This is a genomic window from Sphingomonas sp. Leaf62 (genome assembly GCF_001421915.1).
GTDB lineage: Bacteria > Pseudomonadota > Alphaproteobacteria > Sphingomonadales > Sphingomonadaceae > Sphingomonas.
Genome location: NZ_LMLN01000030.1, coordinates 1 through 55,491, shown reverse-complemented (window position 1 = coordinate 55,491; position 55,491 = coordinate 1). Strand labels below are relative to the sequence as shown.

The window sequence follows — 55,491 nt, the reverse complement described above, 5'->3', positions numbered from 1 at the left end:
GTCGGCGAGTTCCTGAGCCTTGCCGGTACCTATCGGGTTTCGACATGGGCGGCGTTGATCTGCACGACCGGTATCATCCTTGGTGCTGCCTATTCGCTTTATCTCTACCGCCGTATCGTCCTTGGTGATCTGGTGCATGACGATGTGAAGGCGATGCGCGACGTGTCGATGCGCGAACTGGCGATGCTGGCACCGATCGCAGCGGTTGTGTTGTGGATGGGCGTCTACCCCGAGAGCTTCCTTGCGCCGATGCGCAAGGATGTCGGTGTCCTGCTCGCTCGCATCGAACGGGCAGCGCCAGCTTCGGACTCACAGCCGACTGCCGGCAGTCCGGCGGCGGCGGCGGCGAAAGCCGCGGAACATGGAACGGGCGGCGGTGAAGCGGCGCACGGGGAATCGCACTGATGAGCTACGCCGAACAACTTTCGATGACTCTGCCCGAGTTGGTTCTCGCAGTCGGGGCGATCGTCCTGATGCTGGTATCGGCATGGGGCAAGCAGGCGGCAACACGCAGCGTCAGCATCGCGGCGGTCTTCGTACTGGCGGGGGCCGGCGTCGCGCTGATCGGTAATGGATCGTCGGGTGGTACTGCCTTTGGTGGCATGTATCGCGCGGATGCCTTTGCGGCGTTTGCCAAGGTGCTGATCTATTTCGCATCGGCCGTCGCGATCATCATCGCCCCCCGTTTCTTCGAACGGACCAGCGGCGACGATCTGAAGCCCGAATATCCGGTGCTGATCCTGTTGTCGGCCTGCGGCATGGGCATGATGGTCTCGGCGTCGGACCTGCTGCTGCTGTATGTCGGGCTCGAGCTGCAAAGCCTTGCGGCCTATGTGCTGGCGAGCTTCATGCGCCGTGATACGCGTTCGGCCGAGGCGGGCCTGAAGTATTTCGTGCTCGGTGCGCTGGCGTCGGGCATCCTACTCTATGGCATCAGCCTGGTATATGGCTTTTCCGGCACGACGCTGTTCACCGATATCGCGACGGCCTATGCCGGGCCGCGCAACATGGGCTTGTTGTTTGGGCTGGTGTTCGTGTTCGCGGGCATCGCGTTCAAGCTGGCGGCGGTGCCGTTCCACATGTGGACGCCGGACGTGTATGAGGGCGCACCGACCCCGGTGACCGCGTTTTTCGCGTCCGCACCCAAGGTCGCGGCGATGGCGATGGCGTTGCGCGTCGCTGTCGAGGCGATGGGTCCGGCGGTGGACCAGTGGCGGCAGATCGTGGTCTTTGCTGCACTCGCCTCGATCCTGCTCGGCGCGGTGGGCGCGATCGGTCAGACGAACGTCAAGCGGCTGCTGGCCTATTCGTCGATCAACAATGTCGGCTTCGCGCTGATCGGACTGGCCGCCGGTTCGTCGCAGGGCGTGGCGGGCGTGTTGTTCTATCTCGCCGTCTATGTCGTGATGACGCTGGGTTCGTTCCTCGTTGTCCTGCAGATGCGGGGCAGCGACGGGCAGCCGCTGGAAACGCTGGCGAGCCTTTCGGGCCTGTCGCGGACGCGCCCGGCCCTCGCGCTGGCGCTGGCGATCTTCATGTTTTCGCTCGCCGGTATCCCGCCGTTGTTCGGCTTCTGGGCCAAATACGCGGTGTTCGATGCGGCGGTGCAGGCTGGCCTGTTCCCGCTGGCGGTCATCGGAATCGCGGCCTCGACGATCGGTGCCTATTATTATCTGCGCGTCGTCAAGACGATGTACTTCGACGAACCGGCACCGGAGTTCCTGCGCGAACCGGCGTTGGTTGAGGGCGGTTTGACGCTTGCTGCGGCGGTGGTGATCTCGCCGGTCAGCCTGTTCCTGATCCCGGCGCTGTCGGCGTGGTCGCTGACGGCGGCTCGGGCACTGTTCTGACGATTCGGGTTGTCGGCGAGACCGGGTCGACCAATGCCGACCTGATCGCCGCTGCCGCGACCGGAGCCGAGGAAGGCCTCTGGTTGCGGGCCGAACGTCAATCGGCGGGGCGAGGTCGGTTAGGGCGGAACTGGGCGGACGGTGCGGGCAATTTATTTGCCAGCACGATCGTTCGGTTGCGTCCTCATGATCCGCCGGCGCATACCCTGACGCTGGTCGCCGCAGTCGCCTTGGCCGAAGCGGTTGCGGCGTTTGCGCCGGGGATCGCGACGATCAAATGGCCGAACGATCTGATGGTCGGCGATGCGAAGCTGTCCGGTATTCTGCTCGAACGATCCGGCAATGCGGTGGTCATCGGCTTCGGCGTCAATCTTTCCTCGCATCCAATGCTTCCCGACCGATCGACCACCTCCCTCGCAGCGGAAGGTGTCAGCGTCGGGCCAGACGCGTTGCTCGTGAAGCTTTGCGACCGTTTTGCGGTTTGGGTCGCGCGGTGGCGGATGGGCGATCTGTCGATCGTCCGCAGTACTTGGGAAAAGATGGCGCATCCTGTCGGCACATCGCTTCGCGTGCGGTTGCCCGACGGTCGTGAGCAATCGGGACGGTTCGCCGGCCTTGAAGTCGATGGAGCGTTGCGGTTGATCGATCAGGGCGGCAAGCCGGTAATCGTCCACGCTGGCGATGTTTCGGCGTGAAGCGGTCGTTACAATGCGTGTGCGGCATGGCGGAGCGCTTGTCGTGGCCCGCTGCACCCTCTAGCGGGAAGGGGAACCACGCCGGTCGGGCGTGACGGGGAAGTTCGATGCTGCTTGCGATCGATGCCGGCAATACCAACATCGTCTTCGCGCTGGTCGACGACGAAACGATCGTCGCGCGCTGGCGCATCGCGACCGATCCCCGTCGGACCGCGGACGAATATGCGGTATGGCTCAGCCAGTTGCTGGCACTGGGCGGACGTGACCGGGCGGTGGTAGAGGCGGTCATTATTGGCACGGTCGTTCCGCGTGCGCTGCATAACCTCGAAGTGCTCGCCAGCAAATATTTCGGGGTCGAAGCACTCGTTGCCGGGCGCGGCGCGGCGACATTCGGCATCGCGCTCGATGTCGAGGAGCCGCATACGGTCGGTGCCGATCGCGCATTGAATGCGATCGCGGCGCATGCGGCTCATCACGGCGACCTGATCGTCGTCGATTTCGGCACGGCCGCGACGTTCGACGTGGTGGACTATACGGGGGCGTATAAGGGCGGGATCATCGCGCCGGGCATCAACCTGTCGCTTGATGCGCTGGTGACGGCGGCAGCCAAGCTGCCGCGTATCGCGATCGAGGCGCCGGCGTCTAAGACGGTGATCGGCCGTAATACCGCCGATCAGATGCACATCGGCATCTATTGGGGCTATATTGCGATGATCGAGGGGCTGGTCGCGCGGATGAAGGCGGAAATCGGCCGCCCCGTCCGCGTGATCGCCACCGGCGGTCTGGCGATCCTGTTCGAGAAACACACGCAGGTCTTCGATTCGATCGAACAAGACCTGACGATCACGGGACTGGCGATGCTGTGGCGCCGCACCCATATTTCTGCAGCAACGTACTGAACGAAACCCAACCCGCGAATGGGCGCGGGCATTGAAAGAGATTGAGTGACACCAAAGAAAGAATTGTTGTTCGTCGCGCTTGGCGGGTCGGGCGAAATCGGCATGAACGTCAACCTGTACGGGACCGCCGGTAAATGGCTCATGGTCGATTGCGGCGTGACATTCGCCGATCCGGGCTATCCCGGGATCGACGTGATGCTACCCGACCTGCAATTCATTGAGGAACGCGGCGACCAGCTGCTCGGCATCGTCATCACCCATGGGCATGAGGACCATATCGGCGCGCTGCCATATCTGGCTGCCGATCTGGGCGTGCCGATTTATGCAACGCCGTTCACTGCCGGGCTGATCCGCGGCAAGCTCGATGAAGAAGGCATTGCCGATCGGGTGAAGCTGAAGATCGTACAGCTGGGTGGCGACGTGAATGTCGGTCCGTTCGGCGTCCGCTTCGTGCCGATGGCGCATTCGATTCCCGAATCAACGTCGCTGGTCATTTCCACGCCGCATGGAAAGGTATTCCATTCGGGCGACTGGAAGCTCGACGATCAACCAATGGTCGCGACGCCGGCCAGCCCGGCCGAACTCACCGCGATCGGCGACGAGGGCATTCTCGCGTTGGTGTGCGATTCGACGAACGTCTTCAACACCGAGGCATCGGGATCGGAAGCCGATGTTCGCAAGGGGCTGTTCGAACAGATTGCCTCTGCCGAGGGGCGGCGGGTGATGGTCACCAGCTTCGCGTCTAACGCCGCGCGACTGCATACGCTGGGCGAGGTCGCACGCGACACCAACCGCAAGGTTTGCGTGGCGGGTCGTTCGCTCGACCGCATTCTGAAGGTCGCGAAGGCCACGGGCTATCTGAAGAGTTTCCCGCAGACCGTCGATTTCGACACCGCGATGCGCCTGCCCCGCGATCAGGTTCTGATCATCGCGACCGGCGGGCAGGGAGAACAGCGCGCAGCGTTGGCCCGCATCGCCAATCGGGAGCATCAGCTCAGCCTCCAGTCCGGCGACCGGGTCATCTTCTCGTCGAAGCAGATCCCCGGTAACGAAGTCGCGATCGGTCGCATCCAGAACCAGCTTGCCGCGGCCGGGATCGAAATGGTTACCGACCGGCAGGCGCATGTCCATGTCTCGGGCCATCCCGGTCGGCCGGAGTTGGCCAAGCTCTATGGCTGGCTGCGTCCAAAGGTCCTGGTGCCGGTCCATGGCGAGATGCGCCATCTGATGGAACATGCCCGGTTCGCCCTGTCGCAGGGCATCGGTCAGACGCTGGTCCAGACCAACGGCGATATCGTGCGTCTGGCACCGGGCAATCCGACCAAGGTCGGGCAGGCGGCCGTTGGGCGACTTGCGCTGGACGGCGACGTCATTCTGCCGGCGGATGGAACAACGATCAACGAACGGCGCAAGCTGGCGGCGTTTGGCCATATGTCGGTAGCGGTCGCGATCGACCGGCGCGGGCAGTTGATCGGTCAGCCGCAGATCCGGGTGCAGGGCGTGCCGGTCGAGGAAGACCGCGAACCCTTTCTTGAGGAAGCGGTCGATGCGGCGGCCGAGACGGTCGCGGCCAAGGGGCGTGAGCGGTCCAAGCTGCCCGAGGCGATCCGCCTTGCGGTCCGCCGCGTCGCGACGCGCTGGACCGGCAAGAAGCCGGTCGTCGACGTGCTGATCATTCCGGCCTGACGAGCGGCGCATGACCTGGCAATCGGCGCTCGCCATCTACCTGCTGTTCTGGGTGCTGGCGATGTTTCTGGTGTTGCCGTTCGGGGTTCGCACGACGCATGAAGCGGGCGAACCCCCGGTGCCGGGACAGGCCGACAGCGCACCATCTGGGTTCCGCTTCGGGCAGATGGCGTGGCGGACGACGTTGGTATCCGGGGTCTTGTTCGGCGGGTTCTACCTCAACTACGTTTATGGTTGGGTGACCGCCGACATGCTGAATTTCTATAATTAAGGCGTTTTCCGATCAGGCCGGATCATCAGTGCGGCGAGAATTTCGGCGCGTGGCAAGGTGTCAGGACTGCGCTACCGAGCATCGTAAGCCACGAAGAACGCTGCCACGGACATGAAATCGGCCCGCCGCGGCAGCCATGCCGCGCGCGGCAGATCGCCCAGCCGGCCGGCGTCCTTGCCTGCCGCGCGCGACGGTCCCACCACTGTCATTCCCTGCGCACCACCGCCTTCGTCAGAACTCGCCATAGTTACGATCATTTCGAGTAGCGTCGGCTTTCCCGAACCATTCTCCCCGATCAGGATGCAGACCGCCTTTTCGAACTTCAGATCTAAATCACCGCCGAACACGATCGGCAGCGAGACGTAATAGGCAGTCTGGTCACGTGCCGCCAACGTATCGTCGGCAGCCAGAAACACTTCGTAAAAGGGCGGCGGAAGCGAGTTCGTTCGCGTTTGGCGCGCCATGACCTCCCCGGCAAATCCCGCTAGTTGCGCAACCGCTCGATCGCCTGCGCCAGCACCACGTACAGCTTGCCCATATCGGACGACAGCAAGGTCACGCCCATTGGCGATCCGTCCCGCAAGCCAAGGATCTGACGCAGCATCGCCTCGAAATCGTGAATGTAGCGGTTCACCTGATCGCGGAAGCCGGGATCGGCATCGTACAAGGCGGCGATCTCGCGGGCCTGCGTCCCGTCGACCAGCCGCACCGCGCGCCGGGTAAAGACGCCGCGATCACCCTTGAGATAGGCGGCCCATGCCGTATCGGACACATCGGTCGACAGCGAACGGGCGATGTCGATCGCGGCGGAGTTCATCGCCTCGATCAGCAACGACACGCGGCGCGAGAACTGATCGCTGTCGGCTGCTTCGTGTTCGGCGCGGGCCATGGCCATGCGTTCGTCAAGTTGTTTACTGGTGTCGGCGATGTCGAGCATCTGCCGTGACAGCCGCTCCGATGCCTCGATCGCCGAGGCAACGGCGTGATTGGCGATGGCGGACAATTCGGCGACCTTCCCCGTCACCGCGCTGTCGACCGCGTTGGCGAGCGCACGCGCGCCGCGTGCCTCGAGATCGCGGGCGGCATCGGGCAGGACCTTCGCCAGCGTCTCGCGGGTCTGTTCGCTCGCCGCTTCGGCGGTATCGCGGATGCGGAGCATCGCTTCGGTCAGGCGCGGCGCGGAGTCTTCGGCGAAATGGATCGTCGTCGCGATGGTCTCGTCGACGATAGTGCGGACATTCTCGATCCGATCGGCACCACGATCGAGCGTGTCGAGCAGCGATTGCTGCACCGTCGACAACGTGTCGCGCTGCATTGCCACGACCCCCGCAATCGCCTCGATCGCGTCATGCGTGCTCTCGGCAGCGGTGACCAGCGCGAGCAGTTCGGGCTTGGACTGGGCGACGACGGCGCGACTGGCGGCGATGCGGCTGTCGAGCCGGTCGAGCGCGCCCGGCAGCGTTTCGTCCATTTCGCGCGCCGCCGCGTCGAGCGCGGTCAAGACTTCCTCGGCACTGGCGATCACGCGGCGGGCGGTACCGTCGCCATTGGCCAATGCGTGGGCCAAGGCATCGGCCACCTGCGTCAAGGCAGCGACCGATCCGGCCACCGCCTGGGTCCGTTCGACCCCCGTCACCCGCAAGCGTTCGAAGCGATCATCGACCCCGGCCAATCCGTCGTTCAGCAGGGACAACAGCGCCTCACCATCGCGACGGCGATCGTCGAGCCGTCCGGCGAGCATGTGGATCGCGGCATCGATCCTGGCGACCCGATCGGCGAGCTGCTCGGCACCCTCGCGTCCGGCGCGTTCGATTGCCGATCCATTCGCCTCGATCATCGCGATCGTCGCATCGCCCTGCGCGGTGATCGCCTTGCGCGATTCGTCGATCGCGGCGGCAGCGCGTTCGAGCACCGCGTCGATCGCTTCGGACATGGTGGCGATGACCGATTCGAGGCGGACGCCGGCACTCTCGCTGGTTGCTTCCATCCGGTTCATATGCGCCGCCAACCGCTGCGCCGCGCCCGCGGCCAGCTGATCGGCCTCGCGCGAGCGTTGCGCGACGACGACCAGTTGCGCGTCAAGGGCGGCGACCCGTTCGCTGGCCGACAGGCCGGTCGCCTCGACGAGCGCGGCCATTTCCGCTGCTTCGGCACGGGCGCGGGGCAGGGAGGACAGCACGGTCGCCAGCCGTTGTTGCGTGGCATCGGCCACCCGATCGAGCCGGCCGGCAGTCGTGCCGATCGCCTCGACCTGTTCGCCCATCCCGGCGCTGACGCCGCGCAGCCGGTCGGTCGCGCTGTCGCCCAGCGTCAGCAGTGATTGCGTCTGTTCGGCCAGTTCCCTGCGCGATTCCGACAGCGTGTGTCGAACCCTGGCAACGACCGCCTCCAGTGCCTGTGCCTCAGCCCGCATCGCCTGCGCAGTGGCGGCGAACCGCCGTGCCTCCGCCCGGCTGTTCCGACGAAGCAGCAGCCAGCCGACGCCGAGCAGCATCGGCGGCACGCACAGGGCGGCAATGAACGATACCAGCCCGATCGGCCCCAGCGCCGGCAGCGACGGCGCGCTCCATGCCAGCATCCCGCCGGTCCAGCCGAGCACCGCGATGCCGGCAAGCGTCGGTCCGATCCAGTTGCGCCCGATCGGTTCGGGTTCGGGGACCGCCTCCGCCAGCCAGTGTTGCGTCTCGTCCTGCGCAAGCTGTTCGCCGTCGGAATGCTGGTGGTGCTGTTGCAGCTCCGTGATCGAACCCCCATTCATGACGTACCGTCTACCATGGTCGTCATCCGAACGACAGAGCGGTCGAACCGGCGTAGCTGTAACATTTTCTTAACCTTTTGGGGCGTATTCTTCAGCCATGGTCTATGATCCCGGAGCAATCGATGCGGCGCTGGCGGCGGCGTTGGGCGACGAACCCCAACTGATCGCCGAGCTGCGCCGTGCCTTCACCGAAAGCGCGAAAAAGGCGCTCAGCGCACTCGACGCCGCCGATGCCGAAGGGTGGCAACCCGCGGCATTCCGGCTGAAGGGACTGGCGGCGAGCTTCGGCGCGGTCGACCTGATGGGACTATCGACGGCGGCTGCGGCGGCTCCGGCCGGCGACACGGCCGTGCTGGCGAAACTGCACGAGGCGATCGACGACCTTTAGGGCCGATTGGCATTCAGCGAGAACCACGGAATTTCGTCCTTCCCGCGCAGGCGGGAATCCATAGATGCCTACTGTTTGGCTGGATCCGCGACGCTGGCGTCTATGGACTCCCGCCTGCGCGGGAGTGACGAGAGGTAATGGAACGCTATTCCTCCGCCCGGCGAACTGAATGTCGATCCCGCCTATAGGCTGTATGGAAACGCGCTTTGGCGCGTTTTCAAACAGCCTCTAACGCTCATCGCCGGCGCGATAACTCGCGCATGGCGGCGTCCAGCCCGTCGAGGGTCAGCGGGTACATCCGATCGGCGAACAGGTCGCGGATCAACTGCGTCGAGTGCGACCATTGCCAATGATCCAGCGGCGTAGGATTGATCCACGCGGCCGATCGCCAATGGGCGGTCAGGCGTTGCAGCCAGACCGCACCGGCTTCGGCATTGGCGTGTTCGACCGATCCGCCGGGTTGCAGGACCTCGTAGGGGCTCATCGCCGCGTCGCCGACCACCACGAGGCGGTAGTCCGGGCCATAGGTCCGCAGCAGGTCGGCGGTCGCGATCTGTTCAGTCCAGCGACGGCGATTGTCGCGCCAGACGCCTTCGTAAATGCAGTTGTGGAAATAGAAGAAGTCGAGATGCCGGAACTCGGCAGTGGCGGCGGAGAACAGCTCCTCGACCTGTTCGACGAACGGGTCCATCGATCCACCAACATCGAGGAACAGCAACAGCTTGACGGCATTGCGCCGTTCCGGCCGCATCGCAACGTCGAGAAAGCCGCGTCGCGCCGTTCCCGCGATCGTCGCATCGAGATCGAGTTCGTCGGCGGCCCCCTCGCGGGCGAAGCGTCGCAGGCGACGCAGCGCGACCTTCAGGTTGCGGGTGCCGAGTTCGCGCGCGTTGTCGAGGTTGCGAAACTCCCGCTGTTCCCAAACCTTGACCGCGCGGCGATGGCGACTCTCTCCGCCGATCCGGACGCCTTCGGGATTATAGCCGCCATGGCCGAACGGACTGGTGCCGCCGGTACCGATCCATTTCGATCCGCCTTCATGCCGTTCGTGCTGTTCGGCCAGCCGTTGCCGCAACCGATCCATGAGTGCGTTCCAGTCGCCGGTCGCCGCGACCTTCGCCATGTCTTCGGGTGACAGATAGCGTTCGGCGATGCGCCGCAGCCATTCGTCGGGCAGCGGGACCGGACCGACGCCGGCCGTGCCGTCGATACCGGCAAAGGCCTGTCCGAACACCCGGTCGAACCGGTCGATCAGGCTCTCGTCCTTGATGAAGGTCGTGCGGGCAAGGTGATAGAAGCTGTCCAGCGTCCGGTCGATCACGCCGCGCTCGATCGCTTCGAGCAGGACCAGATGCTCGCGGATGCTGACCGCGATGCCGGCAGTGCGCAGCGCATCGACGAACGAATGGAACATGGCCGATGTCTTAGAGCATGACCGGACCATGTTGAACCACCGTCATCGCCCTGCGGGCGACCGCTGCGCGGCGGGCTGCTGTCGACGTGATGCTGCGTTGCTCGTCGGTTACGATGCTTTGGCATCGCTCCCTCCTCGCGCCTTGCCGCACGCCGAAATCACCGCCGTGCCGATGATTCAACATGGTCCGGTCATGCTCTAGCGCGATCGGGCGTAAAGGCGCCAGTGGCTGCCCGACACGCCGTTCGGGTCGCCGCGCGCGATCTCCGCAAATTGCCGGCCGCAATGGACTAGCGGATCAGGGAAGCGATTGCCGCCGTCGCGTTCGATAAAGCGAAACGGGGCGCAGCGGCTGTCGTCGATGGTCAGTCGATAGCCGCGCGACCGTGCGGCGGCGATCAGGATCGCGGTCGAACGCGACAGTGCGACGGAGACCCGTGCCCCGCCCGGTGCCACCTCGATCAGCTTCGAAACCGCCTGACCGGGGTCTCCCCGCAAATCGGCCACGAGCGCGCCGTCCCGTTCTATCGCTGTCCAGACGAAGAGAGCGCCGGCGATCAGCACGGGCAGACGCCATACGCCCCGCCTCGCCCACAGGACGGGCAGGGTGCTGGCTGCCGACAGGAGCAAGGGTGGAACGGCGACGATATAGTAACGCGACGCGCCGCTGTTCGGCAGCGCGAGCAGCGCAACCGTCAACGGCAGTGCGATTGCCGTCAGCAGGACGAGGCCGGTGAACCGGTCGCGGACGAACCAACCGGCGATGGCGACCATCGGGGCGATGACCCACAGCCCGCAACTCCAAGTCCACAGCTGTTCGAGGCCGGTCAGCATCTTCCAGTCGTCATGCGGTTCGCGTGCACCGAACTGGAACCCGGTCCTGCTGGTCGCGGCAGCCGTCCATGCGATGGCGATCAGCAGCATGACCGCGATCGCGGCCGGGATGAACAGGCGGGCGGTGTCGCGTACCGCGCATCGCCACCCCGCCGCGCGCCAACGCCCTATCGCAACCCATGGACCGAGCGCGGCGAGGGCGAAGACCATCGTCGCCTGTGACAGGCACCCGAAGATCGCCGCCAGCGCGATGGCGGTCGTCGGTGGTCGGGCGGCAGGATCGGCTAGCCAGCGGTCGGCGACGCCGATCGCTGCGACCCAGGCAAGCAGCATCGGCGCATAGCCGCGTGCTTCCGATCCGAAGGTCACCAGAAACGGCGAAACGGCAAAGGCAACCGCGGCAAGAATTGCCGACGCTCGGCCCCGACGCAGCGCGATCGCGGCGGCCAGCGGGATGGTCGCGCTGCCGGCGACGATCGAAAGCGCGCGTTGCAGCAGTGGCGGGGCGCCGCTACCCACCCATTGCAGCCACAGGCTGTTGAGATGATGGTTGTTGTCGTGGTTGATCCCGACGAACACCCCGGCGGGGGTCCCCACGTCCTGCGCGGTCACCGCCGACCATGCCTCGTCGAGCCACAAGCCGCCCCGCGCGGCGAGAATGCGCAGGATCAGGCCGGCAATGGTGATGAGCGCGACCGCCGTCCAGACGCCGCGCTGCTCCCCGCTCGTCATCGCGGGCGCGACGTGCTCAACGGCCGTAGGCGTCGATCAGCGACCCGACATAATCGGGTGCGTTGCCGCCCAGTTCGGCAGCGGGGCGGGGGCCGTAGATGAAGCCGTGCGTCGGATATTCCGAACCACCCAGTCCCTGCGTATCCCGATACCAGACCTTCACCCGCGTCCAGTCCCCTTTCGCGGAAACGTCGAACACGGTGACGTCCTGCTCGACCCCGCCGCGCACCCCGTTGATCCGCGACCAGTTCGCATGGGTGACCATGGCGACGCGCGGTTCGACGACGTGGCTGATGACGAGGACATGGCCGAGCGGCAGCCGATCGGTTTTGGCGAAGGCGAGAACGGCACCGACCTTCGGCCGGTGCCCGCGCGGATAGCGGCCGTCCGCCTGATCCCACCACGTCCAGGCGTCGCCATAGATTTCGACGCCCGATGCCGCCCGCGCAAACGGAACGCATTGCCCGACATAGTCGAGCAGCGACCGCGCGCCGACCGGCACGCTGACGATGGCGGCAAAGGCGAGGAGCAGCGTGCCCCGGAGAAGCGAACCGAACATGATGACGATCCTGCCGAACGATGGTCGCCAATTGATGAGCGAACATGGTTACCGGATCGTCAAGGTCACGCAACCCCTCACGCGATCAGCCGCCCTTGCGCCGATGCAGAAACGCCAGCCGTTCGAACAGCATCACATCCTGTTCGTTCTTCAGCAGCGCGCCATGCAGCGGCGGGATAGCCCGGGCCGGATCGTGCGATGCCAGCACCTCCAGCGGCATGTCGTCGTGCAGCAGCAGCTTCAGCCAGTCGAGCAGTTCGCTGGTCGACGGTTTCTTCTTCAATCCCGGCGTCTCGCGCACCGCGAAGAACAGGTCGAGCGCGCGGTTGACCAGCAACGTCTGGATGCCCGGGAAATGCACGTCGATGATCGCCTGCATCGTCACGCGGTCGGGAAAGCGGATATAGTGGAAGAAGCAGCGGCGCAGGAATGCGTCGGGCAGCTCCTTTTCGTTGTTCGACGTGATGACGACGATCGGCCGTTCGCGGGCCGTTACCCGCTCGCCGGTTTCGTACACGTCGAACGCCATCCGATCGAGTTCGTGGAGCAGATCGTTGGGGAATTCGATGTCGGCCTTGTCGACTTCATCGATCAGCAGCACCGGCAGGGTCGGGCTGACGAACGCCTCCCATAATTTCCCGTGGCGGATATAGTTGGCGATGTCGTGGACGCGGGGATCGCCCAATTGTCCGTCGCGCAGCCGCGCCACCGCGTCATATTCGTACAGGCCCTGCTGCGCGCGGGTGGTCGATTTGACGTTCCATTCGATCAGCGGGGCGCCGATCGCGCGGGCGATCTCCTGCGCCAATACCGTCTTGCCGGTGCCCGGTTCGCCCTTCACCAGCAACGGCCGGCGCAGCGTCACCGCGGCATTGACCGCGACCTTCAGGTCGTCGGTCGCGACATAGCCTCTGGTTCCCTCGAACCGCATCGCCTGTTCCTGACTCATGGCAAAGCGATACGGACAGACGCTGCCGAACGCTAGCCGCGGCTTTCCGCGCGCGCGGCGATCAGGTCCCACAGGCCGCGATGCTGTGCCAGCAACTGCTGGATGCCGAAGGTCATCGCGCGTTCGACCGCGGCGTTCATGGCGACCGCTTCGATCAATTGCCGGGTCTGTGCAGGCGAGGGCAGGGTGCAGGGGATGACGTCGATCCCCATCCGGTCGGCGGCGGCGTCGAGCGGGCGGCGGATCACCGGCCAGTCGAGGGTCACTGCGATCGCCGCACCCAGCGCGCAGCCGGGTCGAACCGACCGCGACAGCAGGTCGATAGCGTTGCGCTGCGTCGCCAGCGCCGCCTCCGTCGCGGCCTGACCGGGGGTGCCCGGCGGCGGTCCCGCAGCGGCGGCGACCCGGATCAGATAGGCGCGTTCCTCGACGAATGCAGCGCCGGCATGCGCCAGCCAGTCTTCCGCCGCCGGGTTGTTGGTGGCGCTGCTCGCCAGATCGACCACGCCCGGATGCCGTCCATGCAACGTGCACAGTTGATGCAACGCATCGGCGATGTCGCGCACGGCGACGCCGGCATGCGCCAGCCGTTCCAGTGTGGCGTGTGTGCCGCTTCCATCGGCATGAACGATCTGCGCGAGCCTGTCGGCTACCCCGCTGTCATTCGTGTCGTTCGCAATCGCAACTATCACCGACGGCCCCCATTTTCGTCTGACCGGGTGTTTCCCGTTCGACCTATGGTATGCCCGCAAGAGATAACTCAAGCGCGTAGGAACAGGGTTTCCAGCACTTTAACCGCGCTTAACGCCGCTATGCGGGCTTCGGTCTGCCGCCGAAACGAAACGCCCCGGCGCTGGTGAAGCGTCGGGGCGGAGTAAGCTACTGGTCGAGGAAGGACCGCATTTTCCGGCTGCGGCTCGGATGTTTCAGCTTGCGCAGCGCCTTCGCCTCGATCTGGCGAATACGTTCGCGGGTCACGCTGAACTGCTGTCCGACCTCTTCGAGCGTGTGGTCGGTGTTCATGCCGATCCCGAAACGCATGCGCAGCACGCGTTCTTCGCGCGGGGTCAGGCTGGCTAGGACGCGGGTGACCGTTTCCTTCAGGTTCGCCTGGATCGCGGCATCGACCGGGATGATCGCATTCTTGTCCTCGATGAAGTCGCCGAGATGCGAATCTTCCTCGTCGCCGATCGGCGTTTCGAGGCTGATCGGCTCCTTGGCGATCTTCATCACCTTGCGAACCTTTTCGAGCGGCATCGACAGCCGTTCGGCCATTTCCTCCGGCGTCGGTTCGCGGCCCTGTTCGTGCAGGAACTGGCGGCTGGTGCGCACCAGCTTGTTGATCGTCTCGATCATATGCACCGGAATGCGGATCGTCCGCGCCTGATCGGCGATCGAACGGGTGATCGCCTGCCGGATCCACCACGTCGCATAGGTGCTGAACTTGTAACCGCGACGATATTCGAACTTATCGACCGCCTTCATCAACCCGATATTCCCCTCCTGGATCAGGTCGAGGAATTGCAGGCCGCGATTGGTGTATTTCTTGGCGATTGAGATGACGAGGCGCAGATTGGCCTCGACCATTTCCTTCTTGGCGATCCGCGCCTCGCGCTCGCCCTTCTGGACCATGTTGACGATGCGCCGGAACTCGCCCAGCGCCATGCCGGTCTGCTGCGCGATCTCGGCGATCTCGGTACGGATGCGATCGACCGCAGCGCCCTCGTTGTCGACGAACGCCTTCCACTTCTTGTCGATCGTCGCGACCGACGTCAGCCACTGCTCGTCCAGCTCATGGTCGACATAACTGTCGAGGAACGCCTTGCGCGGCACCTTGTGACGCTCGGCCAGACGCAGCATCTGCCCGCCCAGCGCGGTCAGGCGCCGGTTATAGGCGTAGAGCTGATCGACCAGATATTCGATCTTCGCCTGATGGAACTGGACGCTTTCGACCTCGGCCGTCAGCTCCTCGCGCAGCTTCTGGTACTTGCGCTCCTCGGCATTGCTCAGACCATCGCCGGTCGCCATCGCGTCGAGACGCTGCGACTGCATCTTCGAGAATTTCTTGAAGATCGCGGTGATGTTGGCGAACTTCTCCAGCGCCTGCGGCTTGAGCTGTTCCTCCATCTGCGCGAGGCTGAGGGTGTTGTCCTCTTCGTCGTCGTCGCTCGGGCGGGGCGCACGGCGTTCGCCGTCCTCGTCCTCGTCGACCGACGGTTCCTCGGGCTCTTCCTCTTCCTTGAAGCTGGGACCGGCATTCTTCGACGAAATCTCGCCATTGTCGTCGGCGTCCTCGTCGTCGGACAGCGATTCCGGTGCAGGATCCTTCGACAGCATGGCGTCGAGATCGAGGATCTCGCGCAGCTGCATCGTGCCTTCGTTGAGTGCCGTCGACCAGCCGATGATCGCGTTGAACGTGATCGGCGATTCACACAGGCCGAAGATCATCGTGTCGCGACCGGCCTCGATCCGCTTGGCGATGGCGATTTCGCCTTCGCGGCTCAGCAGTTCGACCGCGCCCATCTCGCGCAGATACATCCGCACCGGATCATCGGTGCGGTCGACGGTTTCCTTTTTCTTGACCGGTTCGAAAGCTGCGGACGCCTCGTCCTGTTCGGCGGCGCTGTCGTCGGCGTCGTCGTCTTCCTGCTTCGCGCGTTCCTCGCCTTCGCCGTCCTCGCCCGCGTCCTCATTCTCGACGACGTTGACGCCCATGTCGTTCAGCGCCGACATGATGTCCTCGATCTGCTCCGAGGTCATCTGATCCTGCGGCAGCATTTCGTTCAGCTGGTCGACGGTGATGTAGCCGCGCTTCTTCGCGCGGGCGACCAGCTTCTTGATCGACCCTTCGTTCAGGTCGATCAGCGGCGCGTCGCCGGTATCGATCGTGTCGTCGCCGCCACCATTCGCCTTGGCCATCAATAACCCTCAGAAATTTACGCAGCGCGTCTGCCCAGCGCTATTTTACCCGTTGTCTTCGTCCGACACCGTACCTTTTGCAAGCCAAGAGCGCGCATTCCGGCGGTTCGATCGTGGATTTCGGGCAATTCTAAGACGGCGATATGGGAAACGGCGGCGAGGGATCAAGCCGCCTCGTCCAGTTCCTCCATCCAGCTGCGGATACGCGCCTGCACGGCGGCATGGTCGGACCGGGCCTGTTGATACTCGGCAAAGGTCCGTTCGGTCGTTTCCTGACGGCACCGTTCGGCGGCCGCATTCTCGGCGCGGCGACAGGCCTGCTCGTCGACCAGAATCTGGATCACGCGCAACAGGTCGGTCTCAGCCGTTTCCCGCTCGGCGTCGCGCAGCCAGAAGGTGAAGGCGAGGTCGGTTTCCTTGTTCCGCCGTGCCATGTCGACCAGCTGCCGGTCGGCGGCAATCGTGTCGGTCAGCAAGCTTTCGCTCAGGTCGCTGCGATAGATGGCAAGGTCGATCAAGTGGTTGCGCCAACGCTGCAACTGCTGGTTCTTGATCGGCAGCTGCGCGATCAGCTCGCAATGGCGGGTCAGCACGTCGACATGCTGCATCAGCCCCATCAGCACCGCACGCTGGAAGGCGAAGACGAGATCGACTTCCTTGACGTCCGCCGCCGCCGCCATGTCGTTGGCGACGATCCGCAGGCGGCGGTCCTTGGCACCGAACAGCGCGAAGAACTGGTCCTTGAAGGTGCGGAAATACTCCCGCCGAATGCCTTCATGGGTGATCGTGCCGGCAAGGCGCGCGAGTTCATGCTCGAACGCGGCCCGCTCATCGGGACCGGCCCCGGGCGGTAGCGTCGCGAGTTCCAGCCGCCACAGGAAATCGGACAGCGATTCGCGGCGTGCGAGCAAATCCTCGAACGCCTGCGGTCCTTCCGCGCGGACCAGATCGTCGGGGTCCATGCCGTCGGGAATGGTGACGATGGCGATGCTCTTGCCCGGTTGCAGCAACGGCAGCGCGCGTTCGGCCGCACGGCGCGCCGCCTTGATCCCCGCCGCATCCCCGTCGAAACACAGGATCGGCACGTCGGCCATCCGCCACAGCCGTTCGAGCTGATGCTCGGTCAGCGCGGTGCCGAGCGGTGCCACGACCTCATCGAAACCGGCCTGCGCCAGCGCGATGACGTCCATATAGCCCTCGACCGCGATGACGCGCTTCGCCTTGCGCGCGGCCGTCTGTGCCCGGTCGATATTGTAGAGCGTCCGCCCCTTGTCGAAGAGCGGCGTTTCGGGCGAGTTCAGATATTTCGGCTCGCCATCGCCGAGGATGCGCCCGCCGAACGCGATGGTCCGGCCGCGCGCATCGCGGATCGGGATCATCAGCCGCCCGCGGAACCGGTCATACGGCTCCTTGCCCTCGACCGAGATCAGCATCCCTGATTCGACCAGCATCGGATCGCCGTACGACGCCAGTGCCGCCTTGAGCCGCCCACGGGCATCGGGCGCGAAGCCCATGCCGAAGGCGCGTGCCGTTTCCGCTTTGATGCCGCGCTTGACCAGCGCGTCGCGGGCGATGCCGCCTTCCTCGCCGAGCCGGTCGGCGAACCAGGTTTGCGCATCGGCCATCAATTCGTGCAGGCCCTTGGCGCGCTCGGCCTGCCTGGCCGACCGTGCATCCTGCGCCGGCATTTCGAGGCCGGCGGCGGCGGCCAGTTCCTTCACCGCGTCGATGAAGGGCAGGCCGCGCTGGTCGGTCATCCAGCGGATCGCATCGCCATGCGCGCCGCAGCCGAAGCAGTGGTAGAAGCCCTTGTCGTCATTGACCCAGAAGCTCGGCGTCTTCTCGGTATGGAACGGGCAGCACGCCTTGTGCTCGTTGCCCGACCGCTGGAGTTTCACCGACTTGCCGACCAGCGCCGACAACGTCGTGCGGGTGCGCAACTCGTCGAGGAACTGGGGCGAAAGGGTCATGGGACCATATGCCCCGAACGGAACGGGGTCGGCAACCGCTTATGCGTCAGCCCAGCGCTGCCTTCACCGCCGCGCTGGCCTTGCTCATGTCGAGCTCGCTGCCGTGGCGCGACTTCAACTCGGCCATCACGCGGCCCATGTCCTTCATGCCGGTCGCGCCCAGATCGGCCTTGATCGCCTCGATCGCCGCCGCCGTCTGTGCTTCGTCCATCTGTTGCGGCAGGAAGCGTTCGATGACGGTCACTTCGCGCGCTTCGGCGGCGGCGAGTTCGGGGCGGTTGCCCTTTTCGTACATCTCGATCGATTCGCGGCGCTGCTTGACCATTTTCTGCAGCACCTCGACGACCAGTGCGTCGTCGCTGTCGGGAGCCTTGCCGGTGCGCGCCTCGATATCGCGGTTCTTGATCGAGGACTGGATCAGGCGGATCGTGGCCGTGCCTTCCTTGTCGCCGCCCTTCATGGCGGTGACCAGCGCGTCCTTGATGGTGTCGCGAATCATGCGGGTTCCAATGTCGTTCGTTCGGGTAAGCAATCACCCTTAGCTGCAATCGTCCGACGATCACAGGATTGACGGGGGGCGGGGTTGGGACTAGCCGCCACCGCTTAGCGACATCATCAGATTTACCCAGGAGTGCCCGCCCATCATGGCCGACGCCAAGCCATTCGCCATGCCCGACGGAGCTACGGGTGTTCTGGTCCTTGCCAATGGCGACGTGCTGTGGGGCCGTGGCTTCGGTGCCGAAGGCGCAGCGGTGGGCGAGGTGTGCTTCCACACCGCGATGACCGGCTATCAGGAAATCATGACCGATCCGTCCTTTGCCGGGCAGATCATCACCTTCACCTTTCCGCACATCGGCAATGTCGGCACCAATGTCGATGACGTCGAGGCGAACGATCCGCATGCGCTGGGCATGATCGTCCGCGAGGATGTGACCGAGCCGTCGAATTTCCGGTCGAACGAGCATCTCGATGCGTGGATGGCGCGGCACAACCGGATCGGCCTCGCGGGAATCGACACCCGCGCGCTGACCCGCCGCATCCGGCAGGGCGGCGCGCCGAACGGCGTCATCGCGCATTCGGCGACCGGCGAGTTCGATATTCCCGTGTTGCTGGCACAGGCGCAGGCGTGGCCGGGGCTGGAGGGCATGGACCTTGCCAGGACCGTGTCGTGCGAGACCCATTATGGCTGGGCCGGCGGGGCATGGCATCTGGGCAAGGGCTATGACGACAGCACGGGCGTGGAAGTTGGCGAAGTTGCCACGCAGGCGAACAAGCGTCCGCATGTCGTTGCGATTGATTATGGTAGCAAACGCAATATCTTCCGCAATCTCGTTCACGCCGGTGCTGAAGTAACCGTGCTACCGGCCACCGCGACCTATGAACAGGTCATGGCGGCCAACCCCGACGGCATCTTCCTGTCGAACGGTCCGGGCGATCCCGCCGCGACCGGCGACTATGCGGTGCCGGTGATCCGCCAGTTGCTGGAGACCGGCAAGCCGATGTTAGGCATCTGCCTTGGCCACCAGTTGCTCGGCCTCGCGCTGGGGGCGAAGACGACCAAGATGCACCAGGGCCATCGCGGCGCGAACCATCCGGTCAAGCGGCTGTCGGACGGCGCGGTCGAGATCACCAGCATGAACCACGGCTTCGCGGTCGAACGCGACAGCCTGCCGGCGAATGTCCGCGAGACGCATGTGTCGCTGTTCGACGGGTCGAATGCCGGCATCGAAGTGGACGGCGGTCGCGCCTTTTCGGTCCAGTATCACCCCGAGGCGTCGCCCGGGCCGCAGGACAGCTTCTATCTGTTCGAGCGGTTCGTCGCGAACATGAGGAAAGTATAGTCGTGCAGGCGACTGTCCCGAACCCGCCGCCCATTATTCTCCAGCGGGCGACACAGGTCGAGCAACCCTCTTGTAAAACGGATCCCTGCCTTCAGGTTCAGGGTCGCTCAATGGTGTTGGTTGGGTGGATCGTCGAAGGATTCAATAGAACACTCGAGGCGCTGCGAGAAAATTTAATCAGAGAGGGTTGGTCGACGTCGTCGCCCTGGAAGGTCGATGGTCATTTTGCTCTTCGAACATATACCACCGGCAAAAGTCCCGCAGAAGCAACGCTTCTCGCAGGGCGCCTGCAATCAGACATATTCGGTCCATACGAGATCAAGTGGATGATGTTTCCTTCAAGGCAGCAAGGGAAGTAGTCACAATGATCATGGCCCATTCCGTAACTCGAATCGATCGTTAATCATGCCAAAACGCACCGACATTTCGTCCATCCTCGTCATCGGCGCGGGGCCGATCGTCATCGGTCAGGCTTGCGAGTTCGATTATTCGGGCGTGCAGGCGATCAAGGCGTTGAAGGAGGAGGGCTATCGCATCGTCCTCGTCAATTCCAACCCCGCCACGATCATGACCGACCCCGACCTCGCCGACGCGACCTATGTCGAGCCGATCACCCCGGCGATCGTCGCCAAGATCATCGAGAAGGAGCGCCCCGATGCGGTGCTGCCGACGATGGGCGGGCAGACGGCGCTGAACACCGCGCTGGCGCTGGCCAATGACGGGACGCTCGAAAAGTTCGGCGTGACGATGATCGGTGCCGATGCCGAAGCGATCGACAAGGCCGAGGACCGTCAGAAGTTCAAGGTCGCGATGGACAAGATCGGCCTCGAATCCGCGCGCAGCCATATCGCGCACAGCGAGGCGGAGGCGCTGGCCGGGTTGGAGCATGTCGGGCTGCCGGCGATCATCCGCCCGTCGTTCACATTGGGCGGGACCGGCGGCGGCGTCGCCTATAACCGCGACGAATTTCTGAAGATCGTTCGCGAAGGGCTGGACGCGTCGCCGACCACCGAGGTGCTGATCGAGGAATCGCTGCTCGGGTGGAAGGAATATGAGATGGAAGTCGTCCGTGACCGCGCGGACAATGCCATCATCGTGTGTTCGATCGAGAATATCGATCCGATGGGCGTCCATACCGGGGATTCGATCACCGTGGCTCCCGCGCTGACGCTGACCGACAAGGAATACCAGATCATGCGCAACGCATCGATCGCGGTCCTGCGGGAAATCGGTGTCGAAACAGGCGGTTCGAACGTACAGTTCGCGGTCAATCCGAAGGACGGCCGCCTGATCGTCATCGAGATGAACCCGCGCGTCTCGCGGTCGTCCGCGCTGGCATCGAAAGCGACCGGCTTCCCGATTGCGAAGGTCGCGGCGAAGCTGGCGGTCGGCTATACGCTCGACGAGATCACCAACGACATCACCGGCGCGACGCCGGCATCGTTCGAACCGACCATCGACTATGTCGTCACCAAGATCCCGCGCTTCGCCTTCGAAAAGTTCAAGGGGTCGCAGGCCTTGTTGTCGACGGCGATGAAGTCGGTCGGCGAAGTGATGGCGATCGGCCGCAATATTCACGAGTCGATGCAGAAGGCACTGCGCGGTCTGGAGACCGGGCTGTCGGGGTTCAACACCGTCGAACGCCTTGCCGGTGCGCCGCGTGCCGAGATCGAGGCGGCGCTGGCCGTCGCCACGCCCGACCGGCTGTTGGTCGCGGCCCAGGCGCTGCGTGAGGGCTTCACCGTCGCCGAAATCCACGCCATCGCCAAATATGATCCGTGGTTCCTCGAACGCATCGCCGAGATCGTCGCCGCCGAAACCGAAGTTTGTACCAACGGTCTGCCGCAGGACGCGGCGGGGATGCGTCGGCTGAAGTCGATGGGGTTCAGCGACAAGCGGCTGGCGTGGCTGGCGCTGCAATCGGCCAATCTGCGCGGCATGGAGCGTGGCATCGCGCGCGGGTCGGGCCTGATCCACGAAGTCGTCAAGATGATGACCGGTGGCGTGACCGAGGAAGAGGTGCGCGCGCATCGCCACAAGCTGGACGTGCGGCCGGTCTTCAAGCGGATCGACACCTGCGCCGCCGAGTTCGAGGCGAAGACGCCGTATATGTATTCGACCTACGAAGCGCCGACGTTCGGCGAGCCGGAGGATGAAAGCGCGCCGTCGGACGCGCGGAAGATCGTCATCCTCGGCGGTGGTCCGAACCGGATCGGGCAGGGGATCGAGTTCGATTATTGCTGCTGCCATGCCTGCTTTGCGCTCAGCGACGCCGGCTATGAAACCATCATGGTCAACTGCAATCCGGAAACGGTGTCGACCGATTACGACACGTCGGACCGGCTGTATTTCGAACCGCTGACCGCCGAGGACGTGCTGGAAATCCTGCATGTCGAAGCGTCGAGGGGCGAGCTGGTCGGGGTGATCGTGCAGTTTGGCGGGCAGACGCCGCTGAACCTCGCCCGCGCACTCGAAGCGGCCGGTATCCCGATCCTCGGCACGACGCCCGATTCGATCGATCTGGCCGAGGATCGTGAGCGCTTCGCCGATCTGGTCACCTCGCTCGGCCTGCTCCAGCCGGCCAATGGTCTGGCGCGCAGCCGCGACGAAGCGGCGGTGATCGCCGAGCGGATCGGCTATCCGGTGCTGATGCGGCCGAGCTATGTGCTGGGCGGGCGGGCGATGGAGATCGTCGATTCGCTGGGCCAGCTCGACGATTATATCCAGACGGCGGTGCAGGTGTCGGGCGATTCGCCGGTCCTGATCGACCAGTATCTGCGCGACGCGATCGAGGTCGATGTCGATGCGATCGCCGATGGCGACGATGTCGTCGTCGCGGGCGTGTTGCAGCATATCGAGGAAGCCGGTGTCCATTCGGGCGACAGCGCGTGCTCGATGCCGCCCTATTCGTTGACCGCAGAGGTCATTGCCGAGATCGAGCGGCAGACGGTGGCGCTGGCCAAGGCGCTGAACGTCAAGGGGCTGATGAACATCCAGTTCGCGGTCAAGGACGGCAAGGTCTATCTGATCGAGGTCAATCCGCGCGCCAGCCGCACCGTGCCGTTCGTCGCCAAGGCGATCGGCACGCCGGTCGCCAAGATCGCGGCGCGGGTGATGGCGGGCGAGAAGCTGGCCAACCTGCCGATGATCGACCGCCATATCGACCATGTCGCGGTCAAGGAAGCGGTGTTCCCATGGGGCCGCTTCCCCGGCGTCGATCCCGTGTTGTCACCCGAAATGAAGTCGACCGGCGAAGTCATGGGAATCGATAGTGATTTCGCGACTGCCTTTGCCAAGGCGCAGATGGGTGCGAGCATCGTCCTGCCCACCGGTGGCACGGTGTTCGTCTCGGTCAAGTCGGGCGACAAGCCGGTGATCCTGCCCGGCGTGCAGTTGCTGGTCGAGATGGGGTTCAGGATCGTCGCGACCGCCGGCACCGCCGATTATCTGGCCGAACACGGCGTGCCGGTAGAACGCGTGAACAAGGTGGCGCAGGGCCGCCCGCATATCGTGGACAAGATCTTCGACGGCGATATCGCGATGATCTTCAACACGACCGAAGGCTGGCAGTCGCTGAAGGATTCCGAATCGATCCGTGCTTCGGCGCAATCGCAGAAGGTGCCGTATTTCACGACCGCGCCCGCCAGCGTGGCGGTGGCGCAGGCCATTCAGGCACTGGCGGCCCGCTCCCTTGAAGTGCGGCCGTTGCAGTCCTATTATTCTTGATCGCACAACTGATCCCCATCAGCGAATAGTTGCGCACGGACGGGCAGGGAGGCCCGGCCGTGTGAGGGGGCTACTTACGAAAAGGGACGCGCGCGCGATGGCGACGGTCGAAAAGATGCCGATGTTGCAAGAGGGCTATGATCGCCTGACGGTGCATCTCAAGCAACTGAAGGTCGAACGGCCGCAGATCATCGACGCGATCGAGGAAGCGCGCGCGCATGGCGATCTGTCGGAAAACGCCGAATATCATGCGGCGAAGGAACGGCAGGGCCAGATCGAGGCATCGATCGCCGATATCGAGGACAAGCTGTCGCGCGCGCAGGTCATTGATCCGAAGGACCTGTCGGGCGACAAGGTCGTGTTCGGCGCGACCGTGACCCTGCTCGATGAGGACGACAAGGCGGTCACCTACCAGATCGTCGGCCAGACTGAGGCCGATGCCAAGTCGGGCCGTATCTCGTACAATTCGCCGATGGGACGCGCGCTGATCGGGCGCAAGATCGACGACGATGTCGAGGTGACGGTGCCGTCAGGCGACCGGTATTACCAGATTTCGAAGATCGAGTTCATCTAAACTCCGATGTTCGAACGGCGTCCTTCGCCGTCGATCGTGGTGATCGGCGGGTCGATCGCGTGCGTCAGCGCGTGGCTGATCCTGACCGGTTGCGTGTGGAGCGCGGCGATCGCGGCGGGCTTCGTGCCGCTGCGAATGACCAGCAATGTCGCGTCGATCGAGGGGTTTGCGCCGTTCGTGCCGGTGTGGCTGACGCCGCTTACCGCCGCGTTCATCCATGACGGGTGGTTGCATCTCGGCTTCAATCTGCTGACCCTCGCCATCGTCGGCACCCCGACGCAGCGCGCGGTGGGCTTGCGCGGTGTGCTGGTCCTGTTGCTGGTCGGGGCTTATGCGTCGGTCGCGGCGCAGTGGCTGGCCGGACCGACCTCGCCCGCGCCGATGATCGGGGCGAGCGGTGCGATCTCGGCGCTGATCGGGGCCTATGCGCTGCTGTTCGGTGGCGGCAAGGCGAAGGCGATCGGGCCGGTGCCGGCGCATGTCGTCCATGCGCTATGGCTGGGGGTCAGCTGGACGCTGCTCAATCTGGCGATCGGCTGGTCGAGCGCAGGCAGCGAGATGCCGGTCGCGGGGGCGGCACATGCCGGCGGGTTCATCGCCGGGATGGTGCTGCTGCGACCCTTGTTGCGGTGGCGCTGGGGGGTGTGGCGGGTGGCTGAAACCGACTGAGCCGAGTTCGTATCGGTCCCCGTTCCTCACGTCGATCCCGTTGGCTTCGAGCGGAGGTTCGAGCTTGTCGAGAACCGCAGTCAAGAAGACGGTGCCCCGAGTGGGCAAGTTCTCGACGGACGCTTCTCGACAAGCTCGAAGCTGCTCGAACCAAACGGGTTAGTAAGCGACCCTTACGCCGCCGGCAGTTCCGGTTCGAGCAGGCGGTGGAGGTGGACCACCACATACTTCATCTCGGCATCGTCGACGGTCCGCTGTGCGGCGGCGCGCCATGCTTTTTCCGCGCTGGCATAGTCGCCGAAGATGCCGACGACGTCGATCGCCTTGAGGTCGGCGAAATCGAGCGTGCGCGGATCGGCGACGCGGCCGCCGAAGACGAGGTGGAGTTTGCTCATGATCGCTCCCGCAGTGCAAAAAAAGATACGCCCCGTCGCATAGCGGACGGAGCGTACCCTTCAACCCATAAACTGGGATTCGTGGTGGAGGTCAGCCCTTGACGGCGGCCTTGCCACTGTCTTTGGCCGCCTGCACCACCGTACCGAACGCGGCGCGAAGCTGTTCCTTGGCACCGTCCTTGCTCGGCAGCGCGGCGGTCAGCTGCTCCTTGCCGACGTCGCGTGCCGTTGCGGCAGCGGCGGTGGCGGCAGCGGCGAGCTTCTTGCCGAGCGGGGCGAGCGTCTTCGTTTCCTGCGCGGTGCGCGGCAGCAAGGCACCGACGACGGCACCGAGCGCTAGGCCGCCGGCGAGGACCGCGAGCGGATTGGTCTCGATCGTGTCGGATGCGCGCTTGGCGGCGTCATGCGCTGCTTCCGACGCGCGCTGGGCGGCTTCGTGCGCGGCGTCCGAGGCACGCTTTGCGGCGTCGTGGGCGGCGTCGCTGGTGGCGTGGGCGGCGGTCGAAGCCTTTTCCTTCAGCGTGTCGATGGTGCCCGCGGTTTCGTGCGGGACGGTCTTGAGTTCGCTCATGATGTCATTCCTTGTTCGGGACGGGCGGGGGCGCGGCGATGGGGGGCGGGGGTGGAGCCTTGCGGAACAGCCGGGCGATGCGCTTGCGGGCGAGCAGGGCGACGAAGCCGGTCGCGATGCCGGCGGCCACGCCCGGCCGTTCCATCACGAGGGCGACGCCATCCTCCGCCTTGTCTTTCAGGTCGTCGGCCACGCCCGAGGCGATAGTCGACGGCGACAGGCGATGCTTCGCTTCGGCAAGGCTGGCCTGCAACCGGGCACGCTTGATCAGCGCGTCGGTGCGGGCGGCAGCGAGGGTTGGCGGAATCATCAGCTGTCTCCCAACGGCGCGACAACGCGCTTGAAGCTAGACAACGCGACCTTGGCGAGGATCGCCGCCACGACCAGCGCCACGACGACGACCAGCAACGTGGCCCAGCCCGGCCCCATGATCGGCCGCAGCGACAGGATCGCCCCGACCAGCAAGGCGGTGACCGCCGACAGCGCGATGACCACCGCGCCGACCGCAAGGCCTGCGGCGATGCTGGCCTGCGACCCGCGCGTGCTGGCCACCGTCTTCCACAGCGTCAACTCGGCCTTGGCATAGGCCTTCGCGTCCTCAACGACGCGGCCGACAACCGTTCCCAGCCCCTCGTCCCCCATGATCGGGGTCAGCCCTTTACCGCGGGGATGGTGTCGGCATCGGTGCCGGCCTTCACGATGCGCGCCAGCAGGAAGCCGAGTGCTGCGGCAGTGCCGATGGCGACTGCCGGGCTCTTGCGGACGAAATCGCTGGCGTCGGCGATCAGATCGTCAACTTCCTTGCCGCGCAGATTGTCCGAGAAGCCCGAAATGGCCTTGGCCGCCGAGCGGGCATATTGGCCATATTGTTCGCCGAGCTTTTCATCGACGGTACCGGCGGCATCTTCCACCAGCTTCGAGAATTCGTCGAGCGCGCCGGTGGCCCGTGCCTTGCCTTCGTCGGCCAGACCGCGCGCCTTTTCGGTCGCTTTCACCGACAGCTTCGACGCCTCGTCCTTCAGCGTCTGGGTGGTGCTGCCGGTCGAGGTTGCTTCCGAATCGAACGATGTCGTGGCGGCCGGCGTGAATTCGACGGTGCCGCCGGTAGTTGGCTTGAGATCGGCATTGAAGTCGACAGCGGTGTCGCTGGTGGCCGGCGAACCCCCGGTCCTGTTAAAGTCGGTCATAACGAATCCTTTCTTCGTTTCGGAACGATAACCATGCGGCCATGGTCGGGTTCCGTCGTGCGGAGGATTTGCGAGCGGCGGGACGAATGGATAGAGGGGCCGCGACCAAGCCGTTCGCACGGACATAGAAGGAGTCGTTACGTGACCGCAATCATTCAGGTGCATGGCCGCCAGATCCTCGACAGCCGCGGCAATCCGACCGTCGAGGTCGATGTGCTGCTGGAGGATGGCAGCTTCGGCCGCGCCGCGGTCCCGTCGGGCGCGTCGACCGGCGCGCACGAAGCCGTCGAAAAGCGTGACGGCGATAAGAGCGTCTATCTGGGCAAGGGCGTGCTGGGCGCGGTCGAGGCGGTGAACGGCGACATCGCCGAAGCGGTGCTGGGCATGGATGCCGAAGACCAGAGTGACATCGACGAAGCGATGATCCAGCTCGACGGGACCGAGAACAAGGGCCGGCTGGGCGCGAACGCGATCCTCGGCGTCAGCCTGGCGGTTGCCAAGGCGGCGGCGGATGCCCGCGGCCTGCCGCTGTATCGCTATGTCGGCGGCGTGTCGGCGCATCTGCTGCCGGTGCCGATGATGAACATCATCAACGGTGGCGAACATGCCGACAACCCGATCGATTTCCAGGAATTCATGGTCATGCCGGTCGGTGCCGACAGCATCGCCGAAGCGGTCCGGTGCGGTTCGGAAATCTTCCACACGCTGAAGAAGGGCCTGTCCGAAAAGGGTCTCGCCACCTCGGTCGGCGACGAAGGCGGCTTCGCCCCGGCGCTGAGCAGCACGATCGACGCGCTCGACTTCATCATGCAGAGCATCGAGCGCGCCGGGTACAAGCCCGGCGAGGACGTGATGCTAGCGCTCGATTGCGCGGCGACCGAATTCTTCAAGGGCGGCCGGTACGAGATGGTCGGAGAGGGCAAGTCGCTCTCCCCGCACGAAATGGCCGATTACCTCGCCGATCTCGCCGCGCGCTATCCGATCCTGTCGATCGAGGACGGCATGGGCGAGGACGATTTCGAAGGCTGGAAGGCGATGACCGACAAGATCGGCGACAAGGTCCAGCTGGTCGGTGACGATCTGTTCGTGACCAACCCGAAGCGGCTGGCGATGGGTCTGGAACAGGGCCTCGCCAACTCGCTGCTGGTGAAGGTCAACCAGATCGGCACGCTGACCGAAACGCTGGAGGCGGTGAGCCTCGCCCAGCGCAACCGCTATACCGCGGTCATGTCGCACCGGTCGGGCGAAACCGAGGACGCGACGATCGCCGACCTCGCGGTCGCGACCAACTGCGGCCAGATCAAGACCGGCTCGCTGGCGCGGTCGGACCGGCTTGCCAAGTACAACCAGCTGATCCGGATCGAGGAAGAGCTGGCCGGTGCCGCACGCTATGCGGGGCGTTCGATCCTGCGTTGAGGCGATCGTCGGTCTGCGAAGGGGGCGTCGGTGCGAACCGGCGCCCTTTTGCGTGGGGTGGCGTCGGCGTATCGTGGTCCGGGCCGCCGGAAGTCCTTCGATAGTGGCTCAGCGTTGCTTTTTGGCGATGGTCGCGGTGAAGTCCGGGTCCTTGTTCGCCACCCAGTCGACGAATTTGCGGACATTCGGATTCGCCAGCAGTGTGTCGACGTCCATGCCGGCGCGTTGCAGTTCGGAATTGGTGAAATTGGCCATCAACGTCTGCTGACAGATCGAATGCATCGGCACGACGTCGCGTCCGCCCCGGCTTTTGGGGACGGGATGGTGCCAGACGATCGTCTTGCCGGTGGGCCGGCCGCACAGCCAGCAGGGGACGGCGGGGGCCGGTGCATCGTCGCTGTCATCCGTCTGCGGATAGGGATCGTGCCGGTTGTTCTTGCGGGCCATGTCGTTGCCAATCCACCTAACTTCGGTCGCCGTTGCCGACGTGCTTCTCAATCCTGATACCGTAACAGGTTCGCGAACCCTTCGTTCGCCTTCGTCATCTTCGCGATTTTCCGCAGCTGCGCCCGGACGCCGCGGTCGAATCGCCGGTCGTCGTAGATGCCGGTAATCCGGTATTCGTCCTGCGCCAGCAACGCCTTCACGCGGCCGGCCAAGGCGGCCTGATCCGTCGTGCAATCGGTGGCGAGCAACGCGCGGCTGACCCATTCCTCCGCTGCGGCCTTATCATAGTCGCCCTGCGCCTCGTAGCCGCGCCGGTCCGCCGCTGCCTGCTCCAGCTTCGCGGCGGACAGGCGGCTCTCCAGCCAGAGGCGGACCCGGCTTGCGTCCCATGCGGCGGCGGTTCCGTTATTCATCCTTCTTCCTTCAAACGGGATGCGTTCGCCGCCCCCGGATATGGCCTGTATCGGCAATGCAGCGCGGATGCACCCGCCATGACCGGTGCCCGTGCGACGGTCAGAACAGCCGCCCGCCGTCCGGCACCCGCTGGTCCGGCGCGAACAGCACGACCGCGCTGGCTTCGTCGGGAAAGCCCAGCGTCAGCACCTCGGACACGAACTTGCCGATCTGACGCGGCGGGAAATTGACCACCGCCGCGACCTGTCGTCCGAGCAGTCCGTCGCAATCATAATGTTCGGTGATCTGCGCGCTCGATCGTTTGCGGCCCAGCACCGGGCCGAAATCGATGATCAGCTTGATCGCGGGCTTGTGCGCTTGCGGATAGGGTTCGGCGGCGACGATCGTGCCGACACGGATATCGACCTTCAGGAACGTGTCGAAGTCGGTCGGGTCGGTCAGGGTCGCGGGATCGTGCAGCAGGTGCATATCGGCTCCTTGGCACCGGTTGGTGGCTTGCGTGGGCGCAGGCTATAACCGACATACGCGCCATGTCGCGCCCCTCGCCCCTTCGTCAGATGCTGAAACGTGCCGGATGGCCGGCGCTGGTGATCCTCGTCATCGGCTTCTTCGCCTATCACGCGGTGCTGGGGCCGAACGGCGTGCTGGCGTATCGCGAGTATCAGCGCAACCTGGCGGTGCGGAAGGCGCAATATGCGTGTCTGGAGAAGGTGCGCGCCGAGCTGCGCAACCGGGTCGAGCTGCTCGATCCGCGCCATGCCGACCCGGACATGGTCGACGAACTGGTCCGGCGGAAGCTGAACGTCGCCCACCCGGATGAATTCATCGTGCCGATCACTGGCGAGGCGGCGGCGCGAAGCCGCTGCGGGATCCGCATCGACGACTGAATCCGGACCGGAACGGGCAGGTTCGGTTGCACGAGGGCATAATTCGCGCCATAGGCGGCGCTTCCTTCCCATCCTTTCAGGAACGAGGCATCCGAACCGTGGCAAAAGCACCGGCGCCAGGCCGCATCAGCGAACCCGTCATTCCCAATCGCGAACGGCCGGGTGAGCCAACGCGGTACGAGGCGTCGAAAGAGGAGCTGCTCTCCTTCTACAAGGAGATGCTGCTGATCCGTCGTTTCGAGGAGAAAGCGGGTCAATTGTACGGCCTCGGCCTGATCGGTGGTTTCTGCCACCTGTATATCGGGCAGGAAGCCGTCGCCGTGGGGCTGCAGTCGGCGCTCGAGTCCGGCAAGGACTCGGTGATCACCGGCTATCGCGACCATGGCCACATGCTCGCCTATGGCATCGATCCGAAGGTGATCATGGCCGAACTGACCGGGCGCGAGGCTGGCATCAGCCGCGGCAAGGGCGGGTCGATGCACATGTTCTCGACCGAGCATAAGTTCTATGGCGGCCACGGCATCGTGGGTGCGCAGGTGTCGCTGGGCGCGGGCCTCGCGTTCGGTCACAAGTACAGCAACGACGGCGGCGTCTGCATGACGTATTTCGGCGATGGTGCGTCGAATCAGGGTCAGGTGTACGAATCGTTCAACATGGCCGAGCTGTGGAAGCTCCCGATCATCTTCGTGATCGAGAACAACCAGTATGCGATGGGCACCAGCGTCAACCGCTCGTCGGCCGAGGACCAGCTCTATCGCCGCGGCGAAAGCTTCCGCATTCCGGGCATCCAGGTCGATGGCATGGACGTACTGGCGTGCCGTGGTGCCGCCGAAACCGCGCTCGAATGGGTGCGTGCGGGCAAGGGGCCGATCATCCTCGAGATGAAGACCTATCGCTATCGCGGCCATTCGATGTCCGACCCGGCCAAGTATCGCAGCCGCGACGAAGTGCAGGCGATGCGCGACAATTCGGACCCGATCGAGGGGCTGAAGCGCGAGCTGACCGCCGCCGGCGTGCAGGAGGACGAGCTGAAGGCGATCGAGGCGGAAATCCGCAAGGTGGTGAACGCGGCTGCCGATTTCGCCGAAAGCGCGCCCGAACCGGACGCCAAGGAACTGTACACCGACGTTCTGGTGGAGACCTACTGAGATGCCGATCGAACTGAAGATGCCGGCGCTGTCGCCCACGATGGAAGAAGGCACGCTGGCCAAGTGGCTCGTCAAGGAGGGCGACACGGTCAAGTCGGGCGACATCATGGCCGAGATCGAGACCGACAAGGCGACGATGGAATTCGAAGCGGTCGACGAAGGTACGATCGCGCAGATCCTGATCGCCGAGGGCACCGATAACGTAAAGGTCGGCGCGGTCATCGCGATCCTCGCCGTCGAGGGCGAGGATGTCGACGCCGCCAAGTCGGCCCAGCCGACCGAGGCGCGTGCCGGCGAAGCCGCGGCAGCTACGCCGAAGGCCGACGAGAAGAACGACGACAAGGCACCGCCCGCACCCGAGGGCACGACGCAGCAGCACGCCGAGACCGGCGCGCGCCAGCTGTTCGACGCCGCCGATCAGGAAGGCGACACCAGCCCGGAAATCCCGGAAGGGACCGAGATGGTCAAGACCACGGTCCGCGACGCGCTGCGCGACGCGATGGCCGAGGAAATGCGGGCCGACGACCGCGTGTTCGTGATGGGCGAGGAAGTCGCCGAATATCAGGGCGCGTACAAGGTCACGCAGGGCCTGCTCGCCGAGTTCGGCGATCGTCGCGTCATCGACACGCCGATTACCGAGTACGGCTTTGCCGGCATCGGCACCGGTGCGGCGATGGGCGGCCTGCGTCCGGTCATCGAATTCATGACGTTCAACTTCGCCATGCAGGCGATCGACCACATCATCAATTCGGCGGCCAAGACCAATTACATGTCGGGCGGCCAGATGCGGTGCCCGATCGTGTTCCGCGGTCCCAACGGTGCGGCGAGCCGCGTCGGTGCGCAGCACTCGCAGAACTATGGCCCGTGGTACGCCTCGGTCCCCGGCCTGATCGTGATCGCACCCTATGATGCGGCCGATGCGAAGGGTCTGCTGAAGGCGGCGATCCGCTCGACTGATCCGGTCGTCTTCCTCGAAAACGAACTGATGTACGGTCGCTCGTTCGACGTGCCGAAGCTCGACGATTTCGTCCTGCCGATCGGCAAGGCGCGGATCATGAAGCCGGGCAAGGACGTCACCATCGTCAGCTATTCGATCGGCGTCGGCCTTGCGCTCGAAGCCGCCGAGAAGCTGGCCGGCGAGGGCATCGATGCCGAGGTGATCGATCTGCGCACGCTGCGCCCGCTCGACACCAAGACGGTGCTGAAGTCGCTCAAGAAGACCAACCGGCTGGTCGTGGTCGAGGAAGGTTGGCCGACCTGCTCGATCGCGTCGGAAATCGCCGCGGTGGTCATGGAGCAGGGCTTCGACGATCTCGACGCCCCGGTGCTGCGCGTCACCAACGAAGACGTGCCGCTGCCCTATGCCGCCAATCTCGAAAAGCTGGCGCTCATCACCAGCGACAAGGTCGTCGCGGCGGTGAAGAAGGTCACGTACAAGTAAGCCACGGCGCCGCTGCGGTATCCTCCGCAGCGGCGACTGGTCGCCGCGTCGGTTCGGGAATGTGCCGGACCCGCGAAGTGCCGATCACGCTACCGGTTTCCGGAACGGACGGCCTTCAAATCCGCCTTCGCGTGAATTTCGGATGGACCCTCAGACGGTGTAGCGGTCGCAGGTCATGCGTTGCTTCACCTGCGGTACCGGATCGCGCACGCCGTCCTGCAGCCAGCGATTGTCGCGCACGATGAAGGCGGCGGTCTGCTGCAATTTCGGGTTGCCGAGAAAGAAGGTCGGTAGCAGCGGCTGATAGTCGAAATTGATCTCGACGAAGATCACCGCCGCGCGATCGGGTGCCTGCACCGGCTTGGCCGGGTCGCCCATTCCCCGAAACGTGCTGCCCGATGTTCCGCCATCGCCTTCGCGGCCGAAACTCGAATCATAGCCCGGACCACGTTTCAGCCCGACGCAGCGCTGCCAGTGAATCCACTGCGCGCCATCCTTCGTCTCGAGGCTGGAAATCGTCACCCGGCCGTTGGTGGTGACGCCCAGTGCTTCGGTTTGCCGGCGCAGCCCGCCGATCACCTCGTTCACGTCGGCCTCGCGCAGCTGTTGCGTCGCAGCGTTGGTGTCGACGCCGACGCGCGAGATATTGTCGGCGAGCGTCTGCGTCGCCTGACTCAGCCGAAGCTGCTGGACGCCGAAATTGCACAATTCGACCGCGCACAGCCCGATGGTAAGGACGACGGGCAATGCCAGCGCGAATTCCAGCAGGGCGACGCCGCGCCGGGCATGGTGCAGATCGTGCAGTCGGCGGGCCACGATCCTCAGCATATCCGCTCCGGCGTGGCTGCGCTCTGCGTGTCATAGGGCTGGTTCTTGAGCGCGCTGGACGCCGAGATTGTCTGATCGGAGGACCAGCCCATCAGCCCGGTCAGCGGAAACAGGCGGGGATAGGTGATCTCTACGGTATAGACGGTGATGTCGTTCGCACCGCCCTGACCGGTGGTACCCGGATCGGAATCCCACAGGCCATTGCCGTTGGTGTCGGTGAAGCATTCCCCGGCGTCACGGCGATTGTTGCTGTTGACGTCGTCGAACGGTTCGGCTTCGACGCCGTCATAGTTGCGATAATGCAGTCGCTTGCTGATCCAGGTCAGGTTCGGCGCGACCGGTCGCACCTGCTGGATCACCGCCTCGTCGATCGCCGCGGCGGCGGACGTGGTCGCGTTACCCTCCAGCGTGCCCTTGCGCGCGGCGGCCTGTAGCGCGCCCGTCAGGATTGCCTGGGCGTACGACCGGTAGCACAGGTCGAACAGGCCCATCAGCAACAGCAGCAGGACGGGGGCGAGCAACGCGAATTCGATCAGGGTCGCGCCGCGCCGATCGCGCGCGATCCGCACGATCATTTCGACACCCGCAGCTTGGCGATCTGCGCCGCAATGCTGCTGAACGCGGTGTTGAGCTGTGCGGTGTTCGCCGCTTGATAAGCACGCCCGCCGGCGGCGCATTGTTCGAGCATCGGGCTGAGCGTCGTGCCGAAGGCGATGACCCAGACGGTAATGTTCTTGCGCCGGGCGACATCGCACAGTGCAGACAGGCGGTTGGCGACGATCGTGTTCTGCTGCGTGTCGGTCGGCATCCCGATAGTCCGACGCTGATCGAGCGCGGGCAGGCCATAGGCATCGTAAATCTTGCGGCTGGTATCGGTCTGGCCATCGGTCATAAAAATCAGGTGGCGCGAAATTTGGCTGCCGTTCGCCGCGGTCGTATTTTCGTTCGTGAACAGGCCCGTCGGCGAGAGGAGGCGCAGGCCCCACAAGAAACCGATGTCGTGGTACGTACCACCGCCGATGGTCAGGCCGTTGATATAGCTTACCAAATTTGCCCTGTTGACGGTCTGCAGTTTCTGCGCGGGGCTGGGGCAATAGGCAAGCCGGTTTCCGCCGACGTTATAATCGCCGATGTTCTGATAGTTGTCGCTCGTCGTTACGGTCTGCGTCTGCCAGTTGTCGATCGTGTACCGCGCATAGACGGCATATGGCAGCCAGACCTTCCACTGGGTTGTCGGGTCCGATGTCGGGATCATGTCGACATCGAGGTCGTACGCCGCTGCGGGGATCGTGGGATAGGTATCTTGTTTGACCGTCTGCCGTTCCTCGATGCACGCCGAGTTGGCGTTCCACGAAACGTCACGAAACGTATGGTTATCGCCGATCTGCAGGCTGATCGTCCCGCCGCTGACCGTTGATCCGTTGCCCTTCAGCGCCCGAACGTCATATTCGACCGGGCGATACTGCCAATTGTACTTGGTCGTTGATGTCGTCGTCTTCGTACCCTTGTTCGGGTTCGGTTTGTAATAATCTGTACGCGTCTGCACGTAGTTATTCCACCAGCTTTCATTCACCGTGCAAACGCCATTGGAAATGCTTGCCGTATAAGTGCTTCCATTGGACGTCACGGTGCTTAATACTGTATATTCGTTGTTAGGGGCTGGCTTGGACGGATCGCCCTTCCATTGTTCGCTATAGGTATTGGACGGAGCGACACAATTTTCGTTCGATCCCCGCGAGCTGCGTTGACCTGAATTTCCGCTTTTTTTGGTCCAACCACTCCATTTGTACCAGACATAGTCTCTGTTGTCGGTTGACGTGGAAGTCGATGTAGCCGTCCCGTCGGGAATGCGCGATTGATACGTCCATTTGTCGGCGATCCATTCGGGTTTCAGCAACATCCCGACATTTACATTGGACGAATAGGGGACCGCACCATAGCGGACCTGCGTCCCGGGCCTCTTAGAGGATTCGACCGTGTCGTAGAAATTGATGACGGCATTCCGCAAACCGGTGATCTTGTTCGCGGTATCGCCGGTGTTGGTGTCGCTCATCGATCCGGTGGTATCGAGAACGAACATGATATCGAGATTTGGAATTTCGAGCCTGGCTTCGCAGGCGACCGAGACGGTAACCGGTTCGAAGCCGGCCATCCGCATCACCGTCATCGGCACGGTGACCGACGCGGTCGCGGCGACCTGTCCTGCGGCAGTCTTGACCGGCGTGAAGACGGGGGCCTCCGATCCCATTGATCCCGTCTGGAAATTATTCGCGAAGAAGGCGCGCGCCTGCGAGTTGGCCGCGTCGTTGAAGTCGTTGCCGTTCATGAACTTCCGGCCAGCCAGCGCGCCGGCATCGCACGCCTGTTGCAGGCGAACCTTGACGTAATAAACCCGCGCGGTATCGATCGCCGATCCCGCCATGCCGAGGAGGGGGATCATCGCGACCGCCATCATCGCCAGCGTATTGCCGCCACGATCGTGCGCCAGCCGCGTGAGAAAGCCGCCCGATCGTCCCCGATCCCGTCCGCGTCCGATCATTGCCCGTCCATCCCAGCGCCAAAGTCGCGCAATCGACGATTTGTTTGCCAGATCGGGGTTGACGGAGCGTAAAGACCCGCGCTGACGGGACCGATGCCCATCGATCCCGATCCCGAACGCAGCCTCGCGCTGACCTATGCTCCCGCCGACCGCCGCGCGGCATTGTCGGCGCTGCTGGCGCTCGACGCCGCGCTGGCCGATGTCGTCCGGACCACGACCCAGCCGGCGATCGGCCAGATCCGGCTGGCGTGGTGGCGCGAACAGCTTGCCAAGCTGGACCACGCCCCGCCGCCCGCCATGCCGGTCCTGATCGGATTGGCCGAAACCGTGCTGCCACGCGGCGTTACCGGCGCGGCGCTGGCAAAAGTGGTGGAAGGCTGGGAGGTGTTGATCGAGGAGGAAACGCTCGACCGCGAGACGTTGCGCCGGTTCGGGGCGGAACGGGGCGGGCAGTTGTTCGCGCTGGCGGCCGCGATTCTCGGCGGCGATGTCGACCGGGCGACGATGCTGGGGCAGGGGTGGGCGCTGGCCGACCTGTTGTACCATGTCGACGATTCCGCCACCGCCGAAACCGCCGGCGTGCTGGCCCGCAAGGCGCTGGCGACGCCGCTGCGCCGGGTCGCCCGGCCGCTCGGCATGCTGGCGCTGTCGGCGCGGCTCGATCTGGCACGGGTGGCACCCGGCGGGCCGAAACGGGCGGCGCGACTGGCGTGGTTCGGACTTGCCGGGCGATAGCGGCTGACCGATACAGGGCGACGGCAATCGGGGGTTAAGCGATGTGGCGGTTCCTGGCGGGGGTAGGGTCGGCATTGGCGCTGGTCGCGGCGGGGCTGTTCCTGTTCCGCGGGGTTGCGGCGACCGAGAAACTGCCGCCGCCGCCGGCACCGTCCGCGACGGCGCAAACGGCGGACGCCGAAATCCCCGAACCGCCCGCCGCATCGCCGCGCACGCGCGAACAGAAGCGTTTCGACCGCTATGACAAGGATCGCGACAGCCGCATCACCCGCGACGAGTATCTGACCTCGCGGCGCAAGGCCTATGCGAAGCTCGACACCAATGGCGATGGGCGGCTGACCTTCGACGAATGGGCGATCAAGACCAGCACGAAGTTTGCGGCAGCGGACAAGGGCCGCGACGGCGCGCTCGACGCCGCCGAATTCGCGACGACCGCGGTCAAGCGCAAGGCGGCGAAACGGGTAGACTGCCCGCCGGCACCAGCGGTCGGCGAGGAAAGTTGACGTTCACGTCAACGTAAAGTAGCTTGCGGGTCATGCAACTCGCAGCCTCCTTGTCCCCTCCCTCGCCCGGGCAAGCCGATCGCTTCTCGATCACCGACCTGTGCAACGAATTCGGCGTGACCGCGCGCGCGCTGCGCTTTTATGAGGATGAGGGGCTGATCGCGCCCGAACGGCGCGGCCTCGCCCGCATCTATTCGCAGCGTGATCGGGCGCGGCTTGCGTGGATCTTGCGCGGCAAGCGGGTCGGGTTCAGCCTTGCCGATATTCGCGAGATGATCGACCTGTACGATATCGGCGACGGCCGCGTCGTGCAGCGGCAGGTCACCGTCCAGAAATGCCGTGACCGGATCGCGCTGCTCGAAAACCAGCGGCGCGACATCGATGCCGCGATCGCCGAACTGAGCGACTTCGTGACGACCATCGAAGCGCTGCCGTACCAGACCGCCCCGTCAGAGGGCGCCTCCCCGGAGAAGGATTGACCCGATGCCTAGCTATACCCCGCCGGTCCGCGACACCCGCTTCATCCTCGATCATGTGCTCAGGATCGGCGATCATGCCGCGCTGCCCGGCTTCGCCAATGCCACGCCCGACACGGTCGAGGCGGTGCTGGAAGAGGGCGGTCGCTTCGTCGCCGAAGTGCTGTTCCCCTTGAACGCATCGGGCGATCAGCAGGGCTGCACCCGCCACGCCGATGGCAGCGTGACCACGCCCGACGGGTTCAAGCAGGCCTATCGCCAGTTCGTCGAATCGGGTTGGGGCACGCTGTCGGCACCGGAAGCGTTCGGCGGACAGGCGATGCCGCATGTCGTTGCGACCGCGTTCGAGGAATATCTGATCTCCGCCAACATGGCCTTCGCCATGTATCCGGGCCTGACGCACGGCGCGATCGCCGCCTTGCTGGTCAAGGGCAGCCCCGAACAGCAGGCGATGTATGTGCCCAGGATGGTGTCGGGCGAATGGGGCGGCACCATGAACCTGACCGAGCCGCAATGCGGCACCGATCTCGGCCTCATCAAGACGCGCGCGGTGCCGAATGACGACGGGTCGTGGGCGATCACCGGCACCAAGATCTTCATCTCGTCGGGCGAGCATGACCTGACCGACAACATCATCCACCTCGTCCTTGCCAAGACGCCGGGTGCGCCGGAAAGCTCGAAGGGGATTTCGCTGTTCGTCGTGCCGAAATTCCTCGTCAACGACGACGGGTCGCTCGGCGCGCGCAATCCGGTGACGTGCGGCTCGATCGAGCACAAGATGGGCATCCACGCGAATTCGACCTGCGTCATGAACTATGACGGCGCAAAGGGCTGGCTGGTCGGCGACGAGATGAAGGGGCTGGCCGCGATGTTCATCATGATGAACGCCGCGCGGCTGGGGGTCGGTTTGCAGGGGCTGGGCGTGGCGGAGACCGCGTATCAGAACGCCGTCATCTATGCCGGCGACCGGCGGCAGGGGCGCGCGCTGACCGGGCCGGGGCAACCGCAGGAAAAGGCCGATACGCTGTTCGTCCATCCCGATGTGCGGCGGATGCTGATGGAGGGCAAGGCGCTGACCGAGGGGCTGCGCGCGCTGTGCCTGTGGGGCGCGTTGCAGGTCGATCTGGCGCATATGAGCGAGGATGCGGCGACGCGCGAGCTGGCCGACGACCTCGTGTCGCTGCTGACTCCGGTCATCAAGGGCTATGGCACCGACAAGGGCTATGACGTCGCGACCAACGCGCAGCAGGTCTATGGCGGGCACGGCTACATCGCCGAATGGGGCATGGAGCAATATGTCCGCGATGCCCGGATCGCGATGATCTATGAAGGCACCAACGGCGTGCAGGCGATGGATCTGGTCGGGCGCAAGCTGGCGCAGAATAACGGGCGTGCGATCCAGCATTTCTTCCGCATCACAGCCGAGGAAATCGCGACAGCGAAGGGCGCGGATGCGACCCGCGACTTCGCCGAGCGGCTGGAGCGCGGGTTGAAGGACCTGCAGGCGGCGACCATGTGGTTCATGGCCAACGGGATGCAGAATCCGAACCATGTCGGGGCGGGCGCGCATTCGTACATGCACATCATGGGGATCGTCGCGACCGGACTGATGTGGCTGCGGATGCTGACCGCGGCCGAGGCGCTGGCGGCGGCGGGCGAGGGCGATCCGATGTTCGTCGAGGGCAAGCGGGTAACCGCGCGCTTCTATGCCGAACGCATCATCCCCGACACCGGCGCGCTTCGGCGCAAGGTCGAAGGCGGGGCCGATGCGGTGATGGCGCTCGACCCGGCGATGTTCGCGCGGGGGTAAGGGCACCCGTCAGAACCGTCATCCCGGTGAAAGCCGGAACCCATGGATGCGCGACGGCAGCGACGGCAAGCGCCATTGGCGACACCCCGTCCGTGGATCCCGGCTTTCGCCGGGATGACGTTCTGGTCGGGTGGAGTCTTACTTCTCGCGCTTCTTGCGATGCGTCTCGAGGTCGAGGACCGCCGAGTCCGCGCCTTCGGGCATCAGGCCCAGCCGGCGCGCGACCTCCTGATAGGCTTCGACTTCGCCGCCGAGATCGCGACGGAAGCGATCCTTGTCGAGCTTCTCGTTGGTGGTCATGTCCCACAGGCGGCAGCCATCGGGGCTGATCTCGTCGGCCAGGATGATCCGGCTGAAATCATTGTCCCAGATGCGACCGAATTCGAGCTTGAAGTCGACCAGCCGGATGTTGATCCCGGCGAACAGCCCGGACAGGAAGTCGTTCACGCGGATCGCCATGTCGGCCATCTCGTGCAATTCGTCCTGCGCGGCCCAGCCGAAGCACAGGATGTGTTCGTCCGATACCATCGGATCGCCAAGCGCATCGTCCTTGTAATAATATTCGACGATCGTGCGCGGCAGCTGCTGCCCTTCCTCGATGCCCAGCCGTTTCGACAGCGAACCCGCGGCGACGTTGCGCACCACGACCTCGATCGGCACGATTTCGACCTGACGGATCAACTGCTCGCGCATGTTCAGCCGGCGGATGAAGTGGGTCGGTACCCCGATATTGCCGAGCAGCGTGAAGACGTGCTCGGAAATCCGGTTGTTCAGCACGCCCTTGCCGTTGATCGTGCCCTTCTTCTGAGCGTTGAAAGCGGTGGCGTCATCCTTGAAATACTGGATCAGCGTACCCGGCTCCGGACCCTCGTACAGGATCTTTGCCTTGCCTTCGTAAATCTGGCGGCGGCGAGCCATGCGATTCCCTTCGACGAAACGGGCCGGCCCGGGGGATGCCCGTGGCCGGTGTAGAAAGCCGCCGCATAGCCCAAGGGGGCCGGGCGCGCAATCACGCCGCGGGCGCGATCCGCCGTCGCACGAACCGCCGCCCGCCAACGAACAGCCCGGCCAGAATCGCCGCGAGCAGCATCGGTGGCAGCAGCAGCCCAAGCAGGTTGAGCACCGTGCTGAACGTTACGCCCGCCGACCAGCCGAGCAGTTCGCCCGCCTGTGCTAGCGGCGACCGGGTTTCGAAGCCCGGGGCGGCCTTGCCCGATTCGTAATGGAACGCGACCGGCGTCGCATTCAGGAGCGCGCGTTGCCCGGCGGTCTGCGCATCGACGTCCCGGATCGTCCGCCCCAGATCGGCATGCTGCCGTTCCAGTTCGGTCGCGGTCGAACGATTGCCGTCCGCGATCCGCTTCTCGACGGTGGCGCGTTCGGCGGCGGCAGCGTTGCGCGCGGTTCTGGCGGCGTCGATGGTTGCGCCAACGTGCTCGCCACTGACATTGACGCTGCGCACGCCGCCTTCGCTGCGTTCGACCACTCCGATCGCATCGCGGCCGAAGCCGCGCGCAAGGGCGGGGACGATGCTGAACTGGAGATCGGCGGTGACGTCGTTCTTCGGCGAGCGGAGATAGCGCATCCCTGTGATCCGGCAGCGGTCCGGACCCAGTCGCTCGCATGCCTCGGCATGGCGTTCCTGTGCTGCGGCGATCCGCTGCGCGGGCAGGCGGAAGGCGTAGTCGTATCGGAAGGCGACGCCCGGCGCAGCGGTCACCTCGACGCCGGGCGGGGCATCCTGATCGGTCGATCCCGTCTCGTCGGCGGTATCGGACCGGCCGCAACCGGCAAGCGCAGCGGAGACGGCGGCCATGATGATCAAGGTCGAACGCGAACGGGTCATCGACAACTCCTGCCTTAGTCGTGGCTAAAATAGGGCAGAAATAAGGCGGATGCAATCCGCCGCTATTCGAAGGGGGCGGCGCTCGACAAGGCGCGCCGGATCGAGGCCTTGGCCGCGGCCCATGCCGGCGTTTCCGGTGCGATCAGCTCGACATGGCCGGTTTCCGCGATCCGTTGCATCACCACCCGGTCTCCGGCGGCGCGGGCGGCTTCGGCAAAGGCCGGTGCCATCGCGGCGGGAACGATCTCGTCCTGCGCGCCGTCGATCAGGTCGATCGGCACCCCGACCGGCAGCAGCTCGACGACCGAGGTATCGGCGAAGCGATCGACCCGGTTCCCTCCGACCAGTTGCGCGACGACCTCCGTCCCGCAGCCATTGTCCGGGCTGGCTTCGACCGCGGCGAGATCGGGCAGACCGCCCAGACTGACGACATGCGCGATCGGCAACGGATCGTCGGTCGCCAGCGGACTATCGCCGGGAAGGCGATGCCGCGCGGCGAGCCACAGCGCCAGATGCCCGCCCGCCGAATGTCCGACCGCGACGATCCGCGACAGGTCGAGGGCGTACGTCCCGGCATGGTCGCGCAGCACATCGGCCGCCGCCGCCGCGTCGAGAAACGTCCCCGGATAACCGCCGCCATCGCGGTCGACCCCGCGATAGTCGATATTCCACACCGCGATGCCATCCGCGCGAAGATCGGCGGCAATCCAGTCCATCAGCCGGCGGTCGGCGATCGAACTCTGCCAGCATCCTCCATGCACCATCAGCACGATCGGCCGGCACGTGGCAGGATCGCCCGCGGGCAACCACAGGTCGACCACCTGCAACCGGTCCGACCCGTAGTGGAACGTCCGGTCCGGATCGGGGCGCGGTCGCCGGGTCAGGTCGGGCCAACACATTGCGGTCCATGACGTGACGCATTCAGCCATTGTTGCAGTCCTATCCACCGAGTGTCGCAACCGTACCCATAATGATGAATCGTATAATAAAAATCGCGCGGGCGGATAATTTTGCGCTAAGGGGGCCGCGGGGAAGGGTCTGGCCGGCGGTATGCCGGCTGCAAAGGGGCGTGGAAGTGGGAAGAACTCGTACGATCGAGCGTGACAAGCTGTTGGATGCCGCCGAGTCGGTGACGCTGGAAAAGGGCCCGGTCGGCCTGACCATCGCCGCCGTCGCCGAGCATATGGGCATCACCAACGGCGGTGTGCAATACAGTTTTCGCAGCAAGGAATCGCTGATCGCCGCGATGTTCGAGCGGTGGCAGGACGAATATGCCGAACGCATCGCCGAACTGGGTGCCGCCGATGGCACCTGCCCGGCCCGGGTCCATATCGATTATGCCGCCGATTATAACGATCGTTCGCGGCGGGGCGCGCCCAGTCTGCTGGTCTCGGTCCTCAATTCGCCGCAGCATATGGTGCTGGTGCGCAAATGGTATCGTGAGCGGATCGACCTGATCGACGTCACCACCGAAGCGGGTCGCCGGCTGCGGTTGGCGTTCCTCGCGATGGAGGGGGCGTTCCTCATGCGGCTGTTCGGCCTGATCGAAATGAGCGACACCGAATGGCAGGGCATCGTCGCCGATGTGGTGGCGCTGGCCGATGGTGAACCGGGTGCCGTGCGCGTATCCGACGGGCGACAGGCGGCCTGATCCCGGTTCGTTCCATTTCGCCTATCGCAGAGGCGGGGTTCGCCTGCTATCGCGGTCGTGATGGCAAGTGAACTGACCGACCCTTCGACGCCGATCGGCATCTTCGATGCACCGTTCGACAGTGCATTGTCCGAGCGTTATCTCGTCTACGCGCTGTCGACGATCACCGCCCGGTCGCTGCCCGACGTGCGCGACGGGCTGAAGCCGGTGCATCGCCGGCTGTTATGGGCGATGCGGCTGCTGAAGCTCGATCCTGCATCGGGGTACAAGAAATGCGCGCGCGTCGTCGGCGACGTGATCGGCAAATACCATCCGCATGGCGACCAGTCGGTCTATGACGCGATGGTCCGCCTCGCACAGGATTTCGCGCTGCGTTATCCGCTGGTCGACGGACAGGGCAATTTCGGCAACATCGATGGCGATAATGCCGCCGCCTACCGTTATACCGAAGCGCGGCTGACGCAGGTCGCGATCGACCTGATGGCGGGCCTCGACGAGGACGCTACCGACTTCCGCCCGACCTATAACGGCGAGGAGCAGGAGCCCGAACTGTTTCCGGGCCTGTTCCCCAATCTGCTCGCCAACGGGGCCAGCGGCATCGCCGTCGGCATGGCGACCAGCGTACCGCCGCACAACGCCGCCGAATTGTACGACGCCGCGATCGTGCTGATCGACCGGCCGGATGCGGATGACGCCGCCGTGCTCGCTTATGTGCGCGGCCCCGATTTTCCCACCGGCGGTATCGTCGCCGATACCCCCGCCGCGATCCGCGAAGCCTATGCCACCGGTCGTGGTGGCTTTCGCGTCCGCGCGCGCCACACGATCGAACGGGAGAAAGGCGGCGGCTGGCAGATCGTCATCACCGAGATTCCGTACGGCGTGCAGAAGGGCAAGCTGATCGAACAGATCGCCGCGCTCATCAACGACAAGAAGCTGCCGATCCTGACCGACGTTCGCGACGAATCGGATGCCGAGATCCGCATCGTCCTCGAACCGCGCAGCCGCACCGTCGACCACCAGGTGCTGATGGACGGGCTGTTCCGGCTGACCGACCTCGAATCGCGCATCCCCCTCAACCTCAACGTCCTCGACAAGGATCGCACCCCGCGCGTCATGTCGCTGCGCGAGGCACTGAAGGCATGGGTCGATCACCAGTTCGTCGTCCTGCGCCGGCGTAGCGAGCACCGGCTTGCCAGGATCGCCGACCGGATCGAATTGCTCGACGGCTATCTGGCTGCCTATCTCAACCTCGACCGGGTGATCGCGATCATTCGCACCGAGGATGAACCAAAGCCGGTGCTGATCGCCGAATTCACCCTGACCGACCGACAGGCCGAAGCGATCCTCAACATGCGGCTGCGATCCTTGCGCAAGCTGGAGGAAATGGAGATTCGCGGCGAGCGGTCGAAGCTGGAAAAGGAGCAGGCCGAACTGACGCTGCTGCTGTCCAGCGAGGCCCGGCAGCGGACCCGCATGAAGCGCGACCTGTCGAAGATGCGCGACCGCTATGGCAGCGACACTGCGCTCGGCGCCCGCCGTACTTCGATCGAGGAAGCCGCCCCGGCACGCGAAATCCCGGCAGAGGCGATGATCGAGCGCGAGCCGCTGACCATCATCCTGTCGCAACGCGGCTGGGTACGGGCGCTCAGGGGGCATGTCGACCTCGCCTCCGCCGATACCGCACGGTTCAAGGAAGGCGACGGTCCGGCCTTCGCCTTTCACGCGCACACGACCGACAAGCTGTTGCTGACCACCGATGGCGGGCGTTTCTACACGCTGGGTGCCGACAAGCTGCCCGGCGGACGCGGGTTCGGTGAGCCGGTGCGGGCGATGATCGATCTCGACGGCGATGCCCGGATCGTCGGGCTGTTCCGCGCGGCGACATCCGATCGGCTGTTGCTGGCGGCGACCGATGGTCGCGGTTTTGCGGTGCGGATCGCCGACGTGCTTGCCGAAACCCGCAAGGGCAAGCAGGTGATGGCACCGCGCCCCGGTGCCAAGCTGAAGATCGTCCGGCCCATCGCGCCGGACGATGATTATGTCGCGGCGATCGGCGACAATCGCAAGCTCGTGCTCTTTCCGCTGTCCGAACTCGCGGAAATGGCCCGTGGGCAGGGGGTCCAGCTGCAACGGTTCCGCGATGGCGGCCTGTCGGATGCGCGGACCTTGCGGTTCGCCGACGGGCTGACCTGGACGATGGGCGGAGAGACCGGGCGCGTCCGTACCGAGGGCGATCTGACGCCGTGGCGCGCCGCACGCGGTGCGGCCGGGCGGATGCCACCCAACGGCTTCCCTCGCGACAACCGCTTCTGACGGGCGACGTGCATATCCGTTCGAATAGCTTGCCGGGCTTCAGAAGCTTTTAACCATCGTCGCGGTACAGCGATGCAAATGGCTTTCGGTCGGCAGTTCCTTTCCGCGTTCAGGACGCATCCGGTTTCGGACGACTCCGTTGCCGTTCGGGCTGAACCGTCGAAAGTATCGGGTTCGTCGTTCGATGCCGACACGGCAACGCTGGACCTGATCCCCGCGCCGACGGCGATCGTCGATCTGATCGACGACCGACTGGTGTTCATCGCGAACAACATGGCCTTTCGCGCGGCGGGCTTCGTCTGCGGCGGGGAAGCGGCGCTGCTTGACGCGATCGGCGATCGGATCGGGACGTTTCTGACCTCGGCCGAAACCCGCTGTCGGGTCCCGCTGCAAATCGGCGATTCAGTGGACAGCCGTTATTACGACGTCACGCTGGCCCGCTGTCCCGACAGGGTCTCGGTCGCCAGCTGTCTGATGACGCTGCTCGACCAGACCGCCGAACAGCGGACCGAAGCCAGCCTGCGGCGGGAGATGAATACCGATTCGCTGACCGGGTTGGCGAACCGTATGGGCTTTGGCGATCTGGTCGATGAACGGATCGCGGACGGCAATCGCGCGCGCTATGCGGTGCTGGCGATCAATCTCGATCGGTTCAGCCGCGTCAATGCGTGCATGGGGTCGTTGTCGGGCGACGAATTGCTGATCTCGGTCGCGCGCCGCCTGAAAGGCGTATTGCGCGGCTGCGACGTACTGGCGCGCACGGGTGGCGACGAATTCGCGGTGCTGTTGACGTTGCGTGGGGGGCCGGACGATGCGATTCTGGTCGCCGGTCGCCTGCAACAGGCACTCGTCCAGCCGTTCCAGCTGTCCGATTTCAGCATCAGTGTCGATTGCTCGATCGGTATCGCGCTGGGTGAGGATACCGAGGACGAAGCCGAGGATCTGATCCGCCACGCGCAATTCGCGGTGAAACGGTCGAAACGGACCGGCCAGACCGAAATCTATCGCCCGCATTTGTTCGATATCGTCCGCAGCCAGTTTTCGATCGAGACGCGGTTGCGCACCGCGCTGGAGGAACGGCAGCTCCGGCTGGCGTTCCAGCCGATCTATGACCTGTCGAACGGCCGCATCAACAGTTTCGAGGCGCTGGCGCGGTGGCAGACGCCCGATGGGCAGCACATCTCGCCGGTCGATTTCATCCCCGTCGCCGAGGAATCGGGCCTGATCGTGCCGCTTGGCCGCTGGGCCATGGATGAAGCGGCGCGGGCGCTCGCGCTTTGGGATCGTCAATCCGGCGGGCATTGCGGTGCCAGGATGGCGGTCAACCTGTCGGCGGTGCAGCTTCAGCGCGACGATATCGCCGCGATGTTTGCCGACGTGCTGTCGCGCCACGACCTGACGGGCGATCGCTTCACCATCGAACTGACCGAAAGCGCGTTCATCGTCGATCCCGACAGCACGCTGCAGACGATGCTGGCGTTGAAGGCCATGCATGCCACGATCGCGATGGACGATTTCGGCACCGGTTATTCGAACCTCGCCTATCTGCAGAAGTTGCCGATCGACAAGCTCAAGATCGACCGCAGCTTCGTGTCGGGAATGCTGGCGGATCGCGACAAGGTGGCGATCGTGCGCGCGATCCTCAGTCTTGCCCAGGCGCTTGGCATGCGCACCACGGCCGAGGGGATCGAGACGCAGGAACTCGAACAGACGCTCGTCGCGCTCGGCTGCGCGTTCGGGCAGGGCTATTTCTATTCGAAGCCGATCGACGCCGATGCGGCCTATGCGATGCTGGTGGCGCGCAACGCCTGAGCGACGACGTCGTCGGCGATGGCGCCGGTCCGCGCGGCGCCGGGAAATCCTTCCGCGATCCAGCGATCCTCGACCAGCCTCAATGCCTTTGCGACATCGGGTCCGCGCGCAAGGCCGCGTGCGACCAGCGCACCGCCCGACAGCGGCAGGGCAGGGCGGGTCCAGCCGATCAGGCTCGCCGCTGCTTCCGGCTCGCCTGCCAGCAGCAACTGGTCGATCGCTCCCTCGACGCCCAACCGGTATCCCGTCTCCTGCGCTTGCCGTGCGTCGTTGCGGCCCAATGCCGTGGCGATCCGCTTGCGATGGGCGTTCGACAGCTTCAGCCGCGCGGTGACGCTCTCGGCATTACCGGTGTCGAGCAGCGCGGCGAGCCGGCGGATCGGGTCGGGGGCAATGCCGGCAGCCGCTTCGCCGGCGGCCAGCGCGGCAAGGCGCTCGACCGCCGCCGCATCGATTTCGGGCAGCACCGGCGTCCAGATGCCGTGCCCGACCATCAGCCGCATGACATCGACCGCGTCGCGCGCGACCAGCAGCTTCAGCAATTCATCGGCGATCCGCTCGCGCGACAATGCCATCAGGTCGTTGGCGCGGTCGATACAGGCGCTCAGCCCCTCCGCATCGGGCGCATCGCCGAACCGCGCGAGGAAGCGGAAGAATCGCAGGATGCGCAGATGATCCTCGGCGATGCGCCGCAACGGATCGCCGATGAACCGCACCCGTCCGGCATTCAGGTCGGCGATCCCGTCGAAATAATCATGCAGCCGATGGCTGCGCATATCGGCATAGAGCGCGTTCATCGTGAAATCGCGCCGCGCCGCATCCGCCTGCCAGTCATCGGTAAAGGCGACTTCGGCATGGCGGCCATCGGTCGCGACATCGCGGCGCAGCGTCGTCACCTCGACCACCGTTCCGTCGGCGACCGCGGTGATCGTGCCGTGCGCGATGCCGGTCGGCACCGCCTTGATGCCCGCCGCCTCCAGCCGCCGCACGACCTCCTGCGGCGGATGGATCGTCGCGACGTCGATGTCGGAGACGTCCAGCCCCAGCAACGTATCGCGCACCGCCCCCCCGACATAGCGCGCCGCCCCGGCATCGGCGTCGAGCGCGTCGGCCAGCCGGTCGAGCCCGGGGCGCTGCATCCAGTCGGCGGGGGGAAGGATATCGGTCAGGGCCATGTCAGTCGTCGTGCCAGATTGAGGATCATCGCCGCCGTCGCACCCCAGATGCGCCGTTCGCCGAAGATCAGTTCGTAATAGAATCGCTCGGTCCCCTCATGCCAGCGGCTGCCGACCTGGTAGTTCGCACGGTCGAGCAGAACGGTCAGCGGCACCTCGAAGATCGCATCGACCTCCAGCGGGGCCGGCATCAGCGGCAGGTCGGCCGGCACCGTGGCGAGGACCGGTACGACCTCGAACCCGGTCACCGTGTGATAGCGGTCGAGCGTCGCCACCACGGTCGCGGCCTGTGCCGGCAAGGCGATCTCCTCCGCCGCTTCGCGCAGCGCCGCCGCGACCGGCCCGCCATCCGCCGGATCGATGCTGCCGCCCGGAAACGCCACCTGACCCGCATGGGTGCGCAAATCGCCGGTCCGCTGCGTCAGCAACACGCCCGGCTCCGCCCGCTCGGTCACCGCGATCAGCACCGCTGCCGCCCGCCAGCCGCCCTCCGGCATCGGCGCCGCGCCGTTCAGATCGCCGGTCAGCAACCCCTCGACCGGGTCCGCCAGCCGCGCGCGCAGCCGGTCGGCCAGCGTCATGCCGGCTCGAACGGAAAGAACGCGCCCTCACTCCACAGCCCGCGCCGCCCGTCCGGCCCCGTCACCAGCAGCTCGACCAGTTCGTAGAAGACCGGCCGCGCGATCAGCGCATCCATGCCGCCGCGCACGCGCAGATAGGGGCGCGGCGCGTCGGCATCCCCTTCGATCCGGATCGGATGCCCGGCATCGGCCACCGCCAGCTCGTCGGTATTCAGCCGGAACGCGATCCGCCCCTGTTCGCCCTCACCCGACAGCTTCGCCTCGACCGCCACGAACGGCGCATCGTCGACGGCGATCGACAGCTTCTCGACCGGTGTCACCAGCACGTGCGATCCATCGGCCTCGCGTCGCAGGATCGTCGAGAACAGCCGCACCATCTCGGCCCGCGTGATCGCGCTCCCCTGATGATACCAGGTCCCATCGGCAGCGATCCGCATCTCGCTGTCGCCGCAATGGGTCGGGTTCCAGCGATCGACCGGCGGCAGTTTCGCTTCGGCGGCAAGGCGAGCGACCTCGGCGAGGGAGAGCGAGGCGAAATCGGCGGGGGGCTGCATCGGCATGGGCGTCCGTTAGCTTGGACCGCGCGCCCACCACAAGGGGTTCACGCCGCCAGTACAATGCGCGGACCCACCATGCCGCCATGGTCGGGCACGGTGCCGCGCGCCAGCAACCGCCGCTGTTCGTAGGGACCCGGCATCCGCCACCCGCCGGTCCGCTGCGCACCAAAGCCGAACCGGCCATAATATTCGGGGTCGCCGATCAGCATCAGCGGCGCGTCGCTGCCCGCCGCCGCGATCGCTTCGGCCATCAGCCGGTGTCCGATCCCGGTCCCCTGCCGGTCGGGCGCGACCGCGACCGGGCCGACCATGACCATCGGCACCGCTCGTCCATCATCGGTGTCGAGCTGTACCGGCCAGCACTGGATACATCCGGTCAGCCGCCCGTCCTCGACCCAGGCGAAGCTGAGCGCCCCGATCGGTTGCAGCCCCTCGCGCACCCGATACGCCGTTCGCCGATGCCGATCGATCCCGAACGCCGCATCGAGCAGTGCTTCGACATCGGCCGGGGGAACGGAGGCGAGGGGGCGCAAGTCGGGCAATACGGGTCCAATCGAAACGGAATGCGCGCCTGTACCGCCGCGACGGACAGGCACAAGGGCCAAGATTCGCCGGTCCCCGCTTCCGCTACCGGCGCCTTCTGCTATCGCGCCGATATTCCCATATGATGACAGGTGCAGAGTGCGCGATTCGCTTCAATTGGAAGTCCATGATGTCGAAGTGAATGTCCTGACCGGCATTTACTCCGAGGAAACGCACCTGCCGCAACCGTTGCGGATCTCGATGACGGTCGATCTCGACTGTCCCGAACGCTTCACGCCGGACACGCCGCTATCGGCCTCCAAAAGCTATATGGACCTCAAGCACGCCGCGACCGACGCGCTGCCGCCGGGGGTGCATTTCACCCTGATCGAGGGGGTGGCCGACCATATCGTCGACACCCTCTTCCTGTCCGATCCGCGCGTGCAGCGCGTGAAGATCCGCATCGTGAAGCTGGCCATTGCCGAAGCCGGCGAATCGATCGGCATCACGATGGTCCGGCACCGGCGGTGACCCGCCCGCTGGCGCTGGTCACCGGCAGCTATCGCCGGCTGGGCGGCCGGATCGCCGTCCGACTGGCGCAGGCGGGATACGACGTCGCGCTCCACGCCAGTCGCGCGGGCGAACCCGATCGTTTGATTATCGAGGGTCTGGAGGATGCTCGCCACGCCACCTTCGCCGCGGACCTTGCCGATCCGGCGGCGGTCGTCGCGATCATTCCGGCGGTTGCGGATCGCTTCGGGCGGCGGGTCGATCTGCTCGTCAACAACGCGTCGTGCTTCCGCGCCGACGATGACAGCTATCCCGCTCCCGAATCGCTGAACGCGCACTTCGCGGTCAACGCCGCCGCGCCGTTCGCGCTCGCCACGGCATTGGCGGGGCAGGGCGGATCGGCGGTCGTCAACATTCTCGACCAGCGGATCGCGCATCCGCATCGCGACCAGCTTGCCTATACCCTGTCAAAACAGGCACTTGCCGAGGCGACCCGGACCCTCGCCCTCGCGTTGGCACCGTCGGTCCGCGTCAATGGCGTCGCGCCGGGGCTGACCATCGCGACCGACGATTACGATCCCGACCAGTTGCAGCGACTGGCGGCGATGATGCCGCTCGAACGCCTGCCGACCGCCGATCAGGTCGCCGATGCCGTGATCTTCCTGGCCGGCGCTACCGCATCGACCGGTCAGGTGCTGTTCGTCGACGGCGGGGCGGGGCTGGTTCGGTTCGAACGCGACTTCGTCCACCTCGGTCGCTGATCGCTCAGCCGCGGCGACCGTCGTTGCAGGGGCCTAACTGCTCGCGCACGAACGCATAATCCTCGCGGGCGATCGTCGCATTGTCGTCTTCCTGCGCTTGCAGGCTTCCCTCGGGCAGGGCGTCCGGCAAACCACAGGCCAGCCGGTACCATGCCAGCGTATCGCGCTGCGGCGCGCCGCCCGCCTCGTCAATGATATCGCCCAGCGACAAAGCCCAGCGCTTCGCCTCGCCCGGCCGGCGCAGGACCAGCAGCGATACCGGATTGCCATCGGCGGTCTTCAGGAAGATCTGCGTTTCGCCCTCGCCGGGCAGCGTGCCGGGGACGTGAAACGCATTGCCAACCCCGGTCACCGCCGGCGGCGCATCGGTAGCGAGCACGTCGCGAACGACGCCGCGCACCCGCTGGTCGAGTGCGGGGCTCCACGCGAATTGCGCATCGGGCGTCAGCAATTGTATCTGATCGGGACGTCCCGCCACGGCACGGGCGAACGCGATGACACGCTGGCGCTTCAGATTGGGCGCTCGGCCGCGCGGATCGAACGGAACGTCGACCAGATAGCCGACGCGCGCCGGCAACGGTCCGTTCGCGCGGATCAGCGCGCCGACATCGACGGTGACGTAGAACCGGACATGCCCCGGTGCCAGTCCGGTCGCTTCGGCCGGTGGGATGCGCGCGGCGGAGCGAATCGTCGCATCCAGCACGATATCACCGTCGAGCGACAGGCTGACCAGTTGCGCGTAGGATGGCCCGGATGATTCGGTAGCGATAACATCCGGCGTGCCATTCTGACGCGCGACGACCGGGCCACACCCGATCAGAAACAGGGACATGCCGGTCGCGGCTAGGAAAATGCGCTTCATCCTGCCGGTCATAATCGCCGGAAATGCTGGGTTACAGACTTATTTCGGTAATGGCGCGATTGTACGATTGTTTCGTCCGACAAAGCGTTTGCGTCGTTTAAAAGGCCGCGATAGACAATCGCGTCCGGAATGCCGCGTAGCCCCGGACACGACGGTCGTTGCGCGCCGGTTTCGCCGGACGGACCGACCCAATGTACCGGGCTAGAGGAGTTTGGTTGCTGAATGGCTTACGCTGATCAAAAAGCAGGTAATGGCCGGATCGTCGCGCTGATCATCGTGGGGTTGCTCCACGTTCTGATCGGGTATGCGTTCATTTCCGGTCTTGCCTATAAATATGTGAAGAAGGTGACTGAGGATACCGAGACGTTCGACGTCGAGGAACCGCCACCCCCGCCCGAGGAAATTCCTCCTCCCCCGCCGCCACCTGACCAGCCGCAGCCGCAGTCGCCGCCGCCGGTCGTGACGCCGCCGCCGATCGTCCAGACCCAGGCTCCGCCGCCGGTCGTGATGCAGTCGGTGACGACGCCGCCGCCGTCCTATGCGCCGATTCCGACTGCGGGCCCGCCTGCGCCGCCGGCTCCTGCCGCGCCGCCTGCGCCGCCGGCACCGGTCATCAGCAAGGCTGCTGGTGCCAAGGGCGATCCGTCGCAGTGGATCACGCAGGAAGATTATCCCGCGTCGGCGCTGAACAGCGGTGACGAAGGCGTCACGGCGATCTCGTGGGACATCAACGCCCAGGGGCGCGTCGAAAACTGCCGCGTGACCTCGTCGAGCGGTTCGGCCGCGCTGGATCGGGCCGCGTGCTCGGCCCTGCAACGCCGCGCCCGTTACTCGCCGGCACTCGATCAGTCGGGTAATGCGATCCGTTCGAGTTCGTCGCGTCGAGTTCGCTGGCAGCTGCCTGCCGATCGGTAAGACCGGGTGCCTCGCGGCGAAAACGACGCGGGGCAATACCGGGGCATATTCTTCAAGAACATATCAGCTCTAAGGAAACTATTCGATGCTCACTCCGATTCTTGCTGCCGGCGCACCCGCCGGGGCTCCGAACTTCGGCTTCTACGAAGCACTGCAGCAGGGCGGCGCGATCGCGATCAGCACGCTGGTCATTCTCGTCATCATGTCGGTCGGTTCGTTCTACATTCTCTTCACCAAGCTGTTCGAACAGCAGAAGATCATGAACCAGGCGAAGCGCGTTCAGGCGTCGTTCTGGCAGTCGAACTCGCTGCGTGAAGGCGCTGCGAAGCTCGACAAGAACTCGGCCTATCGCCAGATCGTCGACGACGGCCTCGCCGCGCAGGAACAGCATGGCAAGCTGACCGATCCGGTCGAGGCACATGACTGGCTGCACGGTTCGCTCGCCCGTTCGGAAGCGTCGATCAACTCGAAGCTGAACAGCGGCCTGCCGTTCCTCGCCACCGTCGGCGCGACCTCGCCGTTCGTCGGTCTGTTCGGTACCGTCGTCGGCATCTACCGCGCGCTGGTGAAGATCGGTGCCGCCGGTCAGGCCGCCATCGGCGACGTCGCCGGTCCGGTCGGTGAAGCGCTTATCATGACCGCCATCGGTCTGGTCGTCGCGGTTCCTGCCGTGCTCGCCTACAACTGGCTGCAGAGCCGCAACAAGTCGATCCAGAAGGATCTGTCGTCCTTCTCGAACGACGTGCTGGGCTTCCTCGCGTCGAACGGTGCGGTTCGTCCGGCCATTGCCGCTCGCGGTCCGGCGCCTGTCGCCAAGCCGGCAGTCGGCAGCACCACCGCCGGCCAGGCCGGTGGCGTGCCGACCGCACCGCGCGTCTGATTGGACGCTGACACCGGCGGGGTCGTGACCGATCCCGCCGGTTCGATTGAGTAAAAGTGGATAGGATAGCCTCATGGCGATGAGTGTTGGCGGCGGCGGCGAAGAAGCCCCCCTCTCGGACATCAATACCACGCCGCTCGTGGACGTCATGCTCGTGCTGCTGATCATCTTCCTGATCGCGGTTCCGGTCGTGGTGCAGCAGGTGAGCGGTCTGAAGGTCCCGAAGGTCGTGTTCGAACCGACGACGACCAAGCCCGAAAACGTTTCGCTTTCGGTACAGGGCCTCGGCAACGAATGTGCGGTGTACTGGGGCCTGACCCGGGTCAACGCCGACGAGCTGCGCACCCGCGCGGTCAAGAAGCTGGAAGACGAAATCGCCCGTCAGGGCGGCATCGGCAATCCTAAGCTGGAACTGCCCGAAGTGCACATCCGTGGCGACGTGAACACCCCGTATCGCTGCATCGGCGGTACGATCTACACGATGCAGTCGGCGGGCTTCACCAAGGTCGGGTTCATTTCGGAGCCGGACCCCAATACCACGCCGCGCGCGCGTCAATAGGAGTAGCCTGACATGGCAATGAGCAGTGGCGGTCGCTCAGACGACGAACCCATGATGGACATGAACACCACGCCGTTGATCGACGTGCTGCTCGTGCTCCTGATCATGTTCATCATCACCATCCCGATCCAGAGCCACGCGGTGAAGGTCGATCTGCCGCAGCCGGACAATCGGCCGCAGCAGAATATCGATCCGGTCAAGAACAAGATCGCGATCAATGCGCAGGGCCAGACCTTCTGGAACGGCACGCCGGTCGATGAAGTCACGCTGACGCAGTTTCTCGATCAGACGGTGGCGATGAGTCCGCAGCCCGAACTCCATTTCCAGCCGGACGCGACGGCGCGGTACGAAGTGGTCGACGGGGTGCTCGCGATCATCAAGCGGGCGAACGTGACGAAGCTCGGCTTCGTCGGCAACGAACAGTACCGCGCCGACTTCTGATCGCGCGCACCACTGTCTCGCAAAGGGGCGGCTTCGGCCGCCCCTTTTTTTGTGCCCGGCTTGCGGAGCCGTCGTAAAAGTGAAACATTGATGTCATCACGATGTAACAAACAGGAGATGATGTCATGCGAATCGGAACGCTCGTACTGCTTGCCCCGGCGCTGGCGGCCATGGGTTTCGCCGCCAGCGCGAACGCCCAGGATGCGCAATACGCGCACGCGGCAATAGAGGCCGGCAAACTACCACAAGCCGAACGCGCCCTAGAACGCGACACCCGAGCCGGCAGCCGTGAACCACAGGTTTTGCTGAACTTGGCGGCGGTGTACGCGATGACGGATCGTCCCGACGCAGCTCGCGCTTTATATACTCGCGTGTTGGCAGGCGAGGATGCGTCCTTGCTGATGCAGTCGAATCAGGTGGCGCGCGCGCATGACGTAGCCCGCCGCGGACTTCGAATGCTCGACCGGTCCGGTACGCAGCAACTGACTGCCCGATGACCCATAAGGTTAGGTGCTAGGGTCAGGACTCGTTGATTACAGCCAGAAGATGATGGTGGCAGCCAGGGCGATGGCGGA

58 protein-coding genes and 1 pseudogene (1 of these 59 only partly in view) are annotated in these 55,491 nt (G+C 65.0%); 29 read left to right on the top strand and 30 right to left on the bottom strand.

Features of this window, described 5'->3' with window-relative positions; all coding sequences use genetic code 11:
* From ASE91_RS15535 to ASE91_RS15510, 6 genes are all read left to right on the top strand, one after another.
* A protein-coding gene (locus ASE91_RS15535; RefSeq protein ID WP_056627752.1) for an NADH-quinone oxidoreductase subunit M crosses the window boundary here: on the top strand, positions 1-405 show its 3' end. 1,164 nt of this gene lie to the left of the window's left edge; the window shows 405 of its 1,569 coding nt (coding positions 1,165-1,569); its start codon lies beyond the left edge, outside the window; the stop codon is at positions 403-405.
* Entirely contained in the window at positions 405-1,850 is a 1,446-nt protein-coding gene (gene nuoN / locus ASE91_RS15530) for an NADH-quinone oxidoreductase subunit NuoN (RefSeq protein WP_056627749.1), read from the top strand. The genes ASE91_RS15535 and nuoN overlap by 1 nt, the downstream gene beginning before the upstream one ends.
* Positions 1,817-2,545: a biotin--[acetyl-CoA-carboxylase] ligase gene (locus tag ASE91_RS15525; protein WP_235530520.1), complete on the top strand. Its 729-nt coding sequence runs from the start codon at positions 1,817-1,819 to the stop codon at positions 2,543-2,545. Before nuoN ends, ASE91_RS15525 begins: the two co-directional genes overlap by 34 nt.
* Before the next feature lie 107 nt (positions 2,546-2,652).
* Positions 2,653-3,444, top strand: a complete 792-nt coding sequence (locus tag ASE91_RS15520) for a type III pantothenate kinase (RefSeq protein WP_056627743.1) — start codon at positions 2,653-2,655, stop codon at positions 3,442-3,444.
* A 45-nt stretch (positions 3,445-3,489) separates the two neighbouring features.
* Entirely contained in the window at positions 3,490-5,130 is a 1,641-nt protein-coding gene (locus ASE91_RS15515; RefSeq protein WP_056500939.1) for a ribonuclease J, read from the top strand.
* A gap of 10 nt (positions 5,131-5,140) precedes the next feature.
* Positions 5,141-5,401: a DUF1467 family protein gene (locus ASE91_RS15510; RefSeq protein ID WP_055999346.1), complete on the top strand. Its 261-nt coding sequence runs from the start codon at positions 5,141-5,143 to the stop codon at positions 5,399-5,401.
* Positions 5,402-5,472: 71 nt separating this feature from the next.
* Here the strand turns inward: ASE91_RS15510 and ASE91_RS15505 are convergent, their stop codons facing one another.
* A complete protein-coding gene (locus ASE91_RS15505; RefSeq protein ID WP_056627740.1) occupies positions 5,473-5,865 on the bottom strand; it encodes a hypothetical protein in 393 nt (130 codons plus the stop codon).
* Positions 5,866-5,885: 20 nt separating this feature from the next.
* Positions 5,886-8,159 (bottom strand): hypothetical protein, encoded by a 2,274-nt coding sequence (locus ASE91_RS15500; RefSeq protein ID WP_056627737.1) that lies wholly within the window; start codon positions 8,157-8,159, stop codon positions 5,886-5,888.
* 97 nt (positions 8,160-8,256) lie between these two features.
* On the opposite strand from ASE91_RS15500, the gene ASE91_RS15495 reads away from it, so the two are divergent.
* A complete protein-coding gene (locus ASE91_RS15495) occupies positions 8,257-8,547 on the top strand; it encodes a hypothetical protein (RefSeq protein WP_055999334.1) in 291 nt (96 codons plus the stop codon).
* A gap of 235 nt (positions 8,548-8,782) precedes the next feature.
* Here the strand turns inward: ASE91_RS15495 and ASE91_RS15490 are convergent, their stop codons facing one another.
* The 8 genes from ASE91_RS15490 to ASE91_RS15455 all read right to left on the bottom strand — a co-directional run bounded on the left by ASE91_RS15490 (position 8,783) and on the right by ASE91_RS15455 (position 18,423).
* Complete coding sequence (locus tag ASE91_RS15490) at positions 8,783-9,961, bottom strand: vWA domain-containing protein (RefSeq protein ID WP_056627734.1); 1,179 nt, start codon at positions 9,959-9,961, stop codon at positions 8,783-8,785.
* A 198-nt stretch (positions 9,962-10,159) separates the two neighbouring features.
* Entirely contained in the window at positions 10,160-11,527 is a 1,368-nt protein-coding gene (locus tag ASE91_RS15485; protein ID WP_056627731.1) for a hypothetical protein, read from the bottom strand.
* A 16-nt stretch (positions 11,528-11,543) separates the two neighbouring features.
* Positions 11,544-12,086 (bottom strand): CHAP domain-containing protein, encoded by a 543-nt coding sequence (locus ASE91_RS15480; protein WP_056627726.1) that lies wholly within the window; start codon positions 12,084-12,086, stop codon positions 11,544-11,546.
* An 85-nt stretch (positions 12,087-12,171) separates the two neighbouring features.
* Entirely contained in the window at positions 12,172-13,017 is an 846-nt protein-coding gene (locus ASE91_RS15475; protein ID WP_056628737.1) for an AAA family ATPase, read from the bottom strand.
* Between the two features lie 50 nt (positions 13,018-13,067).
* Positions 13,068-13,727 carry a DUF6975 family protein gene (locus tag ASE91_RS15470; RefSeq protein ID WP_235530519.1) on the bottom strand — a complete coding sequence of 220 codons (660 nt, stop codon included), beginning with the start codon at positions 13,725-13,727 and terminating at the stop codon, positions 13,068-13,070.
* A 187-nt stretch (positions 13,728-13,914) separates the two neighbouring features.
* Complete coding sequence (rpoD, locus tag ASE91_RS15465) at positions 13,915-15,954, bottom strand: RNA polymerase sigma factor RpoD (RefSeq protein ID WP_056004133.1); 2,040 nt, start codon at positions 15,952-15,954, stop codon at positions 13,915-13,917.
* Positions 15,955-16,118: 164 nt separating this feature from the next.
* Positions 16,119-17,924: a DNA primase gene (gene dnaG, locus ASE91_RS15460; protein ID WP_056627724.1), complete on the bottom strand. Its 1,806-nt coding sequence runs from the start codon at positions 17,922-17,924 to the stop codon at positions 16,119-16,121.
* Positions 17,925-17,970: 46 nt separating this feature from the next.
* On the bottom strand, positions 17,971-18,423 hold the full coding sequence (locus ASE91_RS15455) for a GatB/YqeY domain-containing protein (RefSeq protein ID WP_056400590.1): 453 nt from the start codon (positions 18,421-18,423) through the stop codon (positions 17,971-17,973).
* Positions 18,424-18,568: 145 nt separating this feature from the next.
* On the opposite strand from ASE91_RS15455, the gene carA reads away from it, so the two are divergent.
* From carA to ASE91_RS15435, 4 genes are all read left to right on the top strand, one after another.
* A complete protein-coding gene (gene carA, locus ASE91_RS15450) occupies positions 18,569-19,765 on the top strand; it encodes a glutamine-hydrolyzing carbamoyl-phosphate synthase small subunit (protein WP_056627721.1) in 1,197 nt (398 codons plus the stop codon).
* Positions 19,766-20,170: 405 nt separating this feature from the next.
* Positions 20,171-23,491: a carbamoyl-phosphate synthase large subunit gene (gene carB, locus ASE91_RS15445; RefSeq protein ID WP_056627718.1), complete on the top strand. Its 3,321-nt coding sequence runs from the start codon at positions 20,171-20,173 to the stop codon at positions 23,489-23,491.
* Positions 23,492-23,588: 97 nt separating this feature from the next.
* Complete coding sequence (gene greA / locus ASE91_RS15440) at positions 23,589-24,065, top strand: transcription elongation factor GreA (RefSeq protein WP_056004117.1); 477 nt, start codon at positions 23,589-23,591, stop codon at positions 24,063-24,065.
* Between the two features lie 6 nt (positions 24,066-24,071).
* Positions 24,072-24,734, top strand: coding sequence for a rhomboid family intramembrane serine protease (locus ASE91_RS15435; protein WP_056627714.1), 663 nt, complete (start codon positions 24,072-24,074; stop codon positions 24,732-24,734).
* 173 nt (positions 24,735-24,907) lie between these two features.
* Here the strand turns inward: ASE91_RS15435 and ASE91_RS15430 are convergent, their stop codons facing one another.
* The 5 genes from ASE91_RS15430 to ASE91_RS15410 all read right to left on the bottom strand — a co-directional run bounded on the left by ASE91_RS15430 (position 24,908) and on the right by ASE91_RS15410 (position 26,887).
* Positions 24,908-25,129 carry a DUF4170 domain-containing protein gene (locus tag ASE91_RS15430; protein ID WP_056004110.1) on the bottom strand — a complete coding sequence of 74 codons (222 nt, stop codon included), beginning with the start codon at positions 25,127-25,129 and terminating at the stop codon, positions 24,908-24,910.
* 91 nt (positions 25,130-25,220) lie between these two features.
* Positions 25,221-25,700 (bottom strand): DUF883 family protein, encoded by a 480-nt coding sequence (locus tag ASE91_RS19025; RefSeq protein ID WP_082449920.1) that lies wholly within the window; start codon positions 25,698-25,700, stop codon positions 25,221-25,223.
* A gap of 4 nt (positions 25,701-25,704) precedes the next feature.
* The gene (locus tag ASE91_RS15420) at positions 25,705-26,010 is read right to left on the bottom strand and encodes a hypothetical protein (protein WP_056627704.1); all 306 of its coding nucleotides are present in this window, start codon (positions 26,008-26,010) and stop codon (positions 25,705-25,707) included.
* Positions 26,010-26,342 (bottom strand): phage holin family protein, encoded by a 333-nt coding sequence (locus ASE91_RS15415; protein WP_056627701.1) that lies wholly within the window; start codon positions 26,340-26,342, stop codon positions 26,010-26,012. Before ASE91_RS15415 ends, ASE91_RS15420 begins: the two co-directional genes overlap by 1 nt.
* An 8-nt stretch (positions 26,343-26,350) precedes the next feature.
* Positions 26,351-26,887, bottom strand: coding sequence for a hypothetical protein (locus ASE91_RS15410; RefSeq protein ID WP_056627698.1), 537 nt, complete (start codon positions 26,885-26,887; stop codon positions 26,351-26,353).
* 141 nt (positions 26,888-27,028) lie between these two features.
* Here ASE91_RS15410 and eno point away from each other — a divergent pair, with 141 nt between their 5' ends.
* Entirely contained in the window at positions 27,029-28,303 is a 1,275-nt protein-coding gene (eno, locus tag ASE91_RS15405; protein ID WP_056627695.1) for a phosphopyruvate hydratase, read from the top strand.
* 108 nt (positions 28,304-28,411) lie between these two features.
* On the opposite strand, the gene ASE91_RS15400 is transcribed toward eno, so the two are convergent.
* The 3 genes from ASE91_RS15400 to ASE91_RS15390 form a co-directional block, all read right to left on the bottom strand.
* Positions 28,412-28,750, bottom strand: coding sequence for a hypothetical protein (locus tag ASE91_RS15400; protein WP_056004098.1), 339 nt, complete (start codon positions 28,748-28,750; stop codon positions 28,412-28,414).
* A gap of 47 nt (positions 28,751-28,797) precedes the next feature.
* Entirely contained in the window at positions 28,798-29,163 is a 366-nt protein-coding gene (locus ASE91_RS15395) for a hypothetical protein (RefSeq protein ID WP_056627692.1), read from the bottom strand.
* 100 nt (positions 29,164-29,263) lie between these two features.
* On the bottom strand, positions 29,264-29,632 hold the full coding sequence (locus ASE91_RS15390) for a tRNA-binding protein (protein WP_056627689.1): 369 nt from the start codon (positions 29,630-29,632) through the stop codon (positions 29,264-29,266).
* Between the two features lie 62 nt (positions 29,633-29,694).
* On the opposite strand from ASE91_RS15390, the gene ASE91_RS15385 reads away from it, so the two are divergent.
* The 3 genes from ASE91_RS15385 to ASE91_RS15375 all read left to right on the top strand — a co-directional run bounded on the left by ASE91_RS15385 (position 29,695) and on the right by ASE91_RS15375 (position 32,640).
* Positions 29,695-30,051, top strand: coding sequence for an FtsB family cell division protein (locus tag ASE91_RS15385; protein ID WP_082449919.1), 357 nt, complete (start codon positions 29,695-29,697; stop codon positions 30,049-30,051).
* Positions 30,052-30,149: 98 nt separating this feature from the next.
* On the top strand, positions 30,150-31,199 hold the full coding sequence (gene pdhA / locus ASE91_RS15380; RefSeq protein ID WP_056004085.1) for a pyruvate dehydrogenase (acetyl-transferring) E1 component subunit alpha: 1,050 nt from the start codon (positions 30,150-30,152) through the stop codon (positions 31,197-31,199).
* Between the two features lies 1 nt (position 31,200).
* On the top strand, positions 31,201-32,640 hold the full coding sequence (locus ASE91_RS15375) for a pyruvate dehydrogenase complex E1 component subunit beta (RefSeq protein WP_056627686.1): 1,440 nt from the start codon (positions 31,201-31,203) through the stop codon (positions 32,638-32,640).
* 150 nt (positions 32,641-32,790) lie between these two features.
* Here the strand turns inward: ASE91_RS15375 and ASE91_RS15370 are convergent, their stop codons facing one another.
* The 4 genes and pseudogenes from ASE91_RS15370 to ASE91_RS21075 all read right to left on the bottom strand — a co-directional run.
* Positions 32,791-33,468, bottom strand: coding sequence for a TadE/TadG family type IV pilus assembly protein (locus ASE91_RS15370; protein ID WP_056627683.1), 678 nt, complete (start codon positions 33,466-33,468; stop codon positions 32,791-32,793).
* Positions 33,462-34,043 carry a TadE/TadG family type IV pilus assembly protein gene (locus ASE91_RS15365; protein WP_056627680.1) on the bottom strand — a complete coding sequence of 194 codons (582 nt, stop codon included), beginning with the start codon at positions 34,041-34,043 and terminating at the stop codon, positions 33,462-33,464. The genes ASE91_RS15370 and ASE91_RS15365 overlap by 7 nt, the downstream gene beginning before the upstream one ends.
* A complete protein-coding gene (locus ASE91_RS15360; RefSeq protein WP_235530518.1) occupies positions 34,040-35,794 on the bottom strand; it encodes a vWA domain-containing protein in 1,755 nt (584 codons plus the stop codon). Before ASE91_RS15360 ends, ASE91_RS15365 begins: the two co-directional genes overlap by 4 nt.
* 21 nt (positions 35,795-35,815) lie before the next feature.
* A pseudogene (locus ASE91_RS21075) lies at positions 35,816-36,007 on the bottom strand (TadE/TadG family type IV pilus assembly protein); the annotation flags it as partial.
* Positions 36,008-36,100: 93 nt separating this feature from the next.
* On the opposite strand from ASE91_RS21075, the gene ASE91_RS15355 reads away from it, so the two are divergent.
* From ASE91_RS15355 to ASE91_RS15340, 4 genes are read left to right on the top strand one after another with little or no spacing between them, the layout of a single operon-like run.
* Positions 36,101-36,742 carry a squalene/phytoene synthase family protein gene (locus ASE91_RS15355; protein ID WP_056627673.1) on the top strand — a complete coding sequence of 214 codons (642 nt, stop codon included), beginning with the start codon at positions 36,101-36,103 and terminating at the stop codon, positions 36,740-36,742.
* 41 nt (positions 36,743-36,783) lie between these two features.
* Positions 36,784-37,245 carry an EF-hand domain-containing protein gene (locus ASE91_RS15350; RefSeq protein WP_056627665.1) on the top strand — a complete coding sequence of 154 codons (462 nt, stop codon included), beginning with the start codon at positions 36,784-36,786 and terminating at the stop codon, positions 37,243-37,245.
* A 32-nt stretch (positions 37,246-37,277) separates the two neighbouring features.
* Positions 37,278-37,724: a MerR family transcriptional regulator gene (locus ASE91_RS15345; protein WP_056004065.1), complete on the top strand. Its 447-nt coding sequence runs from the start codon at positions 37,278-37,280 to the stop codon at positions 37,722-37,724.
* 4 nt (positions 37,725-37,728) lie between these two features.
* Positions 37,729-39,531: an acyl-CoA dehydrogenase C-terminal domain-containing protein gene (locus tag ASE91_RS15340; RefSeq protein WP_056627663.1), complete on the top strand. Its 1,803-nt coding sequence runs from the start codon at positions 37,729-37,731 to the stop codon at positions 39,529-39,531.
* Positions 39,532-39,669: 138 nt separating this feature from the next.
* Here the strand turns inward: ASE91_RS15340 and purC are convergent, their stop codons facing one another.
* The 3 genes from purC to ASE91_RS15325 form a co-directional block, all read right to left on the bottom strand.
* Positions 39,670-40,449 (bottom strand): phosphoribosylaminoimidazolesuccinocarboxamide synthase, encoded by a 780-nt coding sequence (gene purC / locus ASE91_RS15335; RefSeq protein ID WP_056004061.1) that lies wholly within the window; start codon positions 40,447-40,449, stop codon positions 39,670-39,672.
* Positions 40,450-40,540: 91 nt separating this feature from the next.
* Entirely contained in the window at positions 40,541-41,377 is an 837-nt protein-coding gene (locus tag ASE91_RS15330) for a hypothetical protein (RefSeq protein ID WP_056627661.1), read from the bottom strand.
* Positions 41,378-41,439: 62 nt separating this feature from the next.
* Positions 41,440-42,276 carry an alpha/beta hydrolase gene (locus ASE91_RS15325; protein ID WP_235530517.1) on the bottom strand — a complete coding sequence of 279 codons (837 nt, stop codon included), beginning with the start codon at positions 42,274-42,276 and terminating at the stop codon, positions 41,440-41,442.
* A 176-nt stretch (positions 42,277-42,452) separates the two neighbouring features.
* Here ASE91_RS15325 and ASE91_RS15320 point away from each other — a divergent pair, with 176 nt between their 5' ends.
* The 3 genes from ASE91_RS15320 (at position 42,453) to ASE91_RS15310 (ending at position 47,153) form a co-directional block, all read left to right on the top strand.
* Complete coding sequence (locus ASE91_RS15320) at positions 42,453-43,028, top strand: TetR/AcrR family transcriptional regulator (protein ID WP_162233671.1); 576 nt, start codon at positions 42,453-42,455, stop codon at positions 43,026-43,028.
* 60 nt (positions 43,029-43,088) lie between these two features.
* A complete protein-coding gene (gene parC, locus ASE91_RS15315; RefSeq protein WP_056627650.1) occupies positions 43,089-45,341 on the top strand; it encodes a DNA topoisomerase IV subunit A in 2,253 nt (750 codons plus the stop codon).
* A 78-nt stretch (positions 45,342-45,419) separates the two neighbouring features.
* The gene (locus ASE91_RS15310) at positions 45,420-47,153 is read left to right on the top strand and encodes a putative bifunctional diguanylate cyclase/phosphodiesterase (protein ID WP_082454067.1); all 1,734 of its coding nucleotides are present in this window, start codon (positions 45,420-45,422) and stop codon (positions 47,151-47,153) included.
* On the opposite strand, the gene ASE91_RS15305 is transcribed toward ASE91_RS15310, so the two are convergent.
* From ASE91_RS15305 to ASE91_RS15290, 4 genes are read right to left on the bottom strand one after another with little or no spacing between them, the layout of a single operon-like run.
* Entirely contained in the window at positions 47,123-48,328 is a 1,206-nt protein-coding gene (locus tag ASE91_RS15305; RefSeq protein ID WP_443024551.1) for a CCA tRNA nucleotidyltransferase, read from the bottom strand. The two genes, ASE91_RS15310 and ASE91_RS15305, sit on opposite strands and share 31 nt — an antisense overlap.
* The gene (locus tag ASE91_RS15300) at positions 48,319-48,909 is read right to left on the bottom strand and encodes a CoA pyrophosphatase (protein ID WP_056627648.1); all 591 of its coding nucleotides are present in this window, start codon (positions 48,907-48,909) and stop codon (positions 48,319-48,321) included. The genes ASE91_RS15305 and ASE91_RS15300 overlap by 10 nt, the downstream gene beginning before the upstream one ends.
* Positions 48,906-49,469, bottom strand: coding sequence for a DUF1285 domain-containing protein (locus tag ASE91_RS15295; RefSeq protein ID WP_056627643.1), 564 nt, complete (start codon positions 49,467-49,469; stop codon positions 48,906-48,908). Before ASE91_RS15295 ends, ASE91_RS15300 begins: the two co-directional genes overlap by 4 nt.
* A 41-nt stretch (positions 49,470-49,510) precedes the next feature.
* The gene (locus ASE91_RS15290; RefSeq protein ID WP_056627641.1) at positions 49,511-50,008 is read right to left on the bottom strand and encodes a GNAT family N-acetyltransferase; all 498 of its coding nucleotides are present in this window, start codon (positions 50,006-50,008) and stop codon (positions 49,511-49,513) included.
* A 139-nt stretch (positions 50,009-50,147) separates the two neighbouring features.
* Between ASE91_RS15290 and ASE91_RS15285 the strand changes: the two genes are divergently transcribed.
* The gene (locus ASE91_RS15285) at positions 50,148-50,519 is read left to right on the top strand and encodes a dihydroneopterin aldolase (protein WP_056627636.1); all 372 of its coding nucleotides are present in this window, start codon (positions 50,148-50,150) and stop codon (positions 50,517-50,519) included.
* Positions 50,516-51,259 carry an SDR family oxidoreductase gene (locus ASE91_RS15280; RefSeq protein WP_056627633.1) on the top strand — a complete coding sequence of 248 codons (744 nt, stop codon included), beginning with the start codon at positions 50,516-50,518 and terminating at the stop codon, positions 51,257-51,259. Before ASE91_RS15285 ends, ASE91_RS15280 begins: the two co-directional genes overlap by 4 nt.
* Before the next feature lie 4 nt (positions 51,260-51,263).
* Here the strand turns inward: ASE91_RS15280 and ASE91_RS15275 are convergent, their stop codons facing one another.
* Positions 51,264-52,091: a hypothetical protein gene (locus ASE91_RS15275; protein WP_056628723.1), complete on the bottom strand. Its 828-nt coding sequence runs from the start codon at positions 52,089-52,091 to the stop codon at positions 51,264-51,266.
* A gap of 252 nt (positions 52,092-52,343) precedes the next feature.
* On the opposite strand from ASE91_RS15275, the gene ASE91_RS15270 reads away from it, so the two are divergent.
* The 5 genes from ASE91_RS15270 (at position 52,344) to ASE91_RS15250 (ending at position 55,413) form a co-directional block, all read left to right on the top strand.
* On the top strand, positions 52,344-53,036 hold the full coding sequence (locus ASE91_RS15270; RefSeq protein WP_056627630.1) for an energy transducer TonB: 693 nt from the start codon (positions 52,344-52,346) through the stop codon (positions 53,034-53,036).
* 85 nt (positions 53,037-53,121) lie between these two features.
* The gene (locus tag ASE91_RS15265; RefSeq protein WP_056400493.1) at positions 53,122-53,916 is read left to right on the top strand and encodes a MotA/TolQ/ExbB proton channel family protein; all 795 of its coding nucleotides are present in this window, start codon (positions 53,122-53,124) and stop codon (positions 53,914-53,916) included.
* A gap of 73 nt (positions 53,917-53,989) precedes the next feature.
* Complete coding sequence (locus ASE91_RS15260) at positions 53,990-54,475, top strand: ExbD/TolR family protein (RefSeq protein WP_056501038.1); 486 nt, start codon at positions 53,990-53,992, stop codon at positions 54,473-54,475.
* Between the two features lie 12 nt (positions 54,476-54,487).
* Complete coding sequence (locus ASE91_RS15255; RefSeq protein WP_056627627.1) at positions 54,488-54,916, top strand: ExbD/TolR family protein; 429 nt, start codon at positions 54,488-54,490, stop codon at positions 54,914-54,916.
* A gap of 125 nt (positions 54,917-55,041) precedes the next feature.
* Complete coding sequence (locus tag ASE91_RS15250) at positions 55,042-55,413, top strand: hypothetical protein (RefSeq protein WP_056627624.1); 372 nt, start codon at positions 55,042-55,044, stop codon at positions 55,411-55,413.
* Positions 55,414-55,491 lie beyond the last annotated feature (78 nt).

Excerpts from the sequence above, each read along its gene's own strand:
- nuoN (WP_056627749.1), top strand. The coding sequence starts at position 405 with ATGAGCTACGCCGAACAACTTTCGATGACTCTGCCCGAGTTGGTTCTC.
- ASE91_RS15520 (WP_056627743.1), top strand. The coding sequence starts at position 2,653 with ATGCTGCTTGCGATCGATGCCGGCAATACCAACATCGTCTTCGCGCTG.
- ASE91_RS15510 (WP_055999346.1), top strand. The coding sequence starts at position 5,141 with ATGACCTGGCAATCGGCGCTCGCCATCTACCTGCTGTTCTGGGTGCTG.
- ASE91_RS15505 (WP_056627740.1), bottom strand. The coding sequence starts at position 5,865 with ATGGCGCGCCAAACGCGAACGAACTCGCTTCCGCCGCCCTTTTACGAA.
- ASE91_RS15500 (WP_056627737.1), bottom strand. The coding sequence starts at position 8,159 with ATGAATGGGGGTTCGATCACGGAGCTGCAACAGCACCACCAGCATTCC.
- ASE91_RS15495 (WP_055999334.1), top strand. The coding sequence starts at position 8,257 with ATGGTCTATGATCCCGGAGCAATCGATGCGGCGCTGGCGGCGGCGTTG.
- ASE91_RS15490 (WP_056627734.1), bottom strand. The coding sequence starts at position 9,961 with ATGTTCCATTCGTTCGTCGATGCGCTGCGCACTGCCGGCATCGCGGTC.
- ASE91_RS15485 (WP_056627731.1), bottom strand. The coding sequence starts at position 11,527 with ATGACGAGCGGGGAGCAGCGCGGCGTCTGGACGGCGGTCGCGCTCATC.
- ASE91_RS15480 (WP_056627726.1), bottom strand. The coding sequence starts at position 12,086 with ATGTTCGGTTCGCTTCTCCGGGGCACGCTGCTCCTCGCCTTTGCCGCC.
- ASE91_RS15475 (WP_056628737.1), bottom strand. The coding sequence starts at position 13,017 with ATGCGGTTCGAGGGAACCAGAGGCTATGTCGCGACCGACGACCTGAAG.
- rpoD (WP_056004133.1), bottom strand. The coding sequence starts at position 15,954 with ATGGCCAAGGCGAATGGTGGCGGCGACGACACGATCGATACCGGCGAC.
- dnaG (WP_056627724.1), bottom strand. The coding sequence starts at position 17,924 with ATGACCCTTTCGCCCCAGTTCCTCGACGAGTTGCGCACCCGCACGACG.
- ASE91_RS15455 (WP_056400590.1), bottom strand. The coding sequence starts at position 18,423 with ATGATTCGCGACACCATCAAGGACGCGCTGGTCACCGCCATGAAGGGC.
- carA (WP_056627721.1), top strand. The coding sequence starts at position 18,569 with ATGGCCGACGCCAAGCCATTCGCCATGCCCGACGGAGCTACGGGTGTT.
- carB (WP_056627718.1), top strand. The coding sequence starts at position 20,171 with ATGCCAAAACGCACCGACATTTCGTCCATCCTCGTCATCGGCGCGGGG.
- greA (WP_056004117.1), top strand. The coding sequence starts at position 23,589 with ATGGCGACGGTCGAAAAGATGCCGATGTTGCAAGAGGGCTATGATCGC.
- ASE91_RS15435 (WP_056627714.1), top strand. The coding sequence starts at position 24,072 with ATGTTCGAACGGCGTCCTTCGCCGTCGATCGTGGTGATCGGCGGGTCG.
- ASE91_RS15430 (WP_056004110.1), bottom strand. The coding sequence starts at position 25,129 with ATGAGCAAACTCCACCTCGTCTTCGGCGGCCGCGTCGCCGATCCGCGC.
- ASE91_RS19025 (WP_082449920.1), bottom strand. The coding sequence starts at position 25,700 with ATGAGCGAACTCAAGACCGTCCCGCACGAAACCGCGGGCACCATCGAC.
- ASE91_RS15420 (WP_056627704.1), bottom strand. The coding sequence starts at position 26,010 with ATGATTCCGCCAACCCTCGCTGCCGCCCGCACCGACGCGCTGATCAAG.
- ASE91_RS15415 (WP_056627701.1), bottom strand. The coding sequence starts at position 26,342 with ATGGGGGACGAGGGGCTGGGAACGGTTGTCGGCCGCGTCGTTGAGGAC.
- ASE91_RS15410 (WP_056627698.1), bottom strand. The coding sequence starts at position 26,887 with ATGACCGACTTTAACAGGACCGGGGGTTCGCCGGCCACCAGCGACACC.
- ASE91_RS15400 (WP_056004098.1), bottom strand. The coding sequence starts at position 28,750 with ATGGCCCGCAAGAACAACCGGCACGATCCCTATCCGCAGACGGATGAC.
- ASE91_RS15395 (WP_056627692.1), bottom strand. The coding sequence starts at position 29,163 with ATGAATAACGGAACCGCCGCCGCATGGGACGCAAGCCGGGTCCGCCTC.
- ASE91_RS15390 (WP_056627689.1), bottom strand. The coding sequence starts at position 29,632 with ATGCACCTGCTGCACGATCCCGCGACCCTGACCGACCCGACCGACTTC.
- ASE91_RS15385 (WP_082449919.1), top strand. The coding sequence starts at position 29,695 with ATGTCGCGCCCCTCGCCCCTTCGTCAGATGCTGAAACGTGCCGGATGG.
- ASE91_RS15375 (WP_056627686.1), top strand. The coding sequence starts at position 31,201 with ATGCCGATCGAACTGAAGATGCCGGCGCTGTCGCCCACGATGGAAGAA.
- ASE91_RS15370 (WP_056627683.1), bottom strand. The coding sequence starts at position 33,468 with ATGCTGAGGATCGTGGCCCGCCGACTGCACGATCTGCACCATGCCCGG.
- ASE91_RS15365 (WP_056627680.1), bottom strand. The coding sequence starts at position 34,043 with ATGATCGTGCGGATCGCGCGCGATCGGCGCGGCGCGACCCTGATCGAA.
- ASE91_RS15360 (WP_235530518.1), bottom strand. The coding sequence starts at position 35,794 with ATGAACGGCAACGACTTCAACGACGCGGCCAACTCGCAGGCGCGCGCC.
- ASE91_RS15355 (WP_056627673.1), top strand. The coding sequence starts at position 36,101 with ATGCCCATCGATCCCGATCCCGAACGCAGCCTCGCGCTGACCTATGCT.
- ASE91_RS15350 (WP_056627665.1), top strand. The coding sequence starts at position 36,784 with ATGTGGCGGTTCCTGGCGGGGGTAGGGTCGGCATTGGCGCTGGTCGCG.
- ASE91_RS15345 (WP_056004065.1), top strand. The coding sequence starts at position 37,278 with ATGCAACTCGCAGCCTCCTTGTCCCCTCCCTCGCCCGGGCAAGCCGAT.
- ASE91_RS15340 (WP_056627663.1), top strand. The coding sequence starts at position 37,729 with ATGCCTAGCTATACCCCGCCGGTCCGCGACACCCGCTTCATCCTCGAT.
- purC (WP_056004061.1), bottom strand. The coding sequence starts at position 40,449 with ATGGCTCGCCGCCGCCAGATTTACGAAGGCAAGGCAAAGATCCTGTAC.
- ASE91_RS15330 (WP_056627661.1), bottom strand. The coding sequence starts at position 41,377 with ATGACCCGTTCGCGTTCGACCTTGATCATCATGGCCGCCGTCTCCGCT.
- ASE91_RS15325 (WP_235530517.1), bottom strand. The coding sequence starts at position 42,276 with ATGTGTTGGCCCGACCTGACCCGGCGACCGCGCCCCGATCCGGACCGG.
- parC (WP_056627650.1), top strand. The coding sequence starts at position 43,089 with ATGGCAAGTGAACTGACCGACCCTTCGACGCCGATCGGCATCTTCGAT.
- ASE91_RS15310 (WP_082454067.1), top strand. The coding sequence starts at position 45,420 with ATGGCTTTCGGTCGGCAGTTCCTTTCCGCGTTCAGGACGCATCCGGTT.
- ASE91_RS15305 (WP_443024551.1), bottom strand. The coding sequence starts at position 48,328 with ATGGCCCTGACCGATATCCTTCCCCCCGCCGACTGGATGCAGCGCCCC.
- ASE91_RS15300 (WP_056627648.1), bottom strand. The coding sequence starts at position 48,909 with ATGACGCTGGCCGACCGGCTGCGCGCGCGGCTGGCGGACCCGGTCGAG.
- ASE91_RS15295 (WP_056627643.1), bottom strand. The coding sequence starts at position 49,469 with ATGCCGATGCAGCCCCCCGCCGATTTCGCCTCGCTCTCCCTCGCCGAG.
- ASE91_RS15275 (WP_056628723.1), bottom strand. The coding sequence starts at position 52,091 with ATGTCCCTGTTTCTGATCGGGTGTGGCCCGGTCGTCGCGCGTCAGAAT.
- ASE91_RS15270 (WP_056627630.1), top strand. The coding sequence starts at position 52,344 with ATGGCTTACGCTGATCAAAAAGCAGGTAATGGCCGGATCGTCGCGCTG.
- ASE91_RS15265 (WP_056400493.1), top strand. The coding sequence starts at position 53,122 with ATGCTCACTCCGATTCTTGCTGCCGGCGCACCCGCCGGGGCTCCGAAC.
- ASE91_RS15260 (WP_056501038.1), top strand. The coding sequence starts at position 53,990 with ATGGCGATGAGTGTTGGCGGCGGCGGCGAAGAAGCCCCCCTCTCGGAC.
- ASE91_RS15255 (WP_056627627.1), top strand. The coding sequence starts at position 54,488 with ATGGCAATGAGCAGTGGCGGTCGCTCAGACGACGAACCCATGATGGAC.
- ASE91_RS15250 (WP_056627624.1), top strand. The coding sequence starts at position 55,042 with ATGCGAATCGGAACGCTCGTACTGCTTGCCCCGGCGCTGGCGGCCATG.